General features: G+C 73.8%; 42 protein-coding genes (1 of these 42 cut by a window edge). 17 read left to right on the top strand and 25 right to left on the bottom strand.

What is annotated here, in order from left to right:
* Positions 1-43: 43 nt before the first annotated feature.
* Complete coding sequence (locus ACIPYS_RS01770) at positions 44-1324, bottom strand: MFS transporter (RefSeq protein WP_400741873.1); 1281 nt, start codon at positions 1322-1324, stop codon at positions 44-46.
* Between the two features lie 72 nt (positions 1325-1396).
* Between ACIPYS_RS01770 and ACIPYS_RS01765 the strand changes: the two genes are divergently transcribed.
* Complete coding sequence (locus tag ACIPYS_RS01765) at positions 1397-2386, top strand: GlxA family transcriptional regulator (protein WP_400741869.1); 990 nt, start codon at positions 1397-1399, stop codon at positions 2384-2386.
* Between the two features lie 45 nt (positions 2387-2431).
* Here ACIPYS_RS01765 and ACIPYS_RS01760 read toward each other — a convergent pair whose 3' ends face one another.
* Both ACIPYS_RS01760 and ACIPYS_RS01755 read right to left on the bottom strand, forming a co-directional pair.
* Positions 2432-2935, bottom strand: coding sequence for a hypothetical protein (locus ACIPYS_RS01760; RefSeq protein WP_400741866.1), 504 nt, complete (start codon positions 2933-2935; stop codon positions 2432-2434).
* A 71-nt stretch (positions 2936-3006) separates the two neighbouring features.
* A complete protein-coding gene (locus ACIPYS_RS01755; protein WP_093862293.1) occupies positions 3007-3471 on the bottom strand; it encodes a pyridoxamine 5'-phosphate oxidase family protein in 465 nt (154 codons plus the stop codon).
* A gap of 141 nt (positions 3472-3612) precedes the next feature.
* Between ACIPYS_RS01755 and ACIPYS_RS01750 the strand changes: the two genes are divergently transcribed.
* Positions 3613-6483: an ATP-binding protein gene (locus tag ACIPYS_RS01750; protein WP_400741863.1), complete on the top strand. Its 2871-nt coding sequence runs from the start codon at positions 3613-3615 to the stop codon at positions 6481-6483.
* A gap of 22 nt (positions 6484-6505) precedes the next feature.
* Here ACIPYS_RS01750 and ACIPYS_RS01745 read toward each other — a convergent pair whose 3' ends face one another.
* Entirely contained in the window at positions 6506-7723 is a 1218-nt protein-coding gene (locus tag ACIPYS_RS01745) for a cytochrome P450 (RefSeq protein WP_400741860.1), read from the bottom strand.
* Between the two features lie 212 nt (positions 7724-7935).
* Here ACIPYS_RS01745 and ACIPYS_RS01740 point away from each other — a divergent pair, with 212 nt between their 5' ends.
* Positions 7936-8292, top strand: a complete 357-nt coding sequence (locus ACIPYS_RS01740; RefSeq protein ID WP_093862290.1) for an arsenate reductase family protein — start codon at positions 7936-7938, stop codon at positions 8290-8292.
* A gap of 42 nt (positions 8293-8334) precedes the next feature.
* Here ACIPYS_RS01740 and ACIPYS_RS01735 read toward each other — a convergent pair whose 3' ends face one another.
* Positions 8335-8805 carry a pyridoxamine 5'-phosphate oxidase family protein gene (locus ACIPYS_RS01735; RefSeq protein WP_093862289.1) on the bottom strand — a complete coding sequence of 157 codons (471 nt, stop codon included), beginning with the start codon at positions 8803-8805 and terminating at the stop codon, positions 8335-8337.
* A 146-nt stretch (positions 8806-8951) separates the two neighbouring features.
* Between ACIPYS_RS01735 and ACIPYS_RS01730 the strand changes: the two genes are divergently transcribed.
* Both ACIPYS_RS01730 and ACIPYS_RS01725 read left to right on the top strand, forming a co-directional pair.
* Entirely contained in the window at positions 8952-9512 is a 561-nt protein-coding gene (locus ACIPYS_RS01730) for a DUF1697 domain-containing protein (RefSeq protein ID WP_093862288.1), read from the top strand.
* Between the two features lie 106 nt (positions 9513-9618).
* Positions 9619-10164: a DUF1707 and FHA domain-containing protein gene (locus ACIPYS_RS01725; RefSeq protein ID WP_093862287.1), complete on the top strand. Its 546-nt coding sequence runs from the start codon at positions 9619-9621 to the stop codon at positions 10162-10164.
* Positions 10165-10232: 68 nt separating this feature from the next.
* Here ACIPYS_RS01725 and ACIPYS_RS01720 read toward each other — a convergent pair whose 3' ends face one another.
* A complete protein-coding gene (locus ACIPYS_RS01720; RefSeq protein WP_093862286.1) occupies positions 10233-11195 on the bottom strand; it encodes a DUF1152 domain-containing protein in 963 nt (320 codons plus the stop codon).
* Between the two features lie 65 nt (positions 11196-11260).
* Here ACIPYS_RS01720 and ACIPYS_RS01715 point away from each other — a divergent pair, with 65 nt between their 5' ends.
* Positions 11261-11863 carry a DUF6891 domain-containing protein gene (locus ACIPYS_RS01715; RefSeq protein WP_400741853.1) on the top strand — a complete coding sequence of 201 codons (603 nt, stop codon included), beginning with the start codon at positions 11261-11263 and terminating at the stop codon, positions 11861-11863.
* Between the two features lie 77 nt (positions 11864-11940).
* On the opposite strand, the gene ACIPYS_RS01710 is transcribed toward ACIPYS_RS01715, so the two are convergent.
* A complete protein-coding gene (locus ACIPYS_RS01710; RefSeq protein WP_400741850.1) occupies positions 11941-12453 on the bottom strand; it encodes a hypothetical protein in 513 nt (170 codons plus the stop codon).
* Positions 12454-12595: 142 nt separating this feature from the next.
* On the bottom strand, positions 12596-13255 hold the full coding sequence (locus ACIPYS_RS01705; RefSeq protein ID WP_093862283.1) for a TetR/AcrR family transcriptional regulator C-terminal domain-containing protein: 660 nt from the start codon (positions 13253-13255) through the stop codon (positions 12596-12598).
* Positions 13256-13449: 194 nt separating this feature from the next.
* On the opposite strand from ACIPYS_RS01705, the gene ACIPYS_RS01700 reads away from it, so the two are divergent.
* A complete protein-coding gene (locus ACIPYS_RS01700) occupies positions 13450-15021 on the top strand; it encodes an FAD-dependent monooxygenase (protein WP_093862282.1) in 1572 nt (523 codons plus the stop codon).
* Positions 15022-15131: 110 nt separating this feature from the next.
* Here ACIPYS_RS01700 and ACIPYS_RS01695 read toward each other — a convergent pair whose 3' ends face one another.
* Together ACIPYS_RS01695 and ACIPYS_RS01690 are read right to left on the bottom strand one after the other, a co-directional pair.
* Positions 15132-15896, bottom strand: a complete 765-nt coding sequence (locus ACIPYS_RS01695; RefSeq protein WP_093862281.1) for a hemerythrin domain-containing protein — start codon at positions 15894-15896, stop codon at positions 15132-15134.
* Between the two features lie 411 nt (positions 15897-16307).
* Positions 16308-17435 carry an esterase family protein gene (locus ACIPYS_RS01690; RefSeq protein ID WP_231977807.1) on the bottom strand — a complete coding sequence of 376 codons (1128 nt, stop codon included), beginning with the start codon at positions 17433-17435 and terminating at the stop codon, positions 16308-16310.
* Positions 17436-17913: 478 nt separating this feature from the next.
* On the opposite strand from ACIPYS_RS01690, the gene ACIPYS_RS01685 reads away from it, so the two are divergent.
* On the top strand, positions 17914-18681 hold the full coding sequence (locus ACIPYS_RS01685) for an SDR family oxidoreductase (RefSeq protein ID WP_093862280.1): 768 nt from the start codon (positions 17914-17916) through the stop codon (positions 18679-18681).
* 120 nt (positions 18682-18801) lie between these two features.
* Here ACIPYS_RS01685 and ACIPYS_RS01680 read toward each other — a convergent pair whose 3' ends face one another.
* From ACIPYS_RS01680 to pulA, 6 genes are all read right to left on the bottom strand, one after another.
* Positions 18802-19023 carry a hypothetical protein gene (locus ACIPYS_RS01680; RefSeq protein WP_030391569.1) on the bottom strand — a complete coding sequence of 74 codons (222 nt, stop codon included), beginning with the start codon at positions 19021-19023 and terminating at the stop codon, positions 18802-18804.
* Between the two features lie 134 nt (positions 19024-19157).
* The gene (locus tag ACIPYS_RS01675) at positions 19158-20936 is read right to left on the bottom strand and encodes a carbohydrate-binding module family 20 domain-containing protein (protein ID WP_400741841.1); all 1779 of its coding nucleotides are present in this window, start codon (positions 20934-20936) and stop codon (positions 19158-19160) included.
* Positions 20937-21165: 229 nt separating this feature from the next.
* On the bottom strand, positions 21166-21504 hold the full coding sequence (locus ACIPYS_RS01670) for a P-II family nitrogen regulator (RefSeq protein WP_400741838.1): 339 nt from the start codon (positions 21502-21504) through the stop codon (positions 21166-21168).
* Complete coding sequence (locus ACIPYS_RS01665; protein ID WP_093862277.1) at positions 21501-22871, bottom strand: ammonium transporter; 1371 nt, start codon at positions 22869-22871, stop codon at positions 21501-21503. Before ACIPYS_RS01665 ends, ACIPYS_RS01670 begins: the two co-directional genes overlap by 4 nt.
* A gap of 300 nt (positions 22872-23171) precedes the next feature.
* Positions 23172-25508, bottom strand: a complete 2337-nt coding sequence (locus ACIPYS_RS01660) for a M4 family metallopeptidase (protein WP_093862276.1) — start codon at positions 25506-25508, stop codon at positions 23172-23174.
* A 570-nt stretch (positions 25509-26078) separates the two neighbouring features.
* Positions 26079-31607: a pullulanase-type alpha-1,6-glucosidase gene (gene pulA, locus ACIPYS_RS01655; protein ID WP_400741834.1), complete on the bottom strand. Its 5529-nt coding sequence runs from the start codon at positions 31605-31607 to the stop codon at positions 26079-26081.
* Positions 31608-31934: 327 nt separating this feature from the next.
* Here pulA and ACIPYS_RS01650 point away from each other — a divergent pair, with 327 nt between their 5' ends.
* Complete coding sequence (locus tag ACIPYS_RS01650) at positions 31935-32843, top strand: phosphatase PAP2 family protein (protein ID WP_400741831.1); 909 nt, start codon at positions 31935-31937, stop codon at positions 32841-32843.
* Positions 32844-32925: 82 nt separating this feature from the next.
* On the opposite strand, the gene ACIPYS_RS01645 is transcribed toward ACIPYS_RS01650, so the two are convergent.
* Positions 32926-35949: a bifunctional [glutamine synthetase] adenylyltransferase/[glutamine synthetase]-adenylyl-L-tyrosine phosphorylase gene (locus ACIPYS_RS01645; protein ID WP_400741828.1), complete on the bottom strand. Its 3024-nt coding sequence runs from the start codon at positions 35947-35949 to the stop codon at positions 32926-32928.
* A 187-nt stretch (positions 35950-36136) separates the two neighbouring features.
* On the opposite strand from ACIPYS_RS01645, the gene ACIPYS_RS01640 reads away from it, so the two are divergent.
* Positions 36137-37297: an acyltransferase family protein gene (locus tag ACIPYS_RS01640; protein WP_400741826.1), complete on the top strand. Its 1161-nt coding sequence runs from the start codon at positions 36137-36139 to the stop codon at positions 37295-37297.
* On the opposite strand, the gene ACIPYS_RS01635 is transcribed toward ACIPYS_RS01640, so the two are convergent.
* Both ACIPYS_RS01635 and ACIPYS_RS01630 read right to left on the bottom strand, forming a co-directional pair.
* On the bottom strand, positions 37264-38475 hold the full coding sequence (locus tag ACIPYS_RS01635; RefSeq protein WP_231977805.1) for a hypothetical protein: 1212 nt from the start codon (positions 38473-38475) through the stop codon (positions 37264-37266). The genes ACIPYS_RS01640 and ACIPYS_RS01635 overlap by 34 nt on opposite strands.
* Before the next feature lie 183 nt (positions 38476-38658).
* Positions 38659-40020 (bottom strand): glutamine synthetase family protein, encoded by a 1362-nt coding sequence (locus ACIPYS_RS01630; protein WP_093862272.1) that lies wholly within the window; start codon positions 40018-40020, stop codon positions 38659-38661.
* Positions 40021-40172: 152 nt separating this feature from the next.
* On the opposite strand from ACIPYS_RS01630, the gene ACIPYS_RS01625 reads away from it, so the two are divergent.
* Positions 40173-41927, top strand: a complete 1755-nt coding sequence (locus ACIPYS_RS01625) for an NAD+ synthase (protein ID WP_400741822.1) — start codon at positions 40173-40175, stop codon at positions 41925-41927.
* Between the two features lie 22 nt (positions 41928-41949).
* Here the strand turns inward: ACIPYS_RS01625 and ACIPYS_RS01620 are convergent, their stop codons facing one another.
* From ACIPYS_RS01620 to ACIPYS_RS01610, 3 genes are all read right to left on the bottom strand, one after another.
* Positions 41950-42996, bottom strand: coding sequence for an endonuclease/exonuclease/phosphatase family protein (locus tag ACIPYS_RS01620; protein WP_093862270.1), 1047 nt, complete (start codon positions 42994-42996; stop codon positions 41950-41952).
* Between the two features lie 295 nt (positions 42997-43291).
* A complete protein-coding gene (locus ACIPYS_RS01615; protein WP_093862269.1) occupies positions 43292-43933 on the bottom strand; it encodes a TetR/AcrR family transcriptional regulator in 642 nt (213 codons plus the stop codon).
* Between the two features lie 123 nt (positions 43934-44056).
* Positions 44057-45703 carry an MFS transporter gene (locus tag ACIPYS_RS01610; RefSeq protein WP_400741818.1) on the bottom strand — a complete coding sequence of 549 codons (1647 nt, stop codon included), beginning with the start codon at positions 45701-45703 and terminating at the stop codon, positions 44057-44059.
* Between the two features lie 266 nt (positions 45704-45969).
* On the opposite strand from ACIPYS_RS01610, the gene panB reads away from it, so the two are divergent.
* From panB to ACIPYS_RS01595, 3 genes are all read left to right on the top strand, one after another.
* Entirely contained in the window at positions 45970-46839 is an 870-nt protein-coding gene (gene panB, locus ACIPYS_RS01605) for a 3-methyl-2-oxobutanoate hydroxymethyltransferase (RefSeq protein WP_093862268.1), read from the top strand.
* 147 nt (positions 46840-46986) lie between these two features.
* Complete coding sequence (locus ACIPYS_RS01600) at positions 46987-48018, top strand: ATP-binding cassette domain-containing protein (RefSeq protein ID WP_093862267.1); 1032 nt, start codon at positions 46987-46989, stop codon at positions 48016-48018.
* Positions 48015-48827, top strand: a complete 813-nt coding sequence (locus ACIPYS_RS01595) for an ABC transporter permease (protein WP_093862266.1) — start codon at positions 48015-48017, stop codon at positions 48825-48827. Before ACIPYS_RS01600 ends, ACIPYS_RS01595 begins: the two co-directional genes overlap by 4 nt.
* A gap of 175 nt (positions 48828-49002) precedes the next feature.
* Here ACIPYS_RS01595 and ACIPYS_RS01590 read toward each other — a convergent pair whose 3' ends face one another.
* The gene (locus tag ACIPYS_RS01590) at positions 49003-52386 is read right to left on the bottom strand and encodes a BTAD domain-containing putative transcriptional regulator (protein WP_093862265.1); all 3384 of its coding nucleotides are present in this window, start codon (positions 52384-52386) and stop codon (positions 49003-49005) included.
* Positions 52387-52592: 206 nt separating this feature from the next.
* Here ACIPYS_RS01590 and ACIPYS_RS01585 point away from each other — a divergent pair, with 206 nt between their 5' ends.
* On the top strand, positions 52593-53408 hold the full coding sequence (locus tag ACIPYS_RS01585) for a site-2 protease family protein (protein WP_093862264.1): 816 nt from the start codon (positions 52593-52595) through the stop codon (positions 53406-53408).
* A 36-nt stretch (positions 53409-53444) separates the two neighbouring features.
* Here the strand turns inward: ACIPYS_RS01585 and ACIPYS_RS01580 are convergent, their stop codons facing one another.
* Together ACIPYS_RS01580 and npdG are read right to left on the bottom strand one after the other, a co-directional pair.
* Positions 53445-53630 carry a hypothetical protein gene (locus tag ACIPYS_RS01580; RefSeq protein WP_093862263.1) on the bottom strand — a complete coding sequence of 62 codons (186 nt, stop codon included), beginning with the start codon at positions 53628-53630 and terminating at the stop codon, positions 53445-53447.
* A gap of 235 nt (positions 53631-53865) precedes the next feature.
* On the bottom strand, positions 53866-54558 hold the full coding sequence (gene npdG / locus ACIPYS_RS01575; protein ID WP_045940430.1) for an NADPH-dependent F420 reductase: 693 nt from the start codon (positions 54556-54558) through the stop codon (positions 53866-53868).
* 47 nt (positions 54559-54605) lie between these two features.
* On the opposite strand from npdG, the gene ACIPYS_RS01570 reads away from it, so the two are divergent.
* A complete protein-coding gene (locus tag ACIPYS_RS01570) occupies positions 54606-55250 on the top strand; it encodes a hypothetical protein (protein ID WP_400741809.1) in 645 nt (214 codons plus the stop codon).
* Positions 55251-55415: 165 nt separating this feature from the next.
* Positions 55416-56697: the 5' portion of an MFS transporter gene (locus ACIPYS_RS01565; protein WP_400741806.1), read on the top strand. Its footprint extends 98 nt past the window's final position; only the first 1282 of its 1380 coding nucleotides appear in the window; it begins with the start codon at positions 55416-55418; its stop codon lies beyond the right edge, outside the window.

Raw genomic sequence — 56697 nt, 5'->3', positions numbered from 1 at the left:
CTTCAGCTTGCCGGAGTGGGGTCGGGCCATTCGTGGGGTGGGGTCAGGTGGGGGGAGGGGTGCGGGGGAGGTTGCGGACAGCGGGGGTGGCGAAGAGGGTCGCGCAGCCGGCCAGGCAGGCGGCCGCGGAGAGCAGGAGCAGGTGGTCCGGGGAGGCCAGTGCGGCGGCCGGGCCGGCCAGCAGTTGGCCGAGCGAGATGCCGGACACCGAACCCGCCAGCTCGTAGGCGGAGACCCGGTTGAGCACGGCGGGCGGGGTGTGGGTCTGCACGCTGGTCGCCCACATCACCGACCAGAAGGCCAGGGCGGCGCCGCCGAGGACGTGGCCCGCCAGCAGCACCGGCAGGGCGGCGCCGACGGCCGTGCAGAGCGGCAGCACGGTGTACAGCAGCATGGCCGCCGTGCCCGCGGCGAGTGGGCGGGCCGGGCGCAGCCGCAGAGCCAGCAGGCCGCCCAGCACCGTTCCGGCGCCGAGGAAGGAGACCGCCAGGCCGTAGGCGTTCGGGCCGAGCCGGTCGGCGACCAGCGCCGAGCCCAGCGGCACCAGCGGGCCGAAGAGCAGGACGCCGAAGACCATCCAGACCAGGATCACCGCCCACATCCAGGTGCGGGCGCGGAACTCCCGCCAGCCCTGGCGCAGTTCGTGGCGGAGCGGGCCGCGCGCGGAGCCAGGACCGGGGCCGGGGCCGGGGGCGACCGCGGGCGACCGGACGAGAGCCAGGCACAGGGCGCTGAGCAGGAAGGTGCCGCTGTCGATCGCGTACACCGCCCCGGCCCCGGTCAGCGCGATCAGCAGTCCCGCCAGGGCCGGGCCCAGCAGTTGGGCCAGCGCGTCGGCCACCTTGAGGGTCGCGTTCGCGCGCTGCGGGTCGGCCGCGACCAGCGGGACCATCCCGTTCACCCCCGGCAGGAACATCGCGACGGCCGCGCCGGCCACCGCCGCCATGGTCACCAGCAGCCAGAACGGCGGCCGTCCGGCGAAGAACGCGGCCGCCAGCACCCCCTGGGTGAGCACCCGTACGAGGTCGGCGCCGACCATCATGCGGCGGGCGCCGATCCGGTCCGTGAGCACCCCGCCGAACAGCACCAGGAGCACGAACGTCCCGGTCCAGGTGCCGAGGACGAGGCCGGCCCCGGAGACGTCGTACAGCGCGCCGACCGCGAGCGCGGCGGCCACGGGCATCATCGCGTCGCCGAGCAGGGAGACCGCGCGGGCGGTGAAGTAGAGGGTGAAGGGTCCGGTCCACAACGGGCCCCGGGCGTTCCGGGGTCCGGGGCGGGGGTGCGGGGCAGGCGGGCCGTCCGTCTCGGCGGTGGTCGTCACAGCAGCGATAGTGGTTCAGACCAATCCTCCGGTCCCAGTGTCCCGAACGACATGATGGGGTACTTTCCCGCCATGACGCCCCGTCCGCTCCCCGCGCCCCCGGCGCCGCACCGGGTGGTGGCCCTGCTGCTGCCCCCGCAGGACACCTTCCCGCTGGCCTTCGCGACCGAGGTGTTCGGCGACCACGGCCCGACCGTCCCCGCCCGCTACGCGTTCGGGGTCTGCACCGAGCACCCCGGGCCGGTCCGCACCCGGGCCGGTTACGACCTCCTGGTCACCGCCGGGCTGGACGCGCTGGCGGACGCGGACACCGTGCTCGTGCCCGGCTGGCAGCAGCCGGCGGGTTCGGAGGTGCCACCGGCGGTGGTCGAGGCGGTCGGCCTGGCGCACCGGCGCGGCGCGCGGGTCGTCGGCCTCTGCTCGGGGGCCTTCGTGCTCGCCGCCGCCGGGCTTCTGGACGGCCGCCGGGCCGCGACCCACTGGGCCCGGGCCACCGAGCTGGCCGCCCGGTTCCCGCGGGTCCGGGTCGACCCCGGGGTGCTCTACGTGGACCACGGCGATGTCGCCACCAGCGCCGGCGCCGCGGCCGGAGCGGATCTCTGCCTGCACCTGGTGCGCGAGGACCACGGCGCCGCGCACGCCCTGCGGATCGCCCGGCAGATGGTGATGCCGCCGCACCGCGAGGGCTGCCAGCTGCAGTACGCCGAACTGCCCGCCCCCGCGCCGGCCGGCGACTCGCTGGCCCCGCTGCTGGAGTGGCTGGCCGGACGGCTGGACCGGCCGGTGAGCGTCGCCGAGATGGCCGTCCGCTCCCAGGTGTCGGCGCGGACGCTGACCCGGCGCTTCACCGAACAGCTGGGCATCAGTCCCGGACGCTGGCTGCTGGACCGGCGGATCGCCGCCACCCGGGCCCTGTTGGAGGAGACCGACCTGCCGGTGGAGACCATCGCGCGCCGGGTCGGCCTCTCCTCCGCCGTCAACCTGCGCCGCCGTTTCCACGAGTCCCTGCGCACCACACCCGCCGCCTACCGGCGCGCCTTCCGCGCGAACCGGTCCGGGTGAGGCTGACGCGAGTGGGCCGGACGCCGGTGACGGGCGCGAGGCGGGTCAGGCGGTCGCGGTGGTGAGGAGGGCGGTGATGCGGGCCTCGGTGGCGGGGGTGAGGGAGGTGAGGGCGAAGGTGGTGGGCCACATGGCGCCGTCGTCGAGGGTGGCCACGTCGCTGAAGCCGAGCGTCGCGTAGCGGGACTTGAACTTCTGGGCGCACTGGAAGAAGCAGAGCACCTTGCCGTCCTTGGCGTAGGCGGGCATGCCGTACCAGAGCCTGGGGGTGAGGGCGGGGGCGGCGGCCCGGACGAGGGCGTGGACGCGTTCGGCGAGGGCGCGGTCGGCTGGCTCCATCTCGGCGATCTTGGCGAGGACTTCCTGCTCGGCGTCCGCCTTGGCGGTGCGCGGGTTGCGGCGGGCCGCGGCCTTGAGCTCCTTGGCGTGCTCCTTCATGGCCGCGCGCTCGTCCTCGGTGAAACCGTCGAAGGGCTGCGCGGCGGCCTTGGCGGTCGTCGTCCTGGCGGTCGTGGTCTTCGCGGTCGTGGTCTTCGCGGTGGCGGTCATGGTGGGCTCCTCGGTGGGGCTGGTGGGGCTGGACGGTTTCATGGTGGCGCGACGGCGCCGGGGAAGGCTTCTCAGGAACTGACCGGTTCGTCGAGCCAGCGGCCGTCGCGCATCAGCTCGCGGCCGGCCAGCTCGTTCTCCTCGCGCCAGGCCTGGACGCGGCGGGGCACGGCCAGGAACCAGCCGTACCGGACGGCCGAGGCCCGCGGGTCGAAACCGGTGCGGGCGGCGAAGCGGTCGCCCCGCTCGCTCGGGAGGGCATCGAGGTCGAGGGCCCGGACCTCGGCCTCGATCATGCAGACGTCCCGGGTGTGGCCGAGGGCGAGGCGGACGGTGCCGGCCGCGGCGAGGTTGCGGCCGGTCGGGCTGCCGACCGGGGTGGCGAGCAGCAGCGCTCCGCCCTCGTACGCGAAGGAGAGCGGCACGAGGTGGGGCACGCCGTCCGGCGAGGCCGTGGCCACCCACACGTCGATGTCCTCGGCGAGGCGGCGCTCGATGTCGTCGCGGCGCTCGGCGGGGGTGCGCGGTCCGGTCATGCTCTCTCACTCCTGTGCTCGTCCTCGGCGTTGGTCACAGCCTCCCTCGAGCGGGGTGGGGGCCACATCCGTGGCGAGCACTGAACGGGCCACGGAGCGGGCCACGGAACGAACCGCGGAGTCGCCCCGCATAATGACGCGGTGCCGACTCCTGTGATCTCGCCCCGTGAAGCCGATGTGCTCGCGCTGCTCGGCGAACACCTCAGCAATGCCGAGATCGCCGCTCGGCTGTTCATCTCCGTGCGCACCGTCGAGTCCCACACCTCCTCGCTGCTGCGCAAGTTGGACCTGCCGGACCGGCGGGCGCTGTCCCGGCGGGCGGTCGAACTCGCCCGCACCGAGCGGCCCCGGCCGGTGCCCGCGCTGCCGGCGCCGCTGACGGCGTTCGTCGGGCGGGAGCGCGAACGCGCGGCGCTGGCGGCGCTCCTGGCGGACCATCGGCAGGTGACGGCGGTCGGACCCGGTGGTGTGGGCAAGACCAGGCTGGCGCTGGCCGTCGCCGCCGCGGCGGCCGGTGGGTTCACCGACGGGGTGTGGTTCGTCGACCTGGCCCCGGTCGCCGCCGCGGACCGGGTGGCAGCGGCGGTCGCGGCCGTCCTGGGGGTCGGGGAGCAGCCGGGGCAGGGCCTCGACGAGGCGATGTGCGCCGCGCTGGCCGAACGCCGGACGCTCCTGGTGCTGGACAACTGCGAGCAGGTCAGGGAAGGTGTCGCGCCGTTCCTGGAGCGGTTGTTGGCCGCCTGCCCGGAGGTGCGGGTCCTCGCGACGAGCCGGGCCCGGCTGCTGGTTCCGTTCGAACGGGTCTTCCCCGTACCGCCGTTGTCCCGGGACGGCGGCGGGACGTCGGAGGCGGTCGCGCTGTTCGTCGAACGGGCCACCGCGGCGGCCGGGGTGGCCCCGGACCCGGCGCTCCGGGACGGCGTCGCGGCCCTCTGCGAGCGGCTCGACGGGATGGCGCTGGCGATCGAGCTGGCGGCCGCCCGATGGCCGACACTCGGGCTGGACGGGCTCCGGGCCGGGCTGTCGGACCAGTTGCGGATCCTGGCGGGCGGCCCGCGCGCCGACGACCGGCACCGCTCGGTGCGGGCCGTCCTGGACTGGAGCCACGAACTGCTGGAGCCCGCCGACCGGGCGCTGCTGCGGCGGGTGTCGGCGTTCGTGCTGCCGTTCACGGCCGGGGCGGCGGTCGAGGTGGCGGGCTTCGCTCCGCTCGACGCGGGCGCCGTCGCCGACGGACTCGGCCGGCTCGCCGAGCAGAGCCTGCTCACCGCCGTGCCGTCCGCGCACGGCACCCGCTACCGGGCGCAGGAGACGATCCGGCAGTACGGCGCCGAACGGCTCGACGGGGCCGGGGAGTCGGCGCGGACGCGGGGGCGTCACCTCGACTGGTGCCTGAGCGGAGCGGACGGACTCGCGCGGGCGGCGGACGAGGAACCGCAGGTGCGGGAGGTCGATCGGCAGACCGGGTTCGACGCGCTGGCCGAGGAACTGCGGGCCGCGCTGGCCTGGGCCGCCGGGCGCCCCGAGCGGCGGCCCGACGCCCGCCGCCTCGCCCTCGGCCTCGCCGGTCTCGCGTTCGACCGCCATCTGCTCGGCGAGGCCCAGCAGCGGCTCGAACAGGCCGCCGCCCTCGCCGGCGGCTCCCCGGACGACGGCGCCCCGGGCAGGGGTTCCAGCACCGACGACTCCCCCGCGGACGGCGCCGCCGCGCTGCGGGAGGCCGCCCGGGTGGCCGGGTGCCGGCGGCTCGGCGACGACATGTACCGCCTCCACCGCGCCGCCGCGGCGGCCGCGCTCGACGCCGGGGACCGGGCCGGGGCCACCCGCGACCTGGCGGCCGCCGCCACCGTCGCCCACCGCTTCTCCAGCACGTTCGCACGCCTCCCCGCCGCCGCGGAGGTGACCGCCCTGCTGGCGCGGGCCCGCGATCTGTCCGACGGCTCCCCGGCGGCCTCGGCCGCCCTCGCGCTCGCCGAGGCGGCCGTGCTCGCGGACGCCTACGGCTCCGTCCAGGGCAGCCCGGACAACACGGCCCGGGAGACGGTCGGGTACGCCGAACGGGCCGTCGCCCTGGCCCGGCGCACGGGCGACCCGGTGGCCGAGTCCGCCGCCCTGGACGCCCTCTCCGGAGCGCACAGCTGGGCCGGGCAGCCGTTCGCGGCCGCCGAGGCGGCCCGCCGCCGGGTCGAGCTGCTGGCTCTGGCACCGCGCACCCCGGCCACCGCGCACGAACAGGTCGACGCGCTCGCGATGGCCGCCGCGACCGCGATCGGCGTCGGCGAACCGGACCGGGCCCGGCAGTGGGGCCGGCAGCTCGCCGAACACCCGCTGACGGCCGAGGTGGGGCACCACGCCACGTCCTGGCTGCTGGTCGCGGACGCGTTCGCCGGGCGGGAGGAGGACGTGCTCGCGGGCGGGGCGCGGTTCCTCGAAGCCTGGGAGCGGGGCGGGCGGCCGCGTTCGTTCTCGCTCGGCCCGGCGGCCGCGGCGGTCGCCATGGTCCACGGGCTGCGCGGCGACGACGGTGCCCGGGCCTCCTGGCTGCGCGTCGTCGGCCGGGCGGGCACCGAGGAGGAGCACCGCCACGGCTACGGCGCGGTGTTCGACGCCACGGTGCTGCTCCACCGGGGGGAGGCGGGGGCCGCGCTGGAGCGGCTCTCGCCCGCTCCGGAGGAGGTCTGGAAATGGGTGTCCTGGGTCTGGCTGCACTGGTACGCGGCGGCGCGGGTCGAGGCCTCGGTGCTGGGCGGCCACCCGGAGGCGCGCGAGCGGCTCGCCGGGGCCCGCGCCACGGTCGCGGGAAACCCGGTCGCCGTGGCCCAGCTCGACCGGGCGCAGGCGCTCCTGGACGGCGACCCGGCCCGGGTGCGGGCCACGGCGGCCGCCTTCGCCGCGGCCGGCTGTCACTACCAGTCGGCCCGCAGCCTCCGACTCGCCGATGCGGCCGGGGGCGGGGACGGGAGCGTGGGTGAGGACGGGAGCGGGGACCGGCGGCGGCCCAGCGGACGGTGACGGCTCAGCGGACGGTGACGGCTCAGCGGACGGTGACGGGGAGGGACTCGTAGCCGCGCAGGACGAGGCGGTCCCGGCGGACCGGAACACCGGCCGGGGCCAGCCGGGGGAACCGGTCCAGCAGCGCCGGGACGGCGATCTCCGCCTCGAGGCGGGCGAGTTGGCTGCCCAGACAGAAGTGCGGGCCGCCGCCGAAGCTGAGCGGCTGGCTGTCGGTGCGGGTCGGGTCGAACCGGTCCGGGCGGGGGTAGCGGGCGGGGTCGTGGTTGGCCGCGCCCAGCATCACCAGCACCACGGTGCCGGTCGGCGCGGGCAGGCCGGCCACCGTGAGGTCCGGCGCGGAGGAGATCCGCGAGGTGAGCTGGACCGGGGAGTCGTAGCGCAGCACCTCGTCCGTGAACAGCGCCGGGTCGAGCCCGCCGGTGCGCAGGCCGTCGGCGGCACCGGGGTGGCGGAAGAGCAGGCCGAGGCCGTTGCCGAGGAGGTTGGTGGTGGTCTCGAAGCCGGCCACCAGGAGGAGGGCGAGGTTGCTGAGCAGTTCCTCGCCGGAGATCCGGTCCGGGGATTCGGCGGCGGTCCGGGCCAGGTCGCTGATCAGGTCACCGGTCGGCCGGGCCAGCCGTTCGGCGACCAACTCCGCGAAATAGGACTCCAGTTCCTCGGCGGCGGTGTCGGCGGCGGCCAGTTCGCCGAGGTCCTGGACGAGTTCCAGGGCGATGGTGAGGTCCGAGGCGAGAGCGCGGAAGCGGTGGCGGTCGCCGACGGGGACGCCGAGCAGTTCGCAGACCACCTCGACCGGCAGGCGGAAGGCGAAGGCGTCCATGAAGTCGACGGGCGAGCCGTCGGCGCCCCGCGCCTCCAGTTCGTCGAGCAGCCGGGCGGTCGTCGCCTCGATCGCCGGGCGCAGGGCGGCGACCCGGCGGGCACTGAAGGCCGAGGCGACGAGCGAGCGGACCCGGCCGTGGTCGGGGGCGTTGAGCTGGAGCACCGAGCGGCCCAGCAGCAGGACGGACGGATGGGCGAGCAGGTCCGCGTTGTCGAAGGTGAGGGCCCTGGTGTCCTCCACGACGAAGGCGGGGTTGCGCAGGACCTGGTTGGCGGCGGAGTGCCCGACCACGAGGACCGCCGCGGGGCCGGCCGGGACGGCGGCCCCGAGTTCGTGCGCCCGCGCGTAGAGCGGGTAGGGGTCGAAGCGCCCCTCGGCGGTCATGAGACGTTCGATGATCGACGCACCGTCCATGCGGAATTCCCCTCCTGCTGATCCAACTCCCGCACGGACAACTGTCGGTGGACGGAGGGGAGTTCCCGGACCGGGCGGCGGACCCGGGCGGGCCCGGCGGCGCCGGTCCCGGGCGACGGCCGGCGCGGGGGCCGGGGCAACGGCCGGGGCAACGGCCGGCCGGGCGGCGCGGGCGGCCGGGCGGAGTGGGCCCCGGTCGGTAGGCTGGTGGGATGGAGATCTGGATCAACCCGCGCTGCGGGAAGTGCCGCAGCGCACTGAACGAGCTGACCGGCGCGGGCGCCGAGTTCACCGTCCGGCGCTACCTGGAGGACCCGCCGACCGTCGCCGAGCTGGAGCAGGTGCTGGTACGGCTGGGCCTGGAACCGTGGGACATCGCCCGGACCGAGGAGCCCGTGGCGAAGGACCTCGGCATGAAGCAGTGGGGCCGGGAGGCCGGTGACCGGGCTGGCTGGCTGGCGGCGATGGCCGAGCACCCGATCCTGATCCAGCGCCCGATCATCACCGCGGACGACGGGCACGCCGTGGTGGCGCGCACCCCGGAGGCGGTCCGCTCCGTCCTGCCGTAGGGGCGACGGCGGCCGGAACCGGGCGGTACCGGCCGCCGGGTGTCAGCGGCGCTCGAACCGCCGCACCGGCTCGCCCGGCCGCCAGGAGGCGATCCGCACCGCGTCCCCCTCGACGGTGGTGTGCACGACCTGCTCCAGCTCCAGCCGGAAGGCGTCGTAGGGGCCGGGCGGCGGCTCCGGGAGCTCGGCCTCGTAGGCGGCCCGCTCGGCCTCGTCGGTGATCTCCACGGCGTGGCCGGAGAGCTTGGAGTCCCCGCCGGCCAGCGTCTCGTCGCTCGGGTTGCTGTGCAGCGCGAAGCGGGCGTCGCGGCGGAGGTCCCGCACCTTCATCGCGTCGCGCATCGAGCCGAGCAGGACGTCCGCCCCGAAGAAGTTCACCTCGATACCGCTCACCCGGGGTGACCCGTCGCTGCGCAGCGTCGCCAGGACGTGGTGCTTGTTGGCCTCGAAGCGGGCCCGCACCGCGGGGGCGAGGTCCGGCGCCTCCTGCTCGAAATCCTGCCAGGTAGCCATGCCGCCAGTGTGGCACCGGGCACCGACAACCGCCGGGCGTGCCGTCGCGCGGCGCCGCCCTCCGGTCCCGTCGTCCGACGTCGCGCGCCCTCACCCGGCGTCGCGCGGCGCCGCGCGGTGTCGGTGCCCGGTGCCACACTGGCCGGGTGACCACTACGACCACCTACATCGCCTTCCTGCGCGCCGTGAACGTGGGCGGCCGGACGGTACGGATGGAGCGGCTGCGCGCGCTCTTCGCCGAGCTGGGCCTGGAGCGCGTCGGCTCCTACATCCAGAGCGGCAACGTGTTCTTCACCGCCGGGGCCACCGACGCGGCGGCCCGGGCCGCGCTGACCGGACGGATCGAGCGGCACCTGGCCGAGCAGCTGGGTTTCCCGGTGCCGGTGCTGCTGCGCACGGTGGACGAGGTCCAGGCACTGCTGGACGCCGAACCGTTCGCGGGGGTGGAGGTCACGCCGGACGTCCGGCTCACGGTGAACTTCCTCTCCGAGCCGCTGCCCGCGGACTTCCCCCTCCCCTACACCTCGCCGAAGGGCGACTACGAGGTGCTCGGCGCCGATCCCGGCACCGCGTTCGTCGTGGTGCACCTGAGGAACGGGAAGTGGGTCACCCCCGCCAACCTCTTCGGGAAGTCCTACCAGGGGTCGGCGACCGCGCGGTTCCTGCACACCACGGTCAAGATCGTGGCGGCCGCGCGGAAGACCTGAGCCCCGCGGCGACCGGCGGCGCGGCCGGCGGCGCCGTTGGCGAAGCCGCGGACCGGTGGCCCGGGGAATCTGGACAGCCCGGGCGGGGGCGGCCGAGAATCGGTCCATGATGTCGCGTGAGAACCGGACACAGGTGGTCCGGCCGTCGGAGGCCGAGCGGGAGCGGGCCCTCGACGCGTTGCGGGAGGGCGCCGGGAACGGCCGGCTGTCGCACGACACCTTTCTCGGCCGGCTGGACCTCGTCCTCCGGGCGAGCAGCCGCGCGGAGCTGAAGTCCGTGATGGCCGACCTGCCGGCCGGGAACCCGGTCGGACGGTTCGTGCTGCGCGCGGTGGGCCGGGTCTCCGCGTTCGGCGTGCGGCTGGGCGGGGCCTGGCGGGCCGAGCGGCTGCCCGGCCTGAGCCTCCCCCACACCGGGGGCGGGCAGTTGACGATCGGCCGGTTCCCCGGGTCCGGGCTGCGGCTGAACGACGCGTCGGTCTCGCGACACCACGCCGAGCTGCGCCGGGAGGGCGACGGCTGGGTGCTGTACGACCTCGGTTCGACGAACGGCACCCATGTGAACGGGTACCGGATCGTCGGTGGCATCCGGGTCCGCCCCGGCGACCAGGTGCGCTTCGGCAACCTGGAGTTCCGCCTCGCCGGCGGCTGACCTCCGGCCGTCCCGCCCCGGGACGGGACGGGACGGTCGCGCGGGCCCGGCGGCCGGCCCCGGGGGCGTCAGTGGGGGAACTGCCGCGGTGGCCGCCGGACGGGCAGCGATTCCTGGAAGTCACTGATGACGGTGGCGACCTGGCGCATCAGTACCGTCGGTTCGAGCCGGTCGAGGTAGCGGTGCTCGGCGGCCAGCGCCTCCACGGTGACCCCGAAGTAGAGCGTCATCAGCGGATTGACGAAGAGCTTGCCGCCCCTGGTGCGGTCGGTGAACCGGACGTCGCCGAACAGGCCGCGCAGCGCCGCCGCCACCGAGCCCTGGACGATGCTCGGGTGCTCGGGGAACGCCGCCCGGGCGTGCTCCACGGCGTCCAGGTAGAGCTTCCCCTCCCGGCTGTCGCGCGGGACGGAGAAGGCGCCGAGGTAGCCGCCGGCCCGGTCGATCGCGGCGAGGTTCTCCAGGACCAGGGAGTGGTTCACGCCGTGGTAGGCGTCGATGCCGAAACCGAGGCAGGCGACCAGCCGTTCGGGGATGCCGGTGAGCCCGGCGACGGCGGCGAGGCTGGTCATGTCCTCCTCCGGTGTCCCGAGGCCCACCTCGTCGCCGCGCATCAGGATGTCGGTGCCGCCGTCGACCAGCAGGACGGCGTCGACGCCGAGGCGGTCGACCAGGGACCGGTAGGCGGCGCGCAGCGGCTGCACCCCGGTCCGGGGGAACGCCCAGACCTGGTCGGGCATGCCGTGCAGCCGGAGCCAGCGGGCGAGCGTCCGCTCGGGGAAGTAGCCCTCCGGGGCGGGGGTGTCGGGCCGGACCAGAGCCAGGTCGGGCTCCTGCCAGACCTCGGCGGGAAGGGCGTGGAGCTCGCTGAAGGAGAGGTTGGCCAGGTGCACCTCCTTGCCCGCGGACCGCAGGGCGAGGGCGAGCGGCAGGCCCGCGTAGACGTCGAACCCACCGCCGGCTCCGGCGATCAGGACGCGTTCGGCGGCGAGCAGACGGGTGATCAGCGGAGGCTGCAGAAGCGAGGTCACCGGGGGACGGTAGCAGCGGTCCGGACGCGGCGGCCGTTGTCGGAGGCGGGTGCTTGGATGCGGGTATGGACCAGCAGACCGTACAGAGCACCCTTGCCGACGAGGTACTGCGGGACGCCGGGGAGCGGGCCCGCGAACTGATCCGGTGCGGCTTCCAGGAGCCGGACGAGATAGCCGAGTCCCTGGTCGAGGTCCTCGACGACCAGGGACTGACGATGGAGGAGGCGGAGCGGATCGTCGCTCCGCTGTGGCAGGAGCGGTTGGAGGAGCAGGCCACCTGGCCGGGGACGACCGACGTCGACCGGCTGGAGGCCGCCTTCGACGCCCTGGAGGAGCTGGGCATCGTCGCCGCGATGGACTTCACCTGCTGTGCGAGTTGCGGTTACGCCGAGATCGGGGGCGAGGCCGAGGAGGACTCGCGGGGGTTCGTGTTCTTCCACCAGCAGGACACCGAACGGGCCGCCGAGGGTGGTGCGTTGATGCTGCGGTACGGCGGGTTCCAGCTGGACGGCGAGTCGACGGAGGCCGCCGTGCGGCGCACGACCGAGGTCGGGCGCGCGGTGGTGGCGGCACTGACGGCGGCCGGGCTGCCCGCGGAGTGGGACGGTACGCCGGAGACGGCGATCGCGGTCACGCCGATCAGCTGGCTCAACCGACTGCCGGAGTAGCGGCACTCCGCGGCACCCCGCGGGCGCCCCGGCCCGCACCGGCCCGACGGCCGGGTGCCGCCCGGGCCGACGGGCGGTCAGCGGACGACGTGGAGTTCGGCGGTGTGGTCGTGCGCGTCGGCGTGGCGCAGGGTGATCCTCGCGGAGCCGACGGTGGTCTCGACGTCCTCGGTGAGGGTCCTGGTCTCCTCGCCGAGCTTGACCTCGGCCGTGGTGTCGGTGATCCGGCCCACGGTGAGGGTCACGGCCTTGTCGCCGCCGAACACCTCGACCGTGTGGGTGCCGTCGGCCTTGTCGGTGCGGACGGCGACATCGCAGCTGTCGTCGTGGAGGCAGAGCGAGACGCCGCCCTTGCAGGCGGTGAGGCCGGTGCCCAGCAGCAGCGCGGCACCGACCGCGAGGGCGGCCGACCGGACGACCGGCCTCCGACGGCGGCCGGTGGGAACACCGGCGGAAGAGCCGATGGGAAGACCGCTGGGAAGACCGGCGCGAAGGCCCGCGGATCGGCGAGCAGGCCGGCCGGCGGGCAGGTCGGTGGAGCGGGGTCCGGGGCGGTGCTCCGGGGGCGGGTTCGCGGGTGCACTCGTCATGGTTCCGACGGTAGGCACGGGCCGCCGACCGGCCATCGGCCGTCGGCGGTACCCGGCCCCTGGCCCTCCCCCGACCCTCCGGCCCACCGCCACCCGGACGCCGTGCGGGGTCAATCCCCTAGGGGAAAGCGGGAGTTGCCGGTCAGGACGGTTCCATCGACGATGACTCCGGGCGGAGCGTGGCCCCGATGCCGGCCACGACGATCGCCAGACCGCGCTCGAAGCGCCGCTCGAAGTCCCCGAAGAGCGCCGGGCTCGCGGCCGCGGCGAGCGGGTGCCCGGGGTCGATGGCGGCGGCCCGCCGGTCCGGGTCGTAGCCGGGGGCCCGCTCCCCCGGCACCGGGTGGACGGCCTGCTCCTCGATCACGAACCCGACCGTGAACGCGTACGCGGTGGTGAAGGCCAGGACGGCGTCGGCGAGTTCGAACCCGGCCCGACGGAACGCGGTCAGCAGCACCTCCTGCCCCTCGGCGTGCCCGTAGTCGGTGAGCCGGGTGCCGCTGAAGACCTTGGCGCCGTCCCGGTAGCCGAGCAGCCCGCTGCGCAGGGTGCGACAGGTGGCCGTGATCGCCTCCTGCCAGTCCGCCGGGACGGCGACCGGCCCGGCGTGCATCCGGCGGAGCATCTCGGTGGCCATCTCGTCCAGCAGCGCCTGCTTGTTGGCGAAGTGCCAGTACAGCGCGGGTGCCTTGACGTCCAGCCCGGTGGCGATCCGGCGCAGGGTGAGCCCCTCCAGCCCGGTCTCGTCGAGCAGCCGCAGGGCGGCGTCGACCACCTGGGCGCGGTCCAGCTTCGGCGGCATGTCGCGCCCTTCCTTCCGTGGTGGCCGGCCGCCCTCGCGACGACGGGGCGTCCGGTACGACCGCCCGGTACGACCGTGCATTACGACCGTGCGGCACTGCCGTCCGGTTTCGACCGCGCGGCATTGACAACTTAACACCGTTAAGCCCATGCTTCCGGACGTCAGCAACTTAACGACGTTAAGGAGAGTGTGCGATGGCGCACGCCCCGACCCGGACCGACGTGCTCGTCGTCGGCGCCGGCCCGACCGGCCTGACCCTCGCCTGCGACCTCGCCCGGCGCGGAGTCTCCGCACTGCTGGTCGAGCAGGCCGGAGCGCTGTTCCCCGGCTCGCGCGGCAAGGGGCTCCAGCCCCGGACCCAGGAGGTCTTCGAGGACCTCGGCCTGCTCACCGCCGTCCGTGCCGCCGGCCGCCCCTACCCCCGGATGCTGAACTGGGAGGACGGCGAGCGGCAGGGCGAGTGGGACCTCGTCGGGGGCCCCGGGCGGGCCGAGCCGGACCCGACCGTGCCGTACCCGTCGGTCTGGATGCTCCCGCAGTGGCGCACCCAGGAGCTGCTGCACGAGCGGCTGCGCGAACTCGGCGGCGAGGTCGTCCTCGGCACCGCGCTGAGTGGCCTCGAGCAGTACCCGGACCGGGTCGAGGCCCGGCTGACCGGCCCCGACGGCGCCGAACGGACCGTCTCCGCCCGCTACCTGGTCGCCGCCGACGGCGGTCGCTCCACCGTCCGCCGGGCGGTGGGCATCCCGATGGCGGGCGGACCGGTCGACCCGCACCCCGCCCTGGTCGCCGACCTGGAGATCGACGGCCTGGACCGCGGGAACTGGCACGTCTGGCCGAAGGCACCCGGCGGCCCGCTGCTGCTCTGCCCGCTGCCGAGCACCACCGCGTTCCAGCTGTTCGCCCGGTTCGACGGGGGAGGCGCGGCAGCGGGCGGAACGGGGGGCGGCCGGGAGAACAGCCGGGAGAGCGGCCCGGAGGAGCCCGACACCTCGCCGGAGGGCGTGCGACGGACCGTCGTGGCCCGCACCCACCTGCCGGAGTCGGCGCTCGGCCGGGTGCACTGGGCCTCCGGCTTCCGGCCGCGCACGGCGCTCGCCGAGCGGTTCCGGGAGGGCCGGGTCTTCCTGGCCGGCGACGCCGCGCACATCCACTCCCCGGCCGGCGGCCAGGGCCTCAACACCAGCGTCCAGGACGCGTACAACCTGGGCTGGAAGCTCGGCCAGGTGCTGCGGCACGGCGCCGACGAGGCCCTGCTGGACAGCTACGAGGAGGAGCGGCTGCCGATCGCCGCCGACGTACTGGAGATCTCCACCCGGCTGCACCACGCGGGCGGGGTCCGGGCCGGCGGACTGCGGCGCGGCCCGCGCACCGAACAGCTCGGGCTCGGCTACGAGGACGGCCCGTTGACCGTCGAGGCACGCCCCGGCCTGGCCGAGGGCGCGCTGCGGGCCGGGGAGCGGGCCCCGGACGCGCCACTGGGCGACGCGGCGGACGACACCGCGAACAGCACGGCGGACGACGGCTCCGGGCCGGCACGACGGCTCTTCGAGCTGTTCCGCGGCCCGCACGTCACCGTGCTCGCGGTCGGCCGCGCCCTGCCCGAACTGCCCGCCGGCGTGCGCGGGCACCGGATCGACGGCGGCGTCACCGAGCGGGTGTACGGACCGGGCCTGTTCGTCGTCCGGCCGGACGGCTACCTGGGCCTGGCCACCCACGACCCCGCCGACCTGCCGGGCTACCTGGGCCGCCTCGGCCTGCACTGAACCCGCCGCACCGGACGGCCCGTCGGGGGCGGGTGCGGAGGCGGGACGACGGCATGCGCCAGAGGCACCTGCCACGCGCGTAGACCGAAGCGCCGCAAAAGCCCCGGGGCTCACTCCCCGGCCGCGTCCCAGGCCTCGGGCGGACCCCACAGCGGCGCCGTGCACCGCTGGTACGTCGCCTGCCAGTGCGGCCAGTGCCGGGCCACGAGGTCGTCGCAGTCGGCGAGCAGCCGCTCGACCAGCGCCGGCTCGACACCGTCCAGCAGCCAGGCGAGCGCGTCCGGCGTGCCCGGGCCGTCGGCGGAGTGCATCACGTCGAGCAGCTCGGGCAGGCTGCCCACCCGCGAGTTCTCCGTGAAGACCAGCTCCATCCGCGGCAGCAACTGGCGCTCCTCGACCCGCAGATGGGTCTCCAGCCGGGCGGCGAGGTCCTCGATCGCGTAGGCCACCGGCCACACCGAACCGGTGTCCCGGCTGGCGATCCGGACCAGGGTGGTCACCCGGGTGAACGAGTGGTCGAGGTTGTGGTGGTCCGACTCCAGCCAGTTGAGCAGCAGCCGCAGCTCGGGGGCGAACCGGCGGACGATCGGCCAGATCCGGGTGTCCTGCTGCTCGTGGTGGCAGGACAGCACGGCGGTGACGAAGGTCCAGTGGCGCAGCAGCGCGGCGCCCTTCTCGTCCTCGCCGGGCTGCAGCAGCCGGAGGGCGTTGGGCAGCCTGGCGAGGTCGCGGCGGAGTGCGGAGTGCACCAGCCGCAGGCCGGCGAAGCGGAAGGCCTGCGGCTCCTCGTCGGCGGTGCGGTCGTGCACGGGGCCGCCCTGGGTGGGCACGGCCGGGGACACCGGGGACGCTACGGGCAGCAGGTGGCTGGGCATGGAACTCTCTTCACGTCTCGGGCAGGGCTGGCACGACCTGGCGGAAGTGGTGGGCTGGCACTCCCACCAGGGTGATGAGAGGACATCAGAGGCGAATCAATGTCCGATTGACGTGCAGCTCAGCGGCCGTTCGACCCGCTTCGGTGGGCGCGGCGGCGAACGCGGCGCAACATTCCGCCACGACCGCCACGACCGCCACGACCGGCGCGGGACGGCGCCGGGACGGCGCGCCGGAAGCGGCGGCAACTGGCAGCCGGCGGCGGGAAGCCGCGGCGAGCCGAAAACGGCGGAGCGGACCGGCCGATGCGATCGGCCGGTCCGCTCCGCTCCTGATCCGGGCCCCGAGCACCCCGAGTGCCCCGAGCTCCCGGTGCTCCAGGTGACCCCGCTGCTCCTGACGCCCCAGGTGCCTCAGTCGCTCTGCGGCCCCGCGAGGTTCTTGGTGAGCCACTGCAGGGTGTCCGGGATCATCTTCTTGAAGTCGGTGGTCAGGTGCTTCCCGCCGGGCTGCTCGTAGTACTCGACGGTGAGCGGCGGCGCGGCCTTGGCGACCCACGCCTTGACCAGCTTCATCTCGTACGCGTTGGCCCCGCCGGCGGTCGCCAGCATCCTGACGTCGGCCTTGCCCTGGGCGACCAGCAGGTCGGGGCTGTTGGCCTGGCGGTCGTTCTCGTAGCCCTTCCAGAGCGGCGAGTCGGGGTTGAAGTAGCCGTCGATCGGCACGGCGGCCTTGAACTTGTCCGGGTGCTGCAGAGCCAGCTTCGCGCTGCAGAACGCACCGGTGGAGGCACCCATCAGACCCCAGCCGTCGCGGCCCTTCACCGTGCGGAAGTTGGCGCGCACGAAGTCGGGGATGTCCTCGGCCATCCAGGTGCCGATCTTGGGCTGGCCCGGGATGTCGGCGCACTCCAGCGCCTTGGCCTCGTTGGAGTCGAGGTTCTGCACCGGCATGATCATGATGAAGGGGTGGGCCTTGCCCTGCTTGGCGAGGTCGGCGTCGACCTCCTGGATCGGCAGCTGGTTGTCGGTCCAGGTGTTGTAGCCCGCGCTCTGGCCGCCCGCGTACAGGGTGAGCACGGGGAAGCCGGTCTTCGCGTACTTCGGGTCGTTGTACTCCGGGGGGAGCCAGACCCAGACCTTGCCGGAGACCCCGGACTTGGGACCGGCCAGGGTGGTCATCATGATCTGGCCTGCGGCGGTGTCCCTGGCCTTGCCGAACGCGGCCTGCGGGCCGGTGGGCATCAGCACCTTGCCGGACCCGGCGGCCGGGACCGGCGCCGCCGAGGTCGAACCGGCCGCCGGGGAGCCCGGGGCGGCGGACCCGGGCGCGGAGGAACCGGGCGCCGAGGTGCCGGGCGCCGAGGAGGCCGCGGACGAGGACGCGGAGCCGGTGGCCGTCGCCGCGCCCTTGCCGCCGGCCTTCGCAGAATCGCCCTTGTTCCCGCCGTCCGTACTACCGCAGGCCGCGAGCGCGGCGGCCAGGGTGAAGGCGGTGGCACCGGTCAGCACGGCGCGGAAACGGAAGGACTGCGGCTGCACGGTGAGAACTCTCCGACCGGTGTCGCGCCCGCTCCACGGAGCCGGGCGGTGGCCCCCGGGTGGGGCCGGACAGGCCCGGGGCGCGACTGTCTGCGGGACCCCCGGGAGGCTGGGCGCCGCCCTGCGCGGCGGCGTGCCGTCCTGCGATCTTATGACGTGGGCCGCCGCCGGCCGGTTGCGCTCCGGCCTGCACCGATCCAATGTTTGTTCCCGATCGAGTAAAGCCTCCACCGGGCCCTGCCGACCGGCGGGGTGGCACCCCCCGCCGGTCGGCGGGGATGCGCCGGGCCGGGACCGGACCCCTCCCCCGGGACCGCCCTCAGGACCACCGCAGGCCCCGTCCACCGCCCACCGCCGGAACCGCCCGAACGAGCGAGCGGCGACCGCGCGGCCCGGGTCTTGGACACTCGTACCAGTGACGCCGGGGGCGGGGATCGGGAACGATCGGGCCAGCCGCCGCGAGCCCGAGGAGTCCGCCATGCTGGAACAGATCGCCGTTGTCACCGGAGCCGGGAGCGGCGTCGGCCGGGCCGTCGCGCGGGAACTGGCCGCCGGTGGCTGGCGACTGGTGCTCGCCGGCCGGCGGGCGGAGCCGCTGCGCGAGACCGCCCGGCTGAGCGGCGTCGGGGCCGGGGCCGGAACCGGGACCGAGGCCGCCGTGGTACCGACCGACGTCACCGATCCGGCGGCCGTGGACGCGCTGTTCACGGCGGCCGTCGAGCGCTTCGGACGAGTGGACCTGCTGTTCAACAACGCCGGTACCTTCGGTGCCCCGGCCGCCGTGGACGAGCTGGACATCGCCGAGTGGCGGGCCGTGGTGGACCTCAACCTGACCGGCGCGTTCCTGTGCGCCCGCGCGGCGTTCCGGCAGATGCGGGCGCAGCGTCCGCAGGGCGGCCGGATCATCAACAACGGCTCGATCTCCGCGCATGTGCCGCGCCCGCAGTCGGTGGCCTACACCGCGACCAAGCACGCCGTGACCGGGCTGACCAAGTCGCTGTCGCTGGACGGCCGCCCGTACCGGATCGCCTGCGGGCAGATCGACATCGGCAACGCGGCCACCGACATGACGGCCGCGATGAGCCTGGGCGTCCGGCAGGCGGACGGGCGGATCGCGGTGGAGCCGACCATGGACGTCGCCGATGTGGCCCGCACCGTGCGGCACATGGCGGAACTGCCGCTGGAGGCCAATGTGCAGTTCGCCACCGTGATGGCGACCACCATGCCGTACGTCGGCCGCGGCTGAGCCGGCGACGAGGGCCGACGACCGGAGGCGACACCCCGGAGCCGACGACCGGACCGACGGCGGGGAACCGCAGCCGGTCGGTCCTCGGCCGACGGCCGACGACCGGCCCCGCCCCGACGGCTACTCGTCGTGGGAGTGCCGGTAACGGCGTCCGCCGCCCTCCTCGACCAGCAGGTAGACGCTGGTGGTCGGCCAGTACTCGCCCGCCTCGGCGGCGGGCAGTTCGGTCCGCAGCGCCATCCGCAGCGAGGGCGGCGGGGCCGCGGCGTGGACGCGCTTGCGGTGGCCGTCCCAGCGGCCGCCGCAGAGTTCGAGGTCGAGGACGACGGGGGTGGTGCTCATTCCGCGATGCTGACAGCGTTCACCCGCCGAAACGGGTTTGAGGCCACCGGTCCACTCGTAGGGGGGACGCCCGTCGCACCAGGCTGACGGGCGCCCCCACCGCGGCACGTCCCGTGCCGCCGCGTCCCGTGCCGCTACGGGCGCCAGGTGTCGTTCAGCACCACCTTGCCCGAGGCGGGCACCGTCGCGGTCCGGTTGGCCCCGGACTCCCAGGTGACCGCGCCCGAGGCGTCCTTGCGGACGTACTTGTAGGCGAAGGCGGTGCCGGCGGGCAGCGGGAGGTCGAGCTTCCAGACCGGGTAGGCGGCCGAGGAGAGCGGCAGCGCGGCGGCCGGGTCCCAGGCACCGAGGGCCGGGTTGTCCCCGACCACGTAGAGGTTCTGCCCCCAGCTGGTGGTCGCGTTGACGGCGAAGGACGCGCCACCGGTCACCGCGGTGCCGCCGCCGGGCGCTCCGACGTACAGCGCGACCGCGTCGCCGGCGCCGACGGTGGCGGTGAAGCGGCCGTCCGTGCCGACGGTGTAGGACGGTCCGGTGCACCCGCCGGCCGCCGGGTCGCCGTGCTGGACGTCGCAGTACGAGCCGGCCGGCAGCGAGGTCTGGAAGGTCCGGCTGATCGCGCCGCCCTCCCGGTTGATCACCACGAAGCCCTTGCCGCCGCGCCCGAAGGCGATCGCGTTGCTGCCGTCGGACCACCAGTCGGTGAGACCGGTGCCGGCCACCGCGTTGCGGAAGCCGACCATGTTGGCCACCTGCCGCCAGGCGTGGGTGCAGTTCCAGCCGTCCTGGTAGCAGGCGTTGACGCTGCCGCCGTTCGGCGGACCGTCGTCGTGGCCGGTGAAGGCGTAGCCGGAGTAGACGTTGGGCGAGCCGTAGGGGTGGGCCAGCAGGAAGACGTTGGCCAGGGTGTAGGCGGAGCCGTCCTTGTAGGTCAGCGTGGACCCGTTGCGCTCGGTGTCCCAGTTGTCGACGAAGGTGCGGGCCTTGTCGGTGGGCAGCAGGCCGCCGCCCCAGCCGGACAGGTCGGCGATCCGGCCGCCCTGGAAGGCGCTCTTCAGCCAGGTGCCGGAGCGGAACTCGTCGACGTCGCCGGTGCCGGTGTACTCGGACGGCTGGACCGGCTCGCCGGCGCCGTAGATGACCTCCTGCACCCAGTAGGCCTGCGGGTTCGCCGTCCTGGCCTTGATGGCGGCGAGGTCGGCGGCGGCGATGTGCTTGGCGGCATCGATCCGGTAGCCGTCGACGCCCAGCGAGGCGAGGTCGTTCAGGTAGGCCGCGATCGTCCGCTGGACGTAGGCGCTGCCGGTGTCCAGGTCGGAGAGGTTGACCAGCTCGCAGTTCTGCACGTCGGAGCGGTCGTTGTAGTTGGTGATCGCCCGGCGGCAGGAGTGGAAGTCCTGGTCCTGGTAGTACCCGGGATAGGTGTACTTGCCGTACGCGGTGCCGCCGGTGCCGGTGCCGGAACCCGCCGACATGTGGTTGATCACCGAGTCGGCGATCACCTTGACGCCGGCCGCGTGGCAGGTGTCGATCATGTTCTTGAAGGCCGTCCGGTCGCCGAGGCGCCCGGCTATCCGGTAGCTCACCGGCTGGTAGGAGGTCCACCACTGGCTGCCCTGGATGTGCTCCTGGGGCGGCGAGACCTCGACGAAGCCGTAGCCCTTCGGGCCGAGGGTGTCGGTGCAGGCCTTGGCGACCGAGTCGAAGCGCCACTCGAAGAGGGTCGCCGTGACGTCCTTCCCGCCGCCGGGCGGAGCGGCCTGCGCGGCGGGGGCGGTGCCGAGGGTGGCGGTGAGCGAGAGGGCGAGGGCCGCCGAGGCGCCGAGAGCGCCGGCCGCGCGAACGGGCCGGGCGCTGCGGACGGGACCGGTTCTGCGGGCAGGCCGACGGGGAGCGGGAACGGTGGTGACCACGTTGTCTCCTGTGGGGGTGGCTGGGGTGGGGCAGCCGGGGTACCGCTGATGAAAGCTTGCTGAAACTTTCAGGAAATGTGCTGCGCCGAACTTAGGGTCGCCACCAGGACCCGTCAAGGGGATGGGAGAAAGGTTTCCGCGAACATCAAAAGGTCGTGGACGAACTCAATGGCCGCACGACCGCCGCTCCGTCGGACCGTGGCCGTCGGGCCGTGCGCGCCAGACCGCGTCAGACCGCGTCGGGCCCGCGCTCGCCAGTGCGCACCCGGACCACGGTCTCCACCGGAACCGCCCACACCTTGCCGTCGCCGATCTTCCCGGTCCGGGCGGCCCGGACCACCGCCTCGATCACCAGGTCCGCGTCCTCGTCCTCGACGACGACCTCGATCCGCACCTTGGGCACCAGGTCGATCCGGTACTCGGCACCCCGGTACACCTCGGTGTGCCCGTGCTGGCGGCCGTACCCGCTGGCCTCGCTGACGGTCAGTCCGTGCACCCCGGCGGCCTGCAGCGCGCGCTTGACCTCGTCCAGCTTGAACGGCTTCACGATCGCGGTGACCAGCTTCATGCGGAGGACGCCTTGTCGGACGGGTGCGCGGGCGCACTGGTGGCGGGACGGGCCGGGACGGGCCCCTGCCCCAGCACACCGTGGCCCAGGACGCCGTGATCGTACGCGGTCTCGGCGTGCACGGCGAGGTCCAGGCCGGTGAGTTCGTCCTCCTCCCCGGCCCGGAAACCCATCACCCGCTCGATCGCCCGCCCGATGCCGTAGGTGACCGCGAAGGCGTAGACCGCGACGGCGGCGACCGCCACCAGCTGACGCCCCAACTGCCCGAACCCGCCGCCGTGCAGCAGTCCCGTGGCGCCACCGGTCATCGCGGCGGTGGCGAAGAGGCCGATCAGCACGGTGCCGATCGCCCCGGCCACGAAGTGCACGCCCACCACGTCCAGCGAGTCGTCGAAGCCGAAGCGGAACTTCCAGCTCACCGCGTACGAGCAGACCACGCCCGCCGCCAGCCCGATCACCAGGGCCCCGAGCAGGTCGACGCTGCCGCAGGACGGCGTGATCGCCACCAGGCCCGCCACCGCGCCGGAGGCCGCGCCGAGGGTGGTGGCGTGGCCGTCCCGGCGCTTCTCGACCAGCAGCCAGCCGAGCAGCCCGGCGCAGCCGGCCGCCTGGGTGTTGAGCAGGGCGGAGGCGGCCAGACCGTTGGCGCCCAGCGCCGAACCGGCGTTGAAGCCGAACCAGCCGAACCAGAGCAGGCCCGCGCCGAGCAGCACCAGCGGCAGGCTGTGCGGGCGCATCGCCTCCTTGCGGAAGCCGATCCGGGGCCCGAGCAGCAGCGCCAGGGCGAGGCCGCTCGCCCCGCAGTTGACCTCGACCACGGTGCCGCCGGCGAAGTCCAGTGCGCCCAGCCGGGCCAGGATCCAGCCGCCGGGCGCGAACACCCAGTGCGCGACCGGCACATAGACCAGCAGCGTCCAGACGGCGGTGAAGGCCACCCAGGCGCCGAACCTGGCCCGGTCCGCGATGGCGCCGCTGATCAGCGCGGCGGTGATGATCGCGAAGGTCAGCTGGAAGGTCGCGAACAGCACGGTGGGGACGGTGCCGGTGACGGAGGCGGGCGTGATCCCGGCCATCCCCAGGTGGTCGAGGCCGCCGATCAGGCCCCAGCCGCCGGCGTCCGGGCCGAAGGCGAGCGAGTAGCCGGCCAGCAGCCACACCACGGTGACCACCGCGATCGAGACGAAGCTCATCATGATCATGTTAAGCACGCTCTTGGCGCGGACCATGCCGCCGTAGAACAGTGCCAGGCCCGGGGTCATCAGCAGCACCAGTGCGGTGGCGGCGAGCAGCCAGGCGGTGTCGCCGGTGTCGATCCCCGACGGCACGTCGGCGGCCAGGGCCGCGGCGGGCGGAGCGGCCAGGGGCATGGGGTCCTCCGGAGGGCTGCGTACGGGAGCAGGTGCCGGAAGTGTGGCGGGGACGGATTTCGGGTCGCGGACGGACACGTTTCGCGGGTGTTTCGTGTTGCCCGCCGGTTGCCCCGGGGTGACCGCACGGTTTCCGGAACCTCACGGCCGCCACCACCGGAACCGGACACCCTCGGCAAGGACCCGCGCCCGCACCCGCACCCACGGCACAGGACCAGCCCACGACACAGGGCCCGGCGGTCGCACCCGCCGGGCCCTGCCCTGTCTTACCTGGTTTCCGCCGGGTTCACCGGCGCCGGGTCAGCTCGTGGCGATCGAGGTGTCGTCGATCACGAAGCTGGTCTGCAGCGAGGAGTCCTCGGTGCCGGTGAACTTCAGGGTCACCGTCTGGCCCGCGTAGGCCGACAGGTCGAAGGTCCGCAGCTGGTAGCCCGCGGCCGCGTCCACGTTGGAGTAGGTCTTCAGCGTGGTGCCGTTGACCTGGACCGTCAGCTTGTCGTACTGGGTGCTGCCGGACTCACCGGTGTCGATGTGCAGGTAGAAGCTCAGCGTCGCCGTGCAGCCGGTCGGGATGGAGACCGTCTGGGACAGCGTGTCGGTGTGGGTGGAGCCGTAGCCGTTCAGCCAGGACTTCCAGGTGCCACCGTGCGGGGCCTGCGAGGCCGACTTGTCGATCACGCCGCTGGAGGCGGTCCACGGCGCGGCCGTGCCCGTCTCGAAGCCCGCGTTGCCGAGCAGCTGCGCCGGGGTGCAGGTGCTGGTGGTGTCGGTGACCGCCCAGGTGAAGCTGGCCGAACCGGTCTTGTTCGCCGAGTCCTTCGCCGTCACGGTGACGTTGGAGGTGCCCTTGGTGGTCGGGGTGCCGGTGATCACGCCGGTCGAGGCGTTGATCGACAGGCCGGCCGGCAGACCGGTGGCCGAGTAGCTGAGCGGGGCGGTGCCGCCGCTGGCCTTGATCGCCAGGTTGACGGCGGTGCCGATCTTGGTGCTCTGGTTGCCCGGGCTGGTGACGGTGACGCCGCCCGGGTTCGGGGGCACGGTGCCGACGTTGACGCCCGCCCAGGCGGTGCCGACCGCGATCAGCTCGGGGCTGCCGTCGCCGTAGAGGGCCTTGGCGGCGTTCTCCGTGGCGGTGCGGGCCTGGGCGAAGTTGGTGGTGGAGGTCATGTACGAGGTCAGCGCCTTGTACCAGATCTGCAGCGCCTTGTCCCGGCCGATGCCGGTGACGGTGATGTTGTTGGTGGTCGGGCTGTTGTAGCTGACGCCGTTGATCACCTTGGCGCCGCTGCCCTCCGCCAGCAGGTAGAAGAAGTGGTTGGCGACACCGGACGAGTAGTGCACGTCCAGGTTGCCGACGCCCGAGTACCAGGAGTCGGCCGAGCCGCCGTCCTTGGAGGGCTTGTCCATGTAGCGCAGCGGCGTGCCGTTGCCGTTGATGTCGATGAGCTCGCCGACCAGGTAGTCCGGGTTGTCCTTCGGCAGGTTGGCGTAGAACTCGACCGCGTTGCCGAAGATGTCCGAGGTGGCCTCGTTGAGGCCGCCGGACTCGCCGGAGTAGTTGAGGTTGGCGGTGGCGGAGGTGACGCCGTGGCTCATCTCGTGGCCCGCGACGTCCAGCTCGGTGAGCGGGTGGGTGTCGCCCTGGCCGTCGCCGTAGGTCATGCAGAAGCAGTCGTCGTCCCAGAAGGCGTTGACGTAGCCGGTGTCGTAGTGGACCCGGCTGAACGCGCCGACACCGTCGTTCCGGATGCCGTTGCGGCCGAAGGTGGCCTTGTAGAAGTCCCAGGTGGCGGCGACACCGTACTGGGCGTCGACGGCGGCCGACTCGCGGTTGCTGGCCTGGCCGTTGCCCCAGGTGTCGGTGGAGCGGGTGAACAGGGTCCCGTTGCCGGTGGTCCGGTTGCCCATGTCGGTGGTGTACTGCCCGCCGCGGCTGGCGTCCTTGAGCTGGTACGTGGAGCCGCTCTGGGTGGTGGTCAGCGGGACGTTGCCGACGAAGACGCCGGTGCCGGTGCCGGTCTTGATGGCCTCGGTCTTGCCCAGCACGGCGCCGGTGGTGGCGTCGGTGACGACCCGGAGGCGGCTCGGGGTGCCGTCCGACTCCTTGCCGGTGACGGTGGTCTGCCAGGCGAGCTTCGGGGTCCCGTCGCCGGCCCACACGACCAGGGTCGGGGCCTTGTCGAGCGCGGAGCCGGCCTCGGCGGCCAGCGCGGCCTCCTGCGCCTTCGGGGCGGCGAGCTTCGGCGTGGTCTCGATGCCGGTCAGCACGGCCTCGCTGGCCTTGGTCACGCCCGTGGTGGCACCGGTCGCGTCCTGGTGGACGATCAGGTCGCCGCCGAGCACCGGCAGGCCGGCGTAGGTGCGCTCGTAGCGCAGGTGGCGGGCACCGTTGGTGTCCTGGACGACGTCCTTGGTGACCAGCTTCTCGTTCGCGCTCAGGCCCAGGGCCTGGGCGAGGCCGGCGGTCTGCTGGTTCGCCGAGGCGATCAGCTCGGCGCGGCTCGCCTGCTGCGCGGCAACGGCGGCCGGCGCGTCCGGGGTGACCGCCTGCGCGATGACCGGGAAACCGGTGACCAGCAGCGCGGTGGTGGCGGCCATGACAACCGCTGCCTTCCGGGCGTGGGCGTAACGGGACATGCGGACTCCTTTTCCGACCGCCGCGGGGTTCGCGGGCGGTGGACAGAACCTGGTCGCAGGGTTGCGACTCAGTGGGGGCCCCCGCCGCCGGTGCGCGGCGCGGGTGCGGTTGCGGAGCAAGGTGGTCGAGCGTTTCGGCAGGGGGATCGCGCTGTTCCTGACCTCGGACAGCTGCACCGGGGGGTGGGGCCCCCTCGTCTGCAGCCGGAGGAATCGTGGCAGCAAACGAGCCGTTAATGACAGATGCATGCCATGGATTGGCCGATTAGCTACCGGGCCGTACATCTGCCGGAAGGTCAGGAGTGTTACACCCGTACTAACATCCGACGATCGTTTTCATATCGGCCAAAAGGTTTGCTCACCCCCCGCAGGCACTGACCAGCGCTCAGGGTGCGGACCCGCCCCGGGGGACCCGCTCCGGGGCCCGACGGGGGCGACACCTCTCCTTTCCGGCCGTGCCACGGGCGGTTTCCGGCCAACTCCATACATTGAATGGAACCGGAAACCCTGTGGATCAGTCCCAGGCCCCGCCCGTCGGTGACGGAACGGGGCCCGGGCGACGACGCTGCGTCAGCTCTGCACGAACACCGCCACCGTGCGGCCCGGCACGGTGAAGGTCCCGGTCGCCGCGGCGAAGCCGGACCGCTTCACCACCGGGTCGGCGCCGGCGGCCTGGACCGGGTGGAGCGCCTGCGCCGTCCCGGCCAGCGCCCCGACGGTCTGGCTCCGCTCGGTGGGCGTCGCGTTGAACACCACCGTGATCCCCTTCTCCGCGCCCGGCAGCCCGGCGCCGTCCAGACGCAGGGTGAGCACCCCCGGAACCTCGCCGGGCGTGCCCGACAGCGGATAGCCGAGCCGCTGCTGCACGGCCGCCAGGGTCGGCAGCGCGAACAGCGGCGAGGAGCGCTTGATCCGCAGGAAGTCCTGGTACTGCGCGCCCGCCGCCGCGATGTCGGCCGGTCCCACGGTCAGCCGCGGGTCCGCCAGCAGGGCCTTCGCGGTGGGCCACAGCTCCTTGTTGTCCGCGGCCGGCGGCAGTCCGCGGCCCCAGCCGTTGCCGTCCCGCGGGTCCCAGTGGATCGCGTTGAACCAGTCGCCCGAGTCGTAGGAGTTGGCGTCCAGCGACTTGGAACGCAGCAGGTCGCTGCCCGCCTGGACGAAGCCGGGGCCCTGCGACAGCGTGGTCAGCGCGAGCGCCAGCGCCTGCATCCGGGCCCGGTCGGCGGGCGCGGTGCCGACCGGCAGCTTGTACGCGAGCGCGTCGAACAGGTCGGCGTTGTCGTGCGCGTCCACGTAGGCGAGCGCCTCGCCGGGCCTGGCCGCGTAACCGGTCGGGGCGCCGTTGTAGTCGACGTCCTTGCCGGTGACGGTCCGTCCGGAGCTGTCGGTGAAGGAGTAGCCGGCCAGGTTGCCGGTCAGCCCCACCTTGAGCCGGTCCGTCTGCTGGAGCAGCCGGGCCTTCTGCTGCTCCGGGGTGCCGTTCGCGGCCGAGCCGTTCGGATCGGTGAACAGACCCGAGGCGAAGCCCTGCTGGGGCGCCGAGGAGAGCTGGAAGTTGCCGCCGCGCGCGGAGTCCCGGAACCGGTCGTCGAAGGTGGCGATGCCGGTGCCGGCCAGGTTGAGCTGGGTGGCCTGCTCGAACCGGGCGTTGTCCGCCACCACGCCGAAGTTCCAGCCCTCGCCGTAGAGCAGGACGTTCTTCCCGTCCACGCCGTCCGAGTCCGGCGTCATCCGGCGCAGCGCGGCCTGCACGTCCAGCATCGTGGACTTCGGGTCCAGGCCCATGAGGTCGAAGCGGAAGCCGTCCACCTTGTACTCGCGCGCCCAGGTGGTGACGGAGTCGACCACCAGGCGGTTCATCATGGCGTGCTCGGGCGCGGTGTCGGCGCAGCAACTGTCGGTGGTCACCTTGCCGTTGGCGTCCAGCCGCTGGTAGTAGCCGGGGACGACCTTGTCCAGCACCGAGTGCTCGGCCTGGCCGCTCGCGGCGGTGTGGTTGTAGACGACGTCGAGCACCACCCGCAGGCCGGCCGCGTGGATCGCCTGCACCATCCGCCGGAACTGCACGGTGCGCGCGGTCCCTTCGGGGTCGGTGGCGTAGGAGCCCTCCGGCACGTTGTAGTGGAGCGGGTCGTAGCCCCAGTTGTAGGCGTCCTGGGCGGCGACGGCCGCCACGCACTCCTGCTGCCGGTCGCTGTCGGCGGCCAGGGCGGCGAGGTCGCAGGCGGGCAGCTTCTGCTCGGCCCGGTTCTCCCTGACGGTGGCGATGTCGAAGGTCGGCAGCAGGTGGATCGTGGTGACCCCGGCCGCGGCGAGCTCGCGCAGGTGCTTCGCACCGGCGGCCCCGGACTCGGTGAAGGCCAGGTAGGTGCCGCGCTCGGCGGCCGGGACGGTGTCGTCGGCGACGGAGAAGTCGCGGACGTGCAGCTCCTGGATCTGCTCCCGTCCGAGCGGGACGGCCGGCGGGACGGCGTGGTTCTCCCAGCCCGGCGGCTCGAGCTCCTTCGCGGCGAGGTCGGCGACCAGGCTGCGCCGGGAGTCGGTGGAGAGGGCGACGGAGTAGGGGTCGGTGACGGTGTTGACCACCAGTTGCTGGACCGTCGGCGCCCACACCTTGACCTGGTACAGGTAGTACTTGCCGTCGAGTTCGGCCCGGTCCCGGACCACCTCCCAGACCCCGGTCCCGTCGTCGCGCTTCAGCGGCAGGGTCCTCGAGGTGCCGCCGGTGGCGGTGTCGAAGACCTGGACGGAGACCTCCTGCGCGGTCGGCGCCCAGAGCGAGAGCGCGACCTTGCCGTGGTAGAAGGCCGGTCCGAAGTCGACCCGGCCGGTGCGGCGGGCGTACAGGTCGTCGAGCACGCCGGGGATCTGCACACCGGTGGCGGCCAGGGCGGCACCGCTCGGCAGGTGCTCGGTGAACAGCAGCTGGCTCCGCAGGGCTTCGGGCACCCGGGCGGCGTCGCGCGCGTCCACGGTGAAGGCGCGGTAGCCCGCCAGGTGCGGGAAGGCCGCCTTCTGGGCGGCCGTCAGCCCGCCGGGGGCGGGCTCGAGCCGGATCCACCGGCCGGGCCCGGTCAGGGTGCCCCGGTCGGCCCGGATGCCGCCCGCCGGGTCGTACACCAGCTGGGCGCTGGTGCCGGCGGCGAGCGCGGCGTCCCCGGCCCCGTACCCGGGCGGGACGACGACGGTGCGGGCGTCGATCCACTGGGCCTTGGCGGCGGCGGGGTCCAGCTGGGAGGAGGCACCGGCGGCCTGCGGCAGCAGGTAGCCCTCCCGGCCGCCGAGGATCCAGACCTCGCGGCCGGTGCCGGCCAGGTCGAGCGACTGGTCGGCGGGCAGGTCCTTGTCGTTGCCCTTGTGCAGGATGTAGCTGAGGCTGGTCGCGCCGGGGGCGAGCGGCACCTCGAAGACGGCCCCGAAGGCGTCCCGGCGGACGGGCTTCAGCGGGTTGCCCCAGTCGGTGGGGGCGGCGGCGCCGGTCCAGTCGTGCAGGCCCCAGCCGTCGTAGTTCCCGTCGGCCCGGTTGTAGTGGAGCACCGCGGTGCCCGCGGGCGGGGTGTTCACCGGGCCCGGGTTCGCGGTGCGGACGGCCGGGTCGCCCTCCTTCAGCCAGACCTCGCCGGTGGCGCCGAGGTCGAGGTGCCGGTCGGCGTCGACGTCCTTGACGCCGTCCTTCTCGACCACGAAGCCGAGGTCCGAGGCGCCCGGCCGCAGCTTCACATAGGCGAAGGCGCCGAACGCGTCCCGGCCGGTGAAGCCGTGCCCGGCGGGCCACTGGGTGGCCTCGCCGTCGGCGAGGTCGCCCCAGGCGTAGAGGTTCCAGCCGTCGTAGTCGCCGTCCTTGCGCTGGTAGTGGACGACGGCGTACGGGCGGGCGGCGGCACTGGGGACCGGCTTCGGGGCCGGGGTGCCGGTGGTGAACCCGCCGGTGGCCGAGGCCAGCCGGCCGGCGGCGTCCTGGACCACGGCCTTGTAGCGGACGGGCGTGCCCGGGGCGACGCCCGCGAGGTCCTGGGTGACGGCGTAGGGCTTCTGGCCGGCGGAGCCGGACGTGCCGGTGTCGGAGGTGCCCAGCACCTGCCAGGGCCGGTCGCCGACCTGCGCGGCGAAGGTCACCCGGCCGAAGCCGCCGCCGGGCACCTTCGCGCCGACGGTGACGGTCCCGGTGGAGCCCTCCGCGGGCACCTCGACGGCGATCGAGGGCGCGGCCGCGAGCGGGGCGGCCTTCCCGGCGGCCCTGAGGACGAGGGAGGACAGCGCCGGGACGGTGACGGTGACCCTGCGGTCCGCGCCGCTGGAGACCCGCTCCCCCGCCGCCGGGTAGATCCGGTCGAAGCCCTGTCCGGCCGAGAAGGTGTCCAGGGTGACGGTCTTCGCCTCGGGGGCGTTGTTGACCGCGACCAGGTACTCGATCTGCTGGGCGGCGTCGATCCGGGAGAAGGCGTAGACGCCGGGGCCGTCGGCCGCGTACCGCTCGATCTGGGCGCCGTCGGCGAGCGCCGGGTGGTCGCGGCGGAGCTTCGCCAGGGCGGCGATGTCCCGGTAGGGCGCGGCGTCCCGGTCGTAGCGGTCGGCGGGGCCGGGGGTGCCGCCGAGGACGCGGTCGGTGTTGTAGGAGGGGGTCTGCGAGGCGAAGACGTCCTGGCGGGCGTCCTTGTCGCCGCCGGCGCCGGTGAAGCCCTGCTCGTCGCCGTAGTAGACGACGGGCTGGCCGCGGGTGAGGAACATCAGCTCGTTGCCGAGCCGGTCCTTCTTCAGCAGGGTGGCCTCGTCGGCGCCGGGGTTGTCGGCGAGCAGGAAGGAGCCGAAGCGGCCCATGTCGTGGTTGCCGAGGAAGGTCGGCAGCTCGTAGGCGTCGGTGTCGGCGGTGGTGTAGCGGTGGTCCTGGCCGTAGAGCTCGGCCAGGCCCCGGGCCGGTCCGCCCTGGGAGACGTAGGCGCGGGCGGCGCCCTGGAACGGGAAGTCGAGGGTGGCCTGCAGCCGGCCCTTGGTGACGTAGGGCGCGGTGACGGCCGGGTCGCCCGAGTAGACCTCGCCGAACATGAAGAACTTCTTGTTGCCCCGCTCGGCGGCGAACTTCTTGAGCGCGGGCGCCCACTGCTGCCAGAAGGCCATGTTGACGTGCTTGACGGTGTCGATCCGGAAGCCGTCGACGCCGGCCTCCTCGACCCACTGCTGGTAGACCTTCTCGAAGCCCTTGACCACCTTGGGGTTCTGGGTGTCGAGGTCGTCGAGGCCGGAGAAGTCGCCCTCGGTGGCGGACTCGCCGGCGAAGGTGGAGTCGCCCCGGTTGTGGTACAGCGCGGGGTCGTTGAGCCAGGCCGGAGTCTTGGCGGTGGCGTCGGAGGGCTTGCGGAAGACCGGGCTGTAGGGGAACGAGTCCTTGGTCAGCTTCGGCCAGGCAGCTGCGGCGTCGGCGAGGGCGGTCTCGTCGACGGGCCTGCCGTCGGCGTCCAGCACCGGGTAGGCGCCGGTGCTGCGGTAGCCGGACTGTCCCTGCCGGTTGTCGATGATGTCGGCGGTGTGGTTGGTGATGACGTCGAAGAAGACCTTGATGCCCCGGGCGTGGGCCTTGGCTATCAGTTCCTTCAACTGCTCGTTGGTGCCGAAGTGCGGGTCGACCCGGGTGAAGTCGGTGATCCAGTAGCCGTGGTACCCGGCGCCGGCGGCGTCCCCGGCGCCCTGGACCGGCTTGTTGGTGAAGATCGGCGCCATCCAGATCGCGGTGGTGCCGAGGTCCTGGATGTAGTCGAGCCGCTGGATCAGCCCGGCGAGGTCGCCGCCGTGGTAGAAGCCCTTGTCGGCCGGGTCGAGGCCGTGGTCGAGGCGGGTGCCGGTGATGCCTCCCGTGTCGTTGCCCCGGTCGCCGTTGGCGAAGCGGTCCGGCAGCACGAAGTAGAACTGCTCGCGGGTGAGGTCGTGCCGACCGGCGGTGGCGGCCAGCGCGGCGTCCGAGGGCGGGCCGGGCGGGGCGGCGGCGAGCGCGGCCGGTCCGGCGGTGCCGAGGGAGGCGGCGGTGAGCGCGGCGGCGAGGAGCACCGCCGTCCGGCCGGGTCTGCGAGGGGTGCTCCGCCTGCGGCGGGGCGGGACTTCGGCCACTGAAGGCTCCCTTGCGGGGGTATGGGGTCATGGGGTGCTCGGGTGGCCGAGACGCTAGCGGCCTGCAATATGTTTCAGCAAGATGCAGAAAGGGTTTCGGTCGGGGAAAATGCGACCGCCCCGCGCGGCCCCACCCCCGATTGCGCCGCCCCGCCCCTCCGGCGTGACAATGGGACGTATGCCCGTCCCACCGGTTGACCCCAGATCCGTCCGCACCCCCTCCCCCGGTGGGAGCCACCCCCTACCTCTGAAGGGGGACAGCCGGTGAAGAATCCACTTCCGGAGGATGAGCAGACGGCTACGGGACGTCTGGCAGACTTCTCGTCCATGGGGGAACCGACCGAGATCAACCAGAACGGCGGCCGCATGCCCGACGGAGCCACCCGTGCGGCCCGCACCCGGACCGCGGCCCTGCGTGACCGCGTCCGCGAGCAGCGCCGCTCGCCCGCGCGCCCGAGACTCTGGTTCGAGCTGGCACTGATCGGCGTCAGTTACTGGATCTACTCCCTGGTGCGCAACGCCGTCCCCGAGCAGGAGGCGATCGCGCAGAAGCACGCCGGCTGGATCTGGGACCTCGAGCAGTCCCTCGGCATCGCCGTCGAGCGCTCGGTCAACCACGCTGTCGACAGCGTCGGCTGGCTGATCACCGGGATGAACTACTACTACGCGACGCTGCACTTCATCGTGACCATCGGCGTCCTGGTCTGGATCTACCGGTGGCACCCCGGCCGCTACGCCGCGGTCCGCACGGTGCTGTTCGTCACCACCGCGATCGCGCTGGTCGGCTTCTACTTCTTCCCGCTGGCCCCGCCCCGGCTGATGACCGACGGCGGCTTCATCGACACCGTGAAGGCGCACGGCACCTGGGGTTCGATGGCCTCCGGCCCGGCCACCCACGTCTCCAACCAGTTCGCCGCCATGCCCTCGATGCACATCGGCTGGTCGACGTGGTGCGGTCTGACCATCTTCTTCCTGGCCCGCCGGACGTGGGTCCGGGTCCTCGGCCTGCTCTACCCGGTGGCCACCCTGCTGGTGATCGTCTCCACCGCCAACCACTTCTGGATGGACGCGGTCGGCGGCCTGCTGTGCCTGCTGGTGGGCTTCCTCACCGCCGGCTGGCTCTACCACTCCTGGGTCTACCGGCTCCCGCAGGTGCCCGCGCGGGAGCTGCCGGCCGAGCCGGTCACCGTGCCCGAGCAGTGGAGCGAGCCCGCGGTGAGCAGCGCGCGCCGCTGAGGCCGCGACCGAGGACGGGAACGACGAGAACGCGGAGAGGGGCCCCGGGCGACCGGGGCCCCTCTCCGCGTTCCCCCGCGTGTCAGCCGTAGAACAGCCGCTCCACCACCGACCGGGCCCGCCGGGTGGTGCGCCGGTAGTCGTCCACCAGCTCGCCGCTGTGCCCGGCCCCGTACCCCAGGTAGCGGGCCACCCCGGCCAGCTCCCGGGTGTCCGCCGGGAAGGAGTCGCCCGGCCGGCCGCGCACCAGCATCACCGCCGAACGCACCCGGGAGGCCAGTACCCAGGCCGCGTCCAGCACCTCCGCGTCCTCCGCCCCGACCAGCCCGGCTCCGGCCGCCGCCGCAAGCGCCGCCCTGGTCCGGGTGGTGCGCAGCCCCGGCAGCTCGTGCCCGTGCCGCAGCTGGAGCAGCTGCACGGTCCACTCGACGTCCGCCAGCCCGCCCCGGCCGATCTTGGTGTGGGTGGTCGGATCGGCGCCGCGCGGCAGCCGCTCCGCCTCGATCCTCGCCTTGATCCGGCGGATCTCCAGCACGTCCCGCTCGGGCACCCCCTCGCCGGGGAAGCGCAGCGGGTCGATCAGCCGCCGGAACCGCTCCCCCAGCTCCGGGTCCCCGGCCACCGGCTCGGCCCGCAGCAGCGCCTGGCTCTCCCAGGCGTGCGACCAGCGCCGGTAGTACGCCTCGTAGGAGGCGAGCGAGCGCACCAGCGGTCCGTTCCGCCCCTCCGGGCGCAGGTCGGCGTCCACCTCCAGCGGCGGTTCGGTGGACGGCGCGGCCAGCAGGGTGCGCAGCTCGTGGCAGACCGACTGGGCGGCCCGGGCGGCGTCCTCCTCCAGCGAGCCGAGCACCGGCTCGTGGACGAAGAGCACGTCCGCGTCCGAGCCGTATCCCAGCTCGTGCCCGCCGAACCGGCCCATCGCGATCACCGCGATCCGGGTCGGCAGCTCGCCGTTGCGGGCCTCCCAACCGGCCACGCAGGCCCGCAGCGCGCCCTGCAGGGTGGCCGCGTTGATCGCGGTGAGCGCCTCGCCGGCCGTGTCCAGCGCCTGCGCCGGGTCCTCGCCGAGCCGCCCGAGCACGTCGGCGGCGGCGGTGCGGAACAGCTCCCGGCGACGCACCGAGCGCACCGCGGCCACCGCGCCGGCCACCGAGTCGGCCCGGCTGACGGCGGCCAGCACCTCCCGCTCCAGCGCGGGCCGCCCGCGCGGCGCCAGGCCCTGCGGGTCGCCGAGCATGGCGACCGCCTCCGGCGCCCGCAGCAGCAGGTCGGGGGCGAGCCGGCCGGCCGACAGGACCCGCGCCAGCTGTTCGGCGGCGGCGCTCTCGTCCCGGAGCAGCCGCAGGTACCAGGGGGTGCGGCCGAGCGCGTCGGAGACCTGGCGGAAGTTGAGCAGCCCGGCGTCCGGGTCGGCGGAGTCGGCGAACCAGCCGAGCAGCACCGGCAGCAGGGTGCGCTGGATCGCCGCCTTGCGGCTGACCCCGGCGGCGAGCGCGCTCAGATGGCGCAGCGCGGCGGCCGGGTCGGCGTAGCCGAGCGCCTCCAGCCGGGCCCGGGCGGCGTCCTGGCGCAGGCCCGCCGCGCCCGGCGGCAGCTCGGCGACGGCGTCCAGCAGCGGCCGGTAGAACAGCTTCTCGTGCAGCCGGCGCACCTCGACGGCGTGCCGCTTCCACTCCCGTCGCAGCGCGGCGACCGGGTCGGCCCTGGTGTCGTCGTTGATCAGCGGCGCCAGCGAGCGGGCCAGCCGGCGCTGGTCCTCCTCGTCGGTGGGCATCAGATGGGTGCGGCGCAGCCGGTGCAGCTGGATCCGGTGCTCCAGCGAGCGCAGGAACCGGTAGGCGGCGTCCAGCGAGGCGGCGTCGGCGCGGCCCACGTACCCGCCGCGGGAGAGCGCGGCCAGCGCCTCCAGGGTGTTGCCGCTGCGCAGTGCCTCGTCGGTGCGGCCGTGCACCAGCTGGAGCAACTGGACGGAGAACTCGACGTCGCGCAGTCCGCCGGGGCCCAGCTTGAGCTGGCGGTCCAGCTCGGTGGCGGGGATCGAGTCGACCACCCGGCGGCGCATCTGCTGCACGTCGGTGACGAAGTTCTCCCGGGCGGCGGCCTGCCAGACCATCGGCGCCAGCTCGGCGACGTACGCTTCGCCCAGCTCGGCGTCGCCGGCCACCGGGCGGGCCTTGAGCAGCGCCTGGAACTCCCAGGTCTTGGCCCAGCGCCGGTAGTAGGCGACATGGCTGGCCAGGGTGCGGACCAGCGGGCCGTTGCGGCCCTCGGGACGCAGATTGGCGTCCACCGGCCAGATGGTGCCCTCGCCGGTGGTGTCGGCGCACAGCCGGGTGAGCGCCGCGGCCAGCCGGGTGGCGGCCCGGACCGCCCGGTGCTCCTCGACGCCCTCGCGCGGCTCCGCGACGAAGATGACGTCGACGTCGGAGACGTAGTTGAGCTCGCGTCCGCCGCACTTGCCCATGCCGATGACGGCGAGCCGGCAGTCGGCGGCGGCCTCCGGGTCCTGCGCAGCGGCCAGGTCGAGGGCGGTCTGGAGGGTGGCGCCGGCCAGGTCGGCGAGTTCGGCGGCGGTCTGGGCGAGATCGGTGGTGCCGGTCAGGTCGCGGGCGGCGACCGCCAGCAGGCAGCGGCGGTAGCCGACCCGCAGCGCGTCGGCCGGGCGGCCGGTGGGGTCGGCGGCGACGGCCTCGGCCAGCCCCCGGCGGAAGTCCGCCGGGCCGGGGTGCATGTCGCGCAGCTCGAAGGTGACCAGGACGTGCCAGTCGTGCGGGTGCCTGGCGAGGTGGTCGGCGAGCGCGGTGGACGCGCCGAGCACGCCGAGCAGCCGGTCGCGCAGCGGCTTGGAGGTGGTCAGGGTGTCGCGCAGGGTGTGCCGGTCGGTCTCCTCGGCGGCCTCCAGCAGCCGGGACAGACCGAGCAGGGCGAGGTCGGGATCGGCGGTGGCGGCGAGCGCGTCGAGCAGCACCGGGTCCGCGGCCAGCCCGTCCAGGGCCGGTTCGGCGAGCAGCCGCAGCGCCTTGGCGGGGTCGGTGAACCCGCGCCGCGCCAGTCTGCTCTCCGGTCGGCTCACCCGGCTGCCGGCCCGCTGTTCCTCCACCGCCATCGCCCCTCCGTCCGTCCGCCCCCGTCCGCCCCCCGTCCGCTCCAGCAGGCTACGCGTCCCGGGGGCGGCACGCCCGGGCGTGACCACCGGGCGGACACCGGTGTCGCCCGTCCGTGACCCCGCGCCCGCCGCGCTCGTTCACCCGGCGTCCGCTCCCGCTGCCCGTCCCACCCTCCCGGAGGGTCCGATGCCCGGCCGTCTGCCCTCGCTCACCGGGCTGCGCTTCTGGGCCGCACTGCTGGTGGTGCTCTACCACCTGGCGCGCAAGCTCGGCGAGCTGCCGCTGCTCGGCCCGCTCTCCTGGTACGGGCGTTCGGGGGTCACCTTCTTCTTCGTCCTCTCCGGCTTCGTCCTCGCCTGGACGTACGAGGGATCACCGGCCGGCGCCCGGTCCTTCGCCCGCCGCCGGTTCGCCCGGATCTGGCCGCTGCACGCGCTGACCACCGCGCTGTCGCTGGGCGCGAACGCCGTCCTGGGCCTGGCCGTCCCGCTGGCGGCCGTGCTCTGGTCGCTGCCGCTGCTGCACGCCTGGGCACCGGGGACGGTCTTCGGCGGCAACCCGGCCTCCTGGTCGCTGGGCGCCGAGGCCTGGTTCTACCTGCTGTTCCCGGCGCTGCTGCGGCTGCTGGCCCCGCGCCGGCGGAGCTGGCTGCCGCTGGCGGCGGCCTGCGCCGCGCTCGGCCCGGTGCTCTGGGCTGCGGGCGCGCTGCTCCCCGCCGATCCGGCCCTGCGCGGCTGGCTGCTGGACTACCTGCCGCTGACCCGCACCCCGCAGTTCGTGCTCGGGGTGGTCACCGGGCTGGCCGCCCGGCACGGGCTGCTCCCACGGGTGCGGCTCGGCGCGGCCGCGGCGGCGGTGGCCGGCTGGCACGTCCTGCTGGTGCCCTGGCACGCGGCCGTCCCCGACTCCCTGTGGTGGGGCCCGTACAGCGCCTCGCAGCTGTTCCCGGCCCCGCTGTTCGCGGCGCTGCTGGTGGCCGCCGCCGGGCGGGACGCGGCGGGCACGGCGCCCCGGCTGCTCCGCGGGCGCACGGCGGTGCTGCTCGGCGAGTGGTCCTACGCCTGGTACCTGGTGCACGAGATCGGCATCCGCTGCTGGCTGTGGACGGCCGGCCGGCCGACCGGGACGCTCGCGCTGCTCGCCGTCGACCTGCTGCTCGCCGCCGGGACGCTGGCCGCGGCGGGCGCCCTGCACCGGTGGGTGGAGCGCCCCTGCGAGCGGCTGCTGCGCGGGGCGCCCCGGCGGGCCGGAACGCCGCTGCCGCACCCCCCGGTCCGGGTGGTGCGGCAGCGGCGCGGGTCGGTGCCGGGCGGTCAGCCCTCCAGCGAGCCGTCCAGGTTCACGTAGGCGTAGAAGACACCGAGGTCGTAGCCGTCCTTGTCGGTGTCGAACTTGATGGTGATGTCGGTGTCCCCGTTGCGCAGGAACGGCGAGATGTCCCAGCGGTTGGAGTCGTAGCCGAAGTTGTTGCGGTTGTACGGGTTGCGGACGAACTGGTCCGCCGGGGTCAGCTCCTCGATGGTGGAGTTGAACGCGTCGTTGGAGGCGTGGTTGACGTCCGTGAAGATCGACTCCGGCCCGTTGGTGGACTTCATCGCCAGGGTGTCCCCGGTCCACTTCAGGTCGCCGTCGTAGACGATGAAGCCGAGCTTGCCGGCGACCGGCCCGGTGGCGGGGGTCTGCAGCCCGTCGAGGTTGAACTCGCGGGCCGGGCTGTCCGGCAGCTCCACCTGGAAGCCGTCCCAGATGTGGACGTGGCGCAGCGGCTTGCAGGGGTTCTCGTACGCCACCACGATCGACCAGCCGCCCCAGCTGTGCGGCTTCACCACCGAGTCCATGTTGGCGGCGGTGTAGGTGCCGTTGCCGGCGGCCTTCACCAGGTCGGTGATGTCGGCGGAGGCCTGGTAGCTGCTCTCCTCGGTGGTGGTGATGTAGCCGATGGACGGCTGGTCGTTGGCGATGTTGCGGTACTGGTTCTCGCCCGGGACCTTCAGGTAGATCTCGTCGATCTGGCTCTCCGGCAGGACGGTGCTGCCGATGCCCCGGGTGCCGCCCCAGTACAGCCGGGCGTACTTGATCTGAGAGCCCTCCAGCAGCCCCAGGTCGGCCGAGCTGGCCGAGTAGATCTCGTCGCCGAGCGGGCCGATGCTGCCCGGATCGATGTTGATGTACTTCATCTGGTAGTTGTTGTTGATCGGCCGGCTGCCCGCGCCGGTCCGGGCGTCCACGCACGCCGGCTGCGCCGGGTCGACCGGCGGCTGGGTCTCGTCGCAGGTCATCAGGGAGTTGCTGATCCGCGTGACCGAGCCGTGGAAGTCGCCCTGGAAGCGCGTCTTGAACGGCAGCGGGTTCGAGACGATGGTGTCGGCACGCTGCTGCGGGCCCTTGGGGCCCGAGCCGCGGGCGTCCGCGATCGGGGCGGTGAGCAGCTGTCCGGCGACGGCGACGACAGCCACCCCGGTGATCCCGGCCCGGCGGGCGAGGGTGCGGACGGCGGCGGCGCGGCTGACGGTGGAGGAGGGCATGAGGTCCTCTCAGGGGGGAGGGGATTGATCACGCTTATCGGATCACAACGCAACGTCACAATCTCCTCACGTACCGCCATCAGGGAACGCGCCAACCCAAACGGCGGGCCCGCCGTCATCCATTGGAACGACGGCGGGCCCGGTGGTGCTTGACGTGGCGTCAGCCCTCTGTGGTCGGAACCGCTACAGCACCTGGAGGTTCTTGCGCAGCTCGAAGGGGGTGACCTCGGAGCGGTACTCCTCCCACTCCTGCTTCTTGTTCCTCAGGAAGAAGTCGAACACGTGCTCGCCGAGGGTCTCCGCGACCAGCTCGCTGCGCTGCATCAGGTCGATCGCCTCGCCCAGGTTCTGCGGCATCGGCTGGATGCCGAGGGCGCGGCGCTCGGGGTCGGTGAGGGCCCACACGTCGTCGTCGGCGCCCGGCGGGAGCTCGTAGCCCTCCTCGATGCCCTTGAGGCCCGCCGCCAGGGTGACGGCGTAGGCCAGGTAGGGGTTGCAGCCGGTGTCCAGGGAGCGGACCTCGACCCGGGTGGAGCCCTGCTTGCCCGGCTTGTACATCGGGACCCGGATCAGCGCGGAGCGGTTGTTGTGGCCCCAGCAGATGTACGACGGGGCCTCGCCGCCCGCGCCGGCGGTGCGCTGGGAGCCGCCCCAGATCCGCTTGTAGGAGTTCACCCACTGGTTGGTGACGGCGGCGGTCTCGGCGGCGTGCTTCAGCAGACCGGCGATGAACGAGCGGCCGACCTTGGAGAGCTGGTACTCGGCACCCGACTCGTGGAAGGCGTTGCGGTCGCCCTCGAACAGCGAGAGGTGGGTGTGCATGCCCGAACCGGGGTGGTCGGAGAACGGCTTGGGCATGAAGCTGGCGTGCACGCCCTGCTCCAGCGCGACCTCCTTCATCACCAGCCGGAAGGTCATGATGTTGTCGGCCGTGGAGAGCGCGTCGGCGTAGCGGAGATCGATCTCCTGCTGGCCGGGGGCGCCCTCGTGGTGGGAGAACTCCACCGAGATGCCCATCGACTCCAGCATGGTGATCGCCTGGCGGCGGAAGTCGTGGCCCACCCCGCGCGGGGTGTGGTCGAAGTAGCCGGAGTGGTCGGCGGGGATCGGCGCGGTGCCGTCGCCGGGCAGGTTCTTCAGCAGGAAGAACTCGATCTCGGGGTGGGTGTAGAAGGTGAAGCCCTGGGCGGAGGCCTTCTCCAGGGTGCGCTTCAGCACGAACCTCGGGTCGGCGTAGGACGGCGAGCCGTCCGGCATCAGGATGTCGCAGAACATCCGCGCGGTGCCCGGGGTCTCCGAGCGCCACGGCAGGATCTGGAAGGTGGTCGGGTCCGGCTTCGCGATCATGTCGGACTCGTACACCCGGGCGAATCCCTCGATCGCCGAGCCGTCGAAGCCGATGCCCTCCTCGAACGCCTGCTCCAGCTCGGCCGGCGCCACCGCGACCGACTTGAGGAACCCCAGGACATCGGTGAACCACAGCCGGACGAACCGGATGTCACGCTCTTCGAGCGTCCGAAGCACGAACTCCTGCTGCTTGCCCATGGGGACAGTCTCACCTCTGCTCTTTACGTTCGTGTTACGCCCGGAAACCACCCCGGCGGCGACTGCTCCCCATCATGGCGGATCACGGCCGCCGGAGGCAGTGGCGACCCCGGCCGAGACATTTCGTCAGATCGACGATTAGACTCGGTGACATGCCCAATCTGCGTCTCGCCCTCTGCCAGACCGACCCCTGGGTCGGTGACATCGCCCGCAACGGCGACGAGGTGGTGCACTGGACCGGGCGGGCCGTCGAGGCCGGCGCCCAGCTGGTGGCGTTCCCCGAGATGGCCCTGACCGGCTACCCGGTCGAGGACCTCGCGCTGCGCCGCTCCTTCGTCGAGGCGTCGCGGTCCGGCCTGACCCGGCTGGCTGCCCGGCTCGCCGCGGAGGGGCTCGGCGAGGTGCCCGTGGTGGTGGGCTACCTCGGCCGGTCCGCACAGGCCTCGCCGCGCTTCGGCCGGCCGGCCGGCTCCCCGCAGAACTGCGCCGCGGTGCTGTTCCGCGGCGAGGTCGCCACCCGCTTCGCCAAGCACCACCTGCCGAACTACGGCGTGTTCGACGAGTACCGCTGGTTCGTCCCCGGCGACCAGCTGCCGGTGCTGCGGGTGCACGGGGTGGACGTCGCGCTGGCGATCTGCGAGGACATCTGGCAGGACGGCGGCCGGGTGACCGCCGCCCGCGAGGCCGGGGCCGGCCTGCTGCTGGTGATCAACGGCTCGCCGTACGAGCGCAACAAGGACGACGTCCGGCTGGAGCTGGTGCGGCGCCGGGCCGCCGAGGCGGGCTGCGCGCTCGCCTACGTGAACATGGTCGGCGGCCAGGACGAGCTGGTCTTCGACGGCGACTCGGTGGTGGTCGCCCCGGACGGCGAGGTGCTGGCCCGCTCCCCGCAGTTCGAGGAGCACCTGCTGATGCTGGACCTCGACCTGCCGACGGCCGGCAGCGACCACACCGACGGACTGCTGCTGGCCGACGGGCTGCACCTGGTCCGCACCGAACTGGGCGGCGGGCCCGCCGGGGCTCCCGCCGAGCGGGTACGGGCCGAGGTCGCGCCGCGGATCGCCGACGAGGCCGAGATCTGGTCCGCGCTGGTCTCCGGCACCCGGGCCTACGTGCGCAAGAACGGCTTCCGCTCGGTGCTGATCGGCCTGTCCGGGGGCATCGACTCGGCCGTGGTCGCCGCCCTCGCGGTGGACGCGGTCGGCGCCGGGAACGTGCACTGCGTGTCGATGCCGAGCCGCTACTCCTCGCAGCACTCCCGGGACGACGCGGCCGAGCTGGCCCGCCGCACCGGGCTGAACTTCCGCACGGTGTCGATCGCCCCGATGTTCGACGCCTACACGGCCGCCACCGAGCTGACCGGACTGGCCGAGGAGAACCTCCAGTCCCGGCTGCGCGGCACCCTGCTGATGGCGATCTCCAACCAGGAGGGGCACCTCGTGCTCGCGCCCGGCAACAAGAGCGAGCTGGCGGTCGGCTACTCGACCCTGTACGGCGACTCGGTCGGCGCCTACGGCCCGATCAAGGACGTCTACAAGTCGCTGGTCTTCCGGCTGGCCCGCTGGCGCAACGAGGAGGCCGAGCGGCTCGGCGCGGTGCCGCCGATCCCGGAGCACACCATCGTCAAGCCGCCGTCCGCCGAGCTGCGGCCGGACCAGAAGGACACCGACTCGCTGCCGGACTACGACCTGCTGGACACCGTCCTCGACCTCTACGTCGAGGGCGACCAGGGCCGGGACGCGATCGTGGCGGCCGGCTTCGACCCGGCCGTGGTGGACCGGGTGGTGCGCCTGGTCGACACCGCCGAGTACAAACGCCGGCAGTACCCGCCGGGCCCGAAGATCTCGGCCAAGGGCTTCGGCCGGGACCGCCGGCTCCCGATCACCAACCGCTGGCACCGGGGCTGAGCTGCCCCGACTGTTCGCCGGCTCAGCGGTAGCGGTAGGTGGCGGCCACCGCGAGGTGGTCGCTGCCGTCCCGCTCCAGCGTCCGCGAGTCGGTGGGCTCGAGTCCGCCCTTGCTCATGATCTGGTCGATCCGGGCCATCGGGAGGGACGCCGGCCAGCTGAAGCCGAAGCCGTCCCCGGCCGCGCCCTGGGCCGAGCGCATCTGGGAGGTGATCGGCGCCAGACTGCGGTCGTTCATGGTGCCGTTGAGGTCGCCGAGCAGCAGCACCTTCTTCAGCGGTTCGGCCTCGACCGCGTCCCCGAGCGCCTGGGCGCTGACGTCCCGCTGGTTGACGGTGAAGCCGCCCTCGGCCTTGAGCCGGACCGACGGCAGGTGGGCGACGTACACCGCGAGCGGACCCTTCGGGGTGGTCACCTCGGCCCGGAACGCCCTGGTCCAGCCCATCCTGATGTCCACCACCGAGACGTCGCCGATCGGGTACTTGGACCAGAGCCCGACCGTGCCCTCCACCGCGTGGTACGGGTAGCTCTCGGCCAGCCCGGTCTCGTAGGCGCGCAGCTGCCGGCCGGCCAGTTCCTGGAGCGCGACGATCTGCGCCCCGGACTGCTCCAGCATCCGGACGGTGCCCTGCGGGTCGGTGTTGGCGGCGGCCACGTTGTGGCTGACCACGGTGAAGTCGCCGGTGCCGCCGCTCTTGTCGGTGAGCAGGCCGCCGAACATGTTGGCCCAGATCACCACCGGCACCAGCAGGGCGAGCAGCGCGGTGGCGGAGCGGCGCAGCAGGGCGGGGACGAGCAGCACCGGCACGGCCAGCCCCAGCCAGGGCAGGAAGGTCTCCAGCAGGCTGCCGAGGTTGCCGACGCTGTTCGGCACCTCGGCGTGGAAGGCCAGCAGGGCGCCGGTGAGCAGGGCCGCCACGGCGAGCACGAGGCCGCGCCGCCAGGTGGTGCTGCCCCGGGCGTCCCGGCCCCAGCCGCGCACGCCGAGGAACCCGGCCGGGCGCCGGCCGGATCCCGGGTCGCCGGCCGCTGCCGGGGACACCCGGTCCGCCCTGTCCGCCTGCGCCATCCGTGACTCCCGTCGTTCGCGCCGTCTGTCCGTCCGCGGTACGCCCCCGCCGGTGGCGGAGGGCGTGCCGGACCTGTGCCGGTTCGGTCGGATTCCGGCCCAGCCTATGTCGGGACAGACGCCCGGTCGGGCGACCGGGGTTCCGGCGTGGCCCGGTTTGGTGAGCCAGGCCACTGCGCGGCCGGCCGTCCCGCGCCGGCCCCCCGGCCTGCGGCGATGACGGGAGGAGGGCCGGGAGGAGGACGCGGGACAGCGCGGGACAGGCGCGGGACGGCCGCGGGAGGTGCCCGTCCGGTCAGGTCCGGGCGGGCCGGAGGGCGGGGCCCCCGAGACCGTCGAGGAGGGCGTCGACCATCCGCTCGGCGAGCCGGGGGTCGTCGAGGTCGGAGTCGTCCCAGAGCACGCTGCGAGCGAGGATCGGTCCGAGCAGCAGATCGCCGAGCAGGTCCTCGTCGAGGTCGGCGCGCAGCTCGCCCCCGGCGACACCGCGGCGGACGAGCTCGCGGGCGGCCTCCCGGCGGGGCGCGATCACCCGGGCGCGGTAGGCGGCGTGCAGCTCGGGCCAGCTGTGCATCTGGCCGAGCGCGGCCTTGAGCACCCAGCGGGAGCGCTTGGCCAGGCCGCGCTGCCGCATGTACTCGATCATCGCGACGAGGTCGCCGCGGATCGACCCGGTGGACCCGGGGAGGGGCTCCTCCAGTCTGCTGACCATGTCGATCAGCAGGGCCTCCTTGTTGGGCCAGCGACGGTAGATGGTGGCCTTGCCGACGCCGGCGGCGGTGGCGATGCCCTCGATGGTCAGTTCCGCCAGGCTGGTGCCGGCCGCCATGAGTTCCTCGACGCCGGCGAAGATCGCCTGTTCGGCGGCCTCGCTGCGGGGCCTGCCGCGGCGCGGGCCGGCGCAGGGCGGCGGCGCGGCCGTCGGGTCGGTCTTCATCTCGCATCTCCCGGTTGTGGAGCCCCCGCCCGGAGAGTGGCGGGGGTCGCACGCGCTCGTGGGCCCTGTCACCGGCGGTCCTCCCGGCGACAGGGCCCCATTCTCGCTCAGCCCGGCCGCCGGTCAGGCGTCCGCGGCCGCCGTCCTGCGGGCCTTCGCGGCCGCCTCGCCGTGCTGTACCGCGTCCGCCGCCGCGCCGGGGCCGGCGGGACCGCCGGCCGGGCCGCCGGCCGGCACCTTGCCCGGCAGCAGGAACCAGGCCAGCAGGGCGCCGGCCGCGGTGATCCCGGCGGAGAGTCCGGCCACCACGTGCATCGCGTGGATGAAGGAGTCGTTGGCCGGGCCGACCAGTTCCTTGCCCCGCTCGCCGAGGCGCGCGGCGACGGCCATGGTGGCCTCCAGCGACTCGCCCGCCTTCTCCCGCAGTTCCGGGGTGGGCAGCTGGGCGAGCTTGTCGGAGATGCCGTCGCGGTAGACGGTGGAGAGCACGGCGCCGAGCACCGCGACCCCGAGCGAGCCGCCGACCTGGCGGAAGGTGTTGTTGACGGCCGAGCCGGCGCCGGCCTTCTCGCGCGGCAGCGAGCCCATGATCGCGACCGTGATCGGCGGCATGACGTGCGCCATGCCGGTACCCATCAGCAGACCGAGCACGACCAGCACCCAGATCGGGGTGGTGGCGCCCAGCAGCAGGTAGCCGAGGAAGCCGACCGCGATGAACGCCATGCCGGCGGCGCAGGTGGCGCGGACGCCGAAGCGGTCGACCACCAGCCGGGCGCGCGGGGCGAAGACCAGCTGGGCGGCGGCCAGCGGCAGCATCAGCACACCGGCCTCCAGCGCGCTGTAGCCGCGCACGCTCTGGGTGTAGAAGACGCCGAAGAACGAGACGCCCATCAGCGCGAAGAACACCACGCCGATCACCACCACCGAGGCGCTGAACACCTTGTTGCGGAACCAGTCGACGTCCAGCGCGGGGTGCGCGGTGCGGCGCTCGAAGAGCACGAAGGCGGTGAGCGCCAGCAGGCCGAGCAGCACCGGCCCCCAGGCGGCGACGTCCGTGAAGTCGGCCAGCTCGCCGCCCTTGATGATGCCGTAGATCAGCGCCACCAGGCCGACGATGGAGAGCAGCACGCCGACCGGGTCCATCCGGCCCGGGTTCGGGTCCTTGGACTCGGGGACGAGCAGGGTCATCGCGATCAGCGCGACGATCACGATCGGCACGTTGACCAGGAAGACCGAGCCCCACCAGAAGTGCTCGATCAGCAGGCCGCCGGTGATCGGGCCGATCGCGATCGCGAGTCCGACCGCGCCGGCCCAGATGCCGATCGCCTTGGGCTGCTCGGCACGCTCGAAGACGTTCATGATGATGGCGAGCGTGGCCGGCATCGCCAGCGCCCCGCCGACGCCCATCAGGGCCCGGTAGGCGATCAGTTCGCCCGGCGTCGAGGCGAGCGCGGAGAGCAGCGAGGCCAGGCCGAAGACGACCATGCCGGCCAGCAGGGCCCGCTTGCGGCCGAACCGGTCGCCCAGCAGTCCGGAGGTGAACAGCAGTCCGGCGAAGACCAGGGTGTACGAGTTGATCGACCATTCCAGGTCGCTCTGGCTGGCGCCGATGCCGGTGGGCGCGGGGGAGGCGATGGTCTTCATCGCGACGTTGAGGATCGAGTTGTCGAGGACGACGACGAGCAGGGCGAGCACCAGGGTGCCCAGGATCGCCCAGCGGCGGCGGTGGATGGCTTCCGGTACTCGGGGTGGTGCGGCGGCGGTGGTCATGGCTTCTTCCCGTCCGTGGTACGGCGTGGCACTGGCGGGCACATTCGAGCCGCGGTCGTCTCGTAAACCCCCCGCAGTGAGCGTAGCGCCAATTTCGATACGAGACGGCTCCGTTTCGTAAAACCCTGGCAAAGACCCGCCGGACCCGCTCCCGCACCCGGTGCGGCCCCGCCCCTTTTGCACCCGCGCCGGGCCGTGCAAGCATGGAGGTGATCCGGGGACGCCGCACGGCGCCACGAGACGACAACCCTTCAGGAGCCTGTTCGATGAACGCTTCTTCGCCTTCGCCTGCCCAGAACCAGGCGTCGACCACCACCCTCTACGGTGGGGTCACCACCCGCCGCGTCACCGTCCGCGACCTCGCCGCAGCCAAGCAGCGCGGCGAGAAGTGGTCGATGCTGACCGCCTACGACGCCCTCACCGCCGGCGTCTTCGACGAGGCCGGCACGCCCGTCCTGCTGGTCGGCGACTCCGCCGGCAACTGCCACCTCGGCTACGAGACCACCGTGCCGGTGACCATGGACCAGATGGTCATGCTGGCCGGCGCCGTCGTCCGGGGCACCAAGCGGGCCATGATCGTCGCCGACCTGCCGTTCGGCTCCTACCAGGAGTCCCCGGCCCAGGCGATGCACAACGCGGTCCGGCTGATGAAGGACGCCGGGGTCGGCGCGGTCAAGCTGGAGGGCGGCGAGCGCAGCGCCCGCTCGATCGAGCTGCTGGTCGAGGCCGGCATCCCGGTGATGGCGCACATCGGCCTCACCCCGCAGTCCGTGCACGCGCTGGGCGGCTACCCCGTCCAGGGCCGCGGCGACGAGGCCGCGCACCAGCTGCTGCGCGACGCCAAGGCGGTGCAGCAGGCCGGCGCCTTCGCGGTCGTCCTGGAGGCGGTGCCCGCCGAGCTGGCCAAGCAGGTCACCGAGCAGCTCTCCGTCCCCACCGTCGGCATCGGCGCCGGGGTGGACTGCGACGCCCAGGTGCTGGTCTGGACCGACTTCGCCGGTATGACGGCGGGCCGGGTGCCCAAGTTCGTCAAGCAGTACGCCGACCTGCGGGCCGTGCTCGGCGACGCCGCCCGCGCGTTCGCCGAGGACGTCCGGGGCGACGCCTTCCCCGCCCCGGAGCACACCTTCCACTGACGCGCCCCGTCACCGGGACCCGGCCACGGCCGGGCCGGGCCCCGGTGACAGCCGCGTGACAGCGCGCCGACAGCGCCTCGCCGGCGGGCCGCCCGTCCGTCACCCCGCTGACAGCGGGCTGTCAGCGGCGGCCGCCAGTCTTGGGGCATGACACGAATCTCCACCGCCCCGAACGACCGGGGGCCCGCCGCGGGGAACGCCGTCGAGGTCCGCGGCATCGTCAAGCACTTCGGCAGCACCAAGGCGCTCGACGGCGTCGACCTCACCGTGCGCGAGGGCACCGTCCTCGGCGTGCTCGGCCCCAACGGAGCCGGCAAGACCACCCTGGTCCGCGTCCTCTCCACCCTCATCAAGCCCGACGCCGGCACCGCCTTCGTCGGCGGCTACGACGTGCTGCGCCAGCCCAAGCAGCTGCGCCGCACCATCGGCCTCACCGGCCAGTACGCCTCCGTCGACGAGCTGCTCTCCGGCTACGAGAACCTCTACCTCATCGGCCGGCTGCTCGACCTCTCCAGCAAGGACGCCAAGGCGCGCGCCACCGAGCTGCTGGAGCGGTTCTCGCTCACCGAGGCCGCCAAGCGCGTCGCCAAGACCTACTCCGGCGGCATGCGCCGCCGCCTCGACCTGGCCGCCTCCATGATCGGCCGTCCCCGGGTCCTCTACTTGGACGAGCCCACCACCGGCCTGGACCCGCGCACCCGCAACGAGGTCTGGGACGAGGTGCAGCGGATGGTCGCCGAGGGCGCCACCGTGCTGCTCACCACCCAGTACATGGAGGAGGCCGAGCAGCTCGCCAACGAGCTGACCGTGATCGACCGGGGCCGGGTCATCGCGGCCGGCGGCATCGCGGAGCTCAAGGCCCAGGTCGGCGGCCGCACCCTCCAGGTCCGGCCCACCGACCCGGCCGCCCTGCCCGCGATGGCCCGCTGCCTGCACGACACCGGTATCGCCACCGCCACCTTCTCCGCCGACACCGGGCTGCTGTCGGTCCCGCTCACCGCCGAGGAGCAGCTGACCGCCGTGATCGGCGCCCTGGGCGGCCGGGGCTTCGGCATCGCCGACATCGACACCAAGCTGCCCAGCCTGGACGAGGTCTTCCTCGCCATCACCGGCAAGCCCTCGGACCGCCCGGCGGCCGCGGACACCGCCCCCAGCCTCGCCAAGGAGCCCGTCGCATGACCACCGCCACACTCGCCCCCGCCCGGGCCGAGGAGGGCCGGATCGGCCTGCCCGGCCACCTGCGGCACGTCGGCGCGCTGACCCGCCGCAACCTGATGCGGATCAAGGCCGACCCGGAGTCGATGTTCGACGCCGTGCTGATGCCGGTCATCTTCACCGTGCTCTTCGTCTACGTCTTCGGCGGCGCCATCTCCGGCGGCCAGGACGCCTACAAGCAGTACATGATCCCCGGCCTGCTCGGGCAGACCGGCATCACCCTGGCGATGGCCGTCGGCACCGGCCTCAACAGCGACTTCCAGACCGGGGTGATGGACCGGTTCCGGACCCTGCCGATCGGCCGCTCCTCGGTCCTGCTCTCCAAGATCGCCGCGGAGACCTGCCGGGCCCTGCTCTCGTTCACCATCCTGATCGTCTTCGCGCTGGTCCTCGGCTTCGAGCTGAAGGGCGGCTTCCTGGAGCTGCTCGCCGCGGTCGGACTCTCGCTGCTGTTCGGCATGTCCATCGTGTGGATCTCGATGCTGCTGGGCATGGCGCTGCGCAGCGCCCAGGCCGTCCAGGGGGTCGCCATGCTGGTCCTGATGCCGATGCAGTTCGGCAGTTCGATCTTCGCCCCGACCGACACCATGCCGGGCTGGCTCCAGGCCTTCACCAAGGTCAACCCGCTGTCCGCGCTGGCCGACGCCTGCCGGGCCCTGATGAACGGCCAGGGCGCGGTGGCGCACCCGGTGCTGATCGTGCTGGCCTGGTCGGTCGGCATCACCGCGGTCTTCGCGCCGCTCGCCGTCGCCCGCTTCCGCAAGCGGACCTGAGCCGCGGCCGACCGGCCAGCGCACGGTCCCGGACGCGCGAGGGGAGCGCCCGGGGCCGGCTCGGTGCACCGGCAGGTGACGGCTCAGTGCACCGGCAGGTGACGGCTCAGTGCACCGGCAGGTGACGGCTCGGTGCACCGGCAGGTGACGGCTCAGTGCACCGGCAGGTGACGGCTCAGTGCACCAGCCGGTCGAGCATGGCGTTGGTCTCCGCCATCGACATCGTCCGCCCCTCGGCGGCCGCCGCCTCGAACTCCGCGTCGCCGAGCAGTCCGCGCAGCACCTTCTCGGCCCGCTCGCGCTCGACCCGGTCGAGGTAGCCGCCCTTCGGCCCGTTCATCCCCGCGTGCGCGCCGAACAGCACCGCGGCCAGCCGGGCCCGCTCCAGGTCGCCGTCCCGCCGGGCGAAGGCCTCCAGCAGCCCGACCACCGGAGGCAGCATCATCACCGACATCTGCTCCACGAAACCGCTCGCCGCGGCCGGCACCGAGCGCATCAGCTGCCACCCCTCGCTGACCAGCTCCCGCCCGAGGTCAGGATCGCCCGCCCGGGCGGTGATCCAGCCCCGGGTGACCGTCAGCATCCCGCCCACCACGTCCGGGGCGAACGCGCCGATCCTGGTCCACCGGAGCACGTCCAGCTCGGCCAGGGCCCGCGCGAAGTCCTCGCGCTGCACGTTGATGCCGCAGAGCATCAGATGACCGAACAGCAGCGCGCCGTTGGTCGCCTGGTTGTCCCCCGGCTCGATCCCGTCCAGTGCCGCCCGGATCTGCCGCTCCCCCGCCTCGAGGTCACTGTCCAGCATCGCCGACCCCAGGTGCACCTGGAGCATCGGCACCTCCTGCGGCGCCCCCAGCTCCTCGGCCAGCTCGATCGCCCGGCGGTACGCCTCCACCGCCTCCGCCGAGCGGCCCTGGTTGGCCAGCGACTCGCCGCGCGCGGACAGCGCCTGGGACATCCCCCAGCGGTCGCCGGCCCGGCGGTACAGCTCCAGCGACTCCTCGCCGTCCAGGGTGCTCTGCTCGGCCCCGCCCGGCCAGTCGTTCATCATCTTGGCCCGGATCTGCAGGATGAACGCCAGGTCGCTCGCGTTGCCGTGCACCCGGCAGCCCGCCACCGCGTCGTCCAGCAGGTCCCGCATGGCGTCCAGCTGGCCGATCAGGAAGGCGCCGAAGACCCGCATCAGCCCGGGGAAGCGGTAGGACTGCGGCAGGTCCCGGCGGTAGGCCTCGGTGACCTTGCGGGCGATGGCGACCGCGTCCCGGTCCGCCAGGACGTCGAGATTGCCCTCGAACATGCTGATCAGCCGGTAGATGACGATCGCCCGACGGGCCTCCGCGAGCGCCTCCGGCGGCATCGGGACCGGGTACTCCAGCACGTGCCGGTCCAGCGGCACCGGACGGGCATCGGAGTCGAACGGGTCCGGGCCGATCGACAGCACGGCGTCGTACCAGCGGCGGGCCTCCTGGCTGTAGCCGCGCAGCGACCAGTACCAGCTCATGCCCAGCGCCAGGACCAGTGCCTCGCCCTCGTCCCGGCGGCGGACGGCGCGGCGCAGCGCCGCCCGGATGTTGTCGTGCTCGCGCTCCAGCACCGCCAGCCAGTGCAGTTGCTCGGGCCCGTGCACACGGAGGTCGGCGCCGCGGACCAGCTCGCGGAAGTACTCGACGTGCCGGCCCCCGGTGTCGGCGGTCTCCTCCGCCTCGGCCAGCCGCTCGTCCGTGTACTCGTGGATGGTCTCCAGCATCCGGTAGCGCGGCGGCCCGTCCCCGTCCAGGTCGGCCACCAGCAGGGACTTGTCGACCAGCGAGAGCAGCAGGTCGGCGACCTCCTCGCGGGGCACCTCGGCCCCGTCCGAGCAGACCGACTCGGCCGACTCCAGGGTCCAGCCGCCCGCGAACACCGCCAGCCGGCGCAGCACCGCGCGCTCCTGCTTGCCGAGCAGGTCCCAGCTCCAGTCGACCACCGCGCGCAGCGTCTGCTGGCGCGGCAGCAGGGTCCGGCTGCCCGCGGTGAGCAGCGCGAACCGGCTGTCCAGCCGGTCGGCGATCTGCCGGGCGGTCATCACCCGGAGCCGGGCGGCGGCCAGTTCGATGGCGAGCGGCAGCCCGTCCAGCCGGCGGCAGATCTCGGCGCAGGCCTCCGGGTCGCTGAGCGGGTCGAAGCCGGGTCGGGCGGCGGCGGCCCGCTCGGTCAGCAGCCGCAGCGCCACCGGGTCCGGCAGCGGCTCGACCGGCAGCACGGTCTCGCCCGGCACCCCCAGCGGCTCCCGGCTGGTGGCCAGCACGGTCAGCCCCGGGCACTCGGTGAGCAGGGTGTCCGCGAGGTCGGCGGCGGACTGGATCAGGTGCTCGCAGTTGTCCAGGACGAGCAGCATCCGGCGGCGCCCGCAGTGCTCGATCAGCCGGCGCACCGGGTCGTCGGTGCGGCCCTCGATCACCTCGGCGACCATGCTGGCGCCGGTGTGCAGGACGGTCGCGCGCAGGCCGAGCGCCGACACCACCGCGCCCGGCACCGCGTCCGGGCGCTCCACCGGGGCCAGCTCGGCCACCCAGACGCCGTCCGGCCAGTGCCCGGCGCCCTGCTCCAGGCGGCCGGCCTCGACCGACAGCCGGGTCTTGCCGGAGCCGCCGGGGCCGGTGAGGGTGACCAGCCGGCTGGTGGCCAGGACGGAGCGCAGGGCGGCGAGGTCGTTCTCCCGGCCGACGAAGCTGGTCAGCCGGCCGCGCAGATTGCCGGGCGCGCGGGCGGGCGGTGCCGGGGCCGGGGCCGCTGCCGGTGCCGCTGCTGCCGACGGATCGGACTCCGCGCCCGGGGTGCTCTCCGCCGCCGGTCCGACCGGCTCGGCCGGGCTCAGCAGCTCGGCGTGCAGCGACCGGAGCCGGTGCCCGGGATCGACGCCCAGTTCGTCCGCCAGGGCGCGTCTGGTGTTCTCGTAGTGGCGCAGCGCCTCGGCCGTCCGGCCGGACTCGTGCAGCGCCCGGACCATCAGGTACTGCAGCGGCTCGTCCAGCGGCCGGCCCTCGCACAGCTCGGCGAGCTCGGCCACCAGCCCGGCCGCCCGGCCGAGGCCGAGCTCGGCGGTGATCCGGTGCCGGCGGGCCTCCTCGCGCTGCGCCTCCAGCCTGGTCGCCGGACCGCCGCGGTCCGGCAGGTCGGCGAGCGCCGGGCCGCGCCACAGCGAGAGCGCGGCGGTCAGCCGCTCGGCGGCGGACACGTGGTCGCCCTGCTCCAGCGCCCGGCTGCCCTCCCCGGCCAGCCGCTGGAACTCGGCGAGGTCGGTGGCCGGGTCGGTCAGCCAGTAGCCGGCCGGGCCGGAGCCGACCCGGTCGCGGCCGATGGTCCGGCGCAGCCGTCCGACCAGGGTCTGGAGCGCGGCCGACGCGTCCTGCGGCGGCTCGGCGTCCCACACCTCGTCGACCAGCAGGTCGGCCGGCACCGGCCGCCCCTGGCGCAGTGCCAGCGCGGCGAGCAGGGCGCGCAGCCGGGCACCGCCGAGCGGGACCGGGGTGCCGTCGTCGTGATGGGCCGTGGTGGTGCCGAGGATGCCGTAGTGCACCGCACCATTCTGGTGGATCGCCCCCGTCCCCCACGCACATTTGTCCGGCCCCCGACCCTGACTGCACCCTGAGTCCGGCGGATCGGGCCAGGAACCCGGTGCCGGGACCCGTACGTTCATCCTGGACGGCTTGTCCGGCACGGGCCCGCCCGGCATGATCGGCCTCTGCCCGCCCTCACCTCCCCGACCACCGGAGCACCCACACCATGACCTTCGCCGCCACGCAGCGCTCACGCAGCGAGGACCGCCGGATCAGCCCGGTGTTCTGGGTCCTGCTCGCGATCTTCGCCACCTCCGCGGTGGCGGTGTTCCAGGGCTACGGCAACGCCCGGTTCGGGATCTTCCTGTTCGTGGTGGCCGGCTGGATGGTCTCGCTCTGCCTGCACGAGTACGCGCACGCGCGCACCGCGCTGCACGGCGGCGACATCAGCGTCGGCGCCAAGGGCTACCTGACCCTCAACCCGTTCAAGTACGCCAACGCCCTGCTCAGCTTCGTGCTGCCGATCGTCTTCGTCCTGCTCGGCGGCATCGGCCTGCCCGGCGGGGCGGTCTGGATCGAGCGGCACCGGGTGCACGGCCGGCTCAAGCACAGCCTGATCTCGGCCGCCGGGCCGCTGGTGAACCTGCTCGCCGCGGTGCTGCTGCTGGTCCCGGTCGGCGCGGGCTGGCTGGACGACCCCGCGGTGCACGCGGTCTGGAACGGCTACGAGCTGGACGTCTCGCCGCTGGCGCTCGCGCTGGGCTTCCTCGGCATGCTGCAGCTGAGCGCGACCCTGCTCAACCTGCTGCCGGTGCCCGGCCTGGACGGCTACGGGATCGTCGAGCCCTGGCTGTCGGCCAAGACCCGGCGGACGATCGAGCCGTTCGCGCCGTACGGCATGCTGGCCGTCTTCGCGCTGCTCTGGCAGCCGGAGATCAACCACTGGTTCTTCGAGGTCGTCTACGGGGCGATGGACCTGGTGGGCGTCGACCGGGCCTACGCGCAGGTGGGCCACGAGCTGTTCATGTTCTGGAAGAACTGAGCGGACCGGAGCGCGGCGTGTCCTGAGGAACGGGCCTCAGGACTGCTCGGCGGCGGCCCGGGCCAGCTTCTCCCGGCGCAGGTTCATCCAGAGCACGTTGCTGGCGATGCCGGCCATCGGCAGCCAGATCAGGCCGAGCCACCAGCCCTGCACCAGCGAGACCACCGCGGCGGCCAGCGCGAGGACGACGACGAGCGAGGCGAGGACGGACGTGCGGGGCATGGCGGGGTACTCCTGCGGCCGGGGGTGTGGTCGGCCCCCATTGTCGCCGACCTCACCCCCGGAGCGGCTCCAGGGGTGAGACCGGCGATCCGGTCCGACCGTCGCACGGTCGGACGACCGGATGTTCGGAGGACCGGAGGACCGGACGACCGGACGACCGGACGACCGGACGACCGGACGACCGGACGACCGGACGACCGGACGACCGGACGACCGGACGACCGGACGACGGTGATCAGACGTCGGTGATCCGCAGACCCGCGTGCGCCTTGTAGCGGCGGTTGACCGAGATCAGGTTCGCCACCAGGGACTCCACCTGGTGGGCGTTGCGCAGCCGGCCGGCGAAGATGCCGCGCATGCCCGGGATCCGGCCGGCCAGCGCCTGCACGATGTCGGTGGCGGCGCGCTCCTCGCCGAGCACCATGACGTCGGTGTCGATCCGCTCGATCGACTCGTCCTGCAGCAGCACCGCCGAGAGGTGGTGGAAGGCCGCGGTCACCCGGGAGTCCGGCAGCAGGGCGGCGGCCTGCTGGGCGGCGCTGCCCTCCTCCGGGACGAGCGCGAAGGCGCCCTGCTTGTCGAAGCCGAGCGGGTTGACGCAGTCCACCACGATCTTGCCGGCCAGCTCCTCGCGGAGGGCGGTGAGGGTGGCGGCGTGCCCGTCCCACGGCACGGCCACGATGACGATGTCGCTCTCCCGAGCGGTGGCGGCGTTGTCGGCGCCGCGCACCCCCAGGCCGATCGCGTCCGCCGAGGCCTGCGCGCGGGCCGCGTCGCGCGAGCCGATGATCACCTGCTGGCCGGCCTTGGCCAGCCGCAGGGCCAGCCCCCGCCCCTGGTCGCCGGTGCCACCGAGGACGCCGACCACCAGCTGCGAGACGTCCGGCAACTCGTGGGCCGGGTTTGTCGCTGAATCGAGGGAAGTCATGGGCCGATCCTGCCAAACGAGCGGCCCGTCGCGACATCCTGAGCGCCATGGACGCGGTGAGAGTTTCGGCACTGAGGGACCGTCTGGCCGGAACCGGTTGGCTGGAAGCCGTCGGCGGCTTCGCCGGGGAGCTGCGGCACGCGGTCACCCGGCGCGGGGCGGGCGAGCTGCTGCTCGTCGGCACCACCGGGTACGAGCCCTGGCACCTGGCCGCCCATCTGGAGGACGAGGCCGCCTGGTCGGACGTCCCCCGGCTGGCGCCCACCCTGCTGCGGCACCGGGTCCCGGCCGCCGCCCCGGCCCATCTGGCACACGGCCTCGGCCGGCTGACCGGGGCCGGACGCGGCGCGACCGTCCTGGTGGTGGCCCCGACGGCGGCCGGGGACACGCTGCTGGAGCGGGTGCACGACGCCCGGCGGCAAGGGGCGACGGTGCTGGCGCTGGAAGGCGCCGCGCCCTCCTCCCCGGGCGGGTCCGCCGTCGGCCCGGGCGGGTCCGCCGGCCCGGGCGACCTGGCCGGGCTGGCGCACGGGCGGCTCGCCCTCGGCACGGCCGAGGAGGAGCCCTTCGACCTCGCCCAGCACCTGGTCAGTGCCGCCGCCGGGCAGCCGCCCGGGCAGCGCTCGGCGCTGGGGCGACTGGCCGCGCTCGCCGAGCGGCTCACCGCGGGGCCGACGATCAGCCGCTGGTGACGGCGGGGCGCCGGACGGGAACCGCGGGCGGACAGGGCGGCGGACGGGAACGGCGGGCAGGGACGGCGGGCGGACAGGGCGCGCCGGACGGGGACGGCCGACGGACAGGGCGGCGCCGGAAAATCCGTTGCGGCCGGGCCCGGCCCCCGCACAGGATGGTCGCTCGTGAACGAAGCCGTCCCGTCCCCGAGCGGCCGGGTGAGATCCCTGCTGCGCGCGGTCGCTCCCGACCTGACCCCCTGGCGCTCCTCCCGGGAGTTCCGCCTGCTGTGGCTCTCCGGCTGTGTCACCGGCTTCGGCAGCTTCCTCACCTACGTCGCCGTGCCGATGCAGATCAAGGAGCTGACCGACTCCTCGGTCGCGGTCGGCCTGGTCGGCGCCTTCGAGCTGGTCCCGCTGATCGTCTTCGGCCTCTGGGGCGGCGCCCTCGCCGACGCCCTGGACCGCCGGCGCCTGGTGCTGTTCGCCGAGGCGGGCCTCGGTCTGCTCAGCGTCCTGCTGCTGGTCAACGCGCTGCTGCCGACCCCCGTGCTGTGGCCGATCTACCTGGTGGCCGCGCTGGTCGCCGCCGCCGACGGCCTGCAGCGCCCGTCGCTGGACGCGCTCACCCCCCGGATCGTCCCGCACGACCAGCTGACCGCCGCCTTCGCGCTGAACTCCCTCTACCGCAACGCCGCCTCGGTGGCCGGTCCGACCCTGGCCGGCGTCGTGGTCACCTTCGCCGGGGTGCAGACCGCGTACGCGCTGGACGTGGTCACCTTCGGCGCCTCGCTGCTGCTGCTCTCCCGGATCCGGGCGGTGCCGCCGCCCAGCGGCGCCGAGAAGCCCTCGGTGCGGGCGGTCCTCACCGGCGTCCGCTACGCGTGGAGCCGCAAGGACCTGCTCGGCACCTACGCGATAGACCTGTGCGCGATGCTGTTCGCCTTCCCGGTGGCGATCTTCCCGTTCCTGGCCGCCGAGCTGGACGCCGGCTGGGCGCTCGGCCCGATGTACGCCGCCTCGGCGGTCGGCGCCCTGCTGGTCTCGGTGACCGGCGGCTGGACGTCCCGGATCCACCGGCACGGCCGGCTGCTGCTGTTCGCGGCGCTCGGCTGGGGCGTGGCGATCGCCCTGGCCGGACTGGTCGGTTCGGTCTGGCTGGTGCTGCTCTTCCTGGCCCTGGCCGGCGGCGCCGACCAGATCAGCGGGATCGCCCGCTCCACGCTGTGGAACCAGTCGATCCCGGACTCGGTGCGCGGCCGGATGGCCGGCGTCGAGCTGCTCAGCTACTCGGTCGGGCCGCAGCTCGGCCAGGTCCGGGCGGGCGGCATGGCCGGACTGGTCGGCGTCCGGGCCTCGGTGTGGGTCGGCGGCGTGGCCTGTGTGGTGGGCGTGCTCGCGCTCGCCACCGCGCTGCCCCGGCTGCTGTCCTACGACGACCGCACCGATCCGCACGCGGCCGCCGTCC

The sequence above is a fragment of the Kitasatospora sp. NPDC089913 genome (genome assembly GCF_044748625.1).
Classification (GTDB): Bacteria; Actinomycetota; Actinomycetes; order Streptomycetales; family Streptomycetaceae; genus Kitasatospora.
Note: the sequence above shows the minus strand (reverse complement) of the source record. Positions and strands in the feature narration are given on the sequence as shown.

Excerpts from the sequence above, each read along its gene's own strand:
- ACIPYS_RS01765 (WP_400741869.1), top strand. The coding sequence starts at position 1,397 with ATGACGCCCCGTCCGCTCCCCGCGCCCCCGGCGCCGCACCGGGTGGTG.
- ACIPYS_RS01760 (WP_400741866.1), bottom strand. The coding sequence starts at position 2,935 with ATGACCGCCACCGCGAAGACCACGACCGCGAAGACCACGACCGCCAGG.
- ACIPYS_RS01755 (WP_093862293.1), bottom strand. The coding sequence starts at position 3,471 with ATGACCGGACCGCGCACCCCCGCCGAGCGCCGCGACGACATCGAGCGC.
- ACIPYS_RS01745 (WP_400741860.1), bottom strand. The coding sequence starts at position 7,723 with ATGGACGGTGCGTCGATCATCGAACGTCTCATGACCGCCGAGGGGCGC.
- ACIPYS_RS01740 (WP_093862290.1), top strand. The coding sequence starts at position 7,936 with ATGGAGATCTGGATCAACCCGCGCTGCGGGAAGTGCCGCAGCGCACTG.
- ACIPYS_RS01735 (WP_093862289.1), bottom strand. The coding sequence starts at position 8,805 with ATGGCTACCTGGCAGGATTTCGAGCAGGAGGCGCCGGACCTCGCCCCC.
- ACIPYS_RS01725 (WP_093862287.1), top strand. The coding sequence starts at position 9,619 with ATGATGTCGCGTGAGAACCGGACACAGGTGGTCCGGCCGTCGGAGGCC.
- ACIPYS_RS01715 (WP_400741853.1), top strand. The coding sequence starts at position 11,261 with ATGGACCAGCAGACCGTACAGAGCACCCTTGCCGACGAGGTACTGCGG.
- ACIPYS_RS01710 (WP_400741850.1), bottom strand. The coding sequence starts at position 12,453 with ATGACGAGTGCACCCGCGAACCCGCCCCCGGAGCACCGCCCCGGACCC.
- ACIPYS_RS01705 (WP_093862283.1), bottom strand. The coding sequence starts at position 13,255 with ATGCCGCCGAAGCTGGACCGCGCCCAGGTGGTCGACGCCGCCCTGCGG.
- ACIPYS_RS01700 (WP_093862282.1), top strand. The coding sequence starts at position 13,450 with ATGGCGCACGCCCCGACCCGGACCGACGTGCTCGTCGTCGGCGCCGGC.
- ACIPYS_RS01695 (WP_093862281.1), bottom strand. The coding sequence starts at position 15,896 with ATGCCCAGCCACCTGCTGCCCGTAGCGTCCCCGGTGTCCCCGGCCGTG.
- ACIPYS_RS01685 (WP_093862280.1), top strand. The coding sequence starts at position 17,914 with ATGCTGGAACAGATCGCCGTTGTCACCGGAGCCGGGAGCGGCGTCGGC.
- ACIPYS_RS01680 (WP_030391569.1), bottom strand. The coding sequence starts at position 19,023 with ATGAGCACCACCCCCGTCGTCCTCGACCTCGAACTCTGCGGCGGCCGC.
- ACIPYS_RS01670 (WP_400741838.1), bottom strand. The coding sequence starts at position 21,504 with ATGAAGCTGGTCACCGCGATCGTGAAGCCGTTCAAGCTGGACGAGGTC.
- ACIPYS_RS01665 (WP_093862277.1), bottom strand. The coding sequence starts at position 22,871 with ATGCCCCTGGCCGCTCCGCCCGCCGCGGCCCTGGCCGCCGACGTGCCG.
- ACIPYS_RS01660 (WP_093862276.1), bottom strand. The coding sequence starts at position 25,508 with ATGTCCCGTTACGCCCACGCCCGGAAGGCAGCGGTTGTCATGGCCGCC.
- ACIPYS_RS01650 (WP_400741831.1), top strand. The coding sequence starts at position 31,935 with ATGGGGGAACCGACCGAGATCAACCAGAACGGCGGCCGCATGCCCGAC.
- ACIPYS_RS01645 (WP_400741828.1), bottom strand. The coding sequence starts at position 35,949 with ATGGCGGTGGAGGAACAGCGGGCCGGCAGCCGGGTGAGCCGACCGGAG.
- ACIPYS_RS01640 (WP_400741826.1), top strand. The coding sequence starts at position 36,137 with ATGCCCGGCCGTCTGCCCTCGCTCACCGGGCTGCGCTTCTGGGCCGCA.
- ACIPYS_RS01635 (WP_231977805.1), bottom strand. The coding sequence starts at position 38,475 with ATGCCCTCCTCCACCGTCAGCCGCGCCGCCGCCGTCCGCACCCTCGCC.
- ACIPYS_RS01630 (WP_093862272.1), bottom strand. The coding sequence starts at position 40,020 with ATGGGCAAGCAGCAGGAGTTCGTGCTTCGGACGCTCGAAGAGCGTGAC.
- ACIPYS_RS01625 (WP_400741822.1), top strand. The coding sequence starts at position 40,173 with ATGCCCAATCTGCGTCTCGCCCTCTGCCAGACCGACCCCTGGGTCGGT.
- ACIPYS_RS01620 (WP_093862270.1), bottom strand. The coding sequence starts at position 42,996 with ATGGCGCAGGCGGACAGGGCGGACCGGGTGTCCCCGGCAGCGGCCGGC.
- ACIPYS_RS01615 (WP_093862269.1), bottom strand. The coding sequence starts at position 43,933 with ATGAAGACCGACCCGACGGCCGCGCCGCCGCCCTGCGCCGGCCCGCGC.
- ACIPYS_RS01610 (WP_400741818.1), bottom strand. The coding sequence starts at position 45,703 with ATGACCACCGCCGCCGCACCACCCCGAGTACCGGAAGCCATCCACCGC.
- panB (WP_093862268.1), top strand. The coding sequence starts at position 45,970 with ATGAACGCTTCTTCGCCTTCGCCTGCCCAGAACCAGGCGTCGACCACC.
- ACIPYS_RS01600 (WP_093862267.1), top strand. The coding sequence starts at position 46,987 with ATGACACGAATCTCCACCGCCCCGAACGACCGGGGGCCCGCCGCGGGG.
- ACIPYS_RS01595 (WP_093862266.1), top strand. The coding sequence starts at position 48,015 with ATGACCACCGCCACACTCGCCCCCGCCCGGGCCGAGGAGGGCCGGATC.
- ACIPYS_RS01585 (WP_093862264.1), top strand. The coding sequence starts at position 52,593 with ATGACCTTCGCCGCCACGCAGCGCTCACGCAGCGAGGACCGCCGGATC.
- ACIPYS_RS01580 (WP_093862263.1), bottom strand. The coding sequence starts at position 53,630 with ATGCCCCGCACGTCCGTCCTCGCCTCGCTCGTCGTCGTCCTCGCGCTG.
- npdG (WP_045940430.1), bottom strand. The coding sequence starts at position 54,558 with ATGACTTCCCTCGATTCAGCGACAAACCCGGCCCACGAGTTGCCGGAC.
- ACIPYS_RS01570 (WP_400741809.1), top strand. The coding sequence starts at position 54,606 with ATGGACGCGGTGAGAGTTTCGGCACTGAGGGACCGTCTGGCCGGAACC.